We start from the raw sequence: 49,051 nt of genomic DNA on the forward strand, positions 1-49,051 counted from the left end.
ATGCGCGGCAAGGTAACCGAGCAGCACATCCGTGCCAACAGCAAGAGTGTTTACTGAAGCGAAAGGACAAAATCATGTGGTATTTCGCCTGGATGTTGGGGCTGCCCTTGGCCGTGGCCATGGGGGTCATCAATGCGGTGATCGAGGAAAGCCTGCATCACGATGATTGAAACCCGCAGCCAGCGCCGGCGCGCCCTGGCTGGCGGTGCGGTGGGCTGTCGCCCGCCGTGCTGAGTGATCAGTGAACAGGGCAGGCAGCCTGCCCAAACGCCGCCAGGCGCAAACCTGGCTACCGGCGGCATACCGGATCAGCAACGGTATGCCGCTTTTTGCAGCTGGCCCGCAGCCAGCTGCCACAGCAAAGCCGCCGCTGATCGCCCGCCAGCGGCCTCAGTGCGCCGTATCACGCAGCAGCAGGTCTTCATAAAACGCCCCATACGGCAGCGTGGGGTGGCGGATCTGGATTTCCAGAATCCACACCCCGGTATTCGGGCAGGCGGCAAAATCCCCCAGCGAACCGGCCTGGTAAATGGCATGCGGAAAATCGCAAACCCGGTGCCCCTTGATATCCAGATTCAGCTTCCAGCCCATGGCCGCAGCCTGCTCGGCCGCATAGTCGTATAGCGCGCTGCCGGCGCAGCCATCCCGCTGCCACTTGTCACTGACCCGCTGCCACAGCGTACGCGCCGCCGCCGCGCAGGCATGCATGTCGCCATCCTGCCCCACCACAAAGGTCGCGCCGGCATCGCCCTCGTGGCCATCCCACACCACCCCCAGGTCGATAAAGAAAATATCGTGCTCACCCAGCACATTGTCGGGGTCCATTTTCTGCTTGAAGGTTTTTAGCGTCGAATGGCCAAAGCGGATGATGATGCCGTGCCAGATCCGCTCCATTCCCATGCGCGCCAGCGTCGCCCGCGCCAGGTCCTTGGCCTGCTGCTCGTCCATGCCGGGCCGGATCTGCGCCGCAATCAGCTGCACCGCCTCGAAGGTCTTGTCACGTGCATGGCGCATTTTGGCCAGGGAAAAACGGGAACCGACAGCTTCCTGCTGGGCCAGGGCATCCGACATGGCAATCCTTCCAAGGGTGGTGGCTGAAAAATGAATTCATCATATCCATGATGCCGCTAAACGCAAGAGTCATGAAACAAAACCGATGCGGCAACACACGCTGATGATAGCGCCAGGCAGAGCGCACCCGATCGGGCAAGACGGGCAAGTGCCGGGGGGAGGGCAGGACTCCTCCTCCGGTGTGCATGAAAAGCAATCCAGGCAACGATTCAGGATGGGGGACTGCAAGCGCTGTGCATGCTGACGCATGGCGTGAGGTGATGGAGAGACAAAGCTAACAGAAGGGATGGAGATTACAGACTTTTTAACCAGTCTAGTTTTATTTTTCGACCAGAGGCAGTTTTCAGACCAGCAAATGAAACAGTCAGTTCTTGATGTAAATAATTCAAGAGAAAATATTTGGTGAGGTCAGTATTGATTTATTATGATTTGAAATGAATGATTATCTCGGAGTAGTTTTTAAAATTCTCACCATCGGGTAGCTGAGGAAATGTTCGTACAGAAAATATAGCTTTTAGCACGGACTGGTCATAGTCCTGATTGCCGCTAGAGTGAAGAAGAGTCACTGAGCTAACCTCAAGATTCGGGAGAAGTTTGACTCGAGCAATGGCCATATATTTGATGTTTTCTCCTGTTGGAATAATCACTAGGGGGCGAATTTTTGCAATAACTTTAGCAATCCAGATACTGGGCAGAGTATGACTGGAGCTAGATAGTGTCATGAGGGGTGTGGTGGATTTATCTGACGGTGATGGCGAGGTGTTTGATAATTCAGAAATAGAGTGCGATGAGCTGGCACAGCCGACAATACTCATCAGCACCGTTGCAATAAATAATGATTTTGTTTTTCTCATAAATCATGCTGTTCTATTTGTTGTTTCATGATCTGATTTTCATCATGTAATGATAAATTCAGTCATTGTCACCATCGTTGATGTGCAAAGCCATGGAAGTATATGACTCGATAATTGCTTTGTCGATTTCGGGGTCTCTATCGAATGATGGCTGGGAAGTATTGCCTAGTAAGGATTCTATGCTGTGTGGTAATCGTTTTTGTCAACAAATATACTAACACGGTTGTGAGCTTGATCTACATTTGTACAGCCCTGAATTTGCCTAAGGAAAATGGCGGCTTACGATCCATAGCGGATATTCGGAGCATATCTGCCAATAAACCTATACCGATCAAGGCCGCCATTTGAATTGGGTAGATTGATTTTTTAGTGGTTTTCCCAGATTATCGCCAAATGGCTACAACTGCTTGGGTGATTGATTTCCTTAATGCCAAATTAATTGACATCCAGAGGGAGAGCCGAACCTAGTTTCAATGATGCTGAAATTTTTTCTGCCTTCTGTAATTGCTCTGGTGTAAGTCTTGCCCCCACAATTCCTTTGTATCCGGCACTTACAGTATCGTTTGGAGATGCAACGCTAAAAACCACATATGCCATGGTCAAATTTTGTGGGACGCCGGGGGCTCCATTGGCGTAAATAACCCCTAAATTATAAACGGAGCGAGCGTACCCCCCCTCAATTGCTTTCCTATAGAGAAGTACAGCATGAGGATAATCGCGCACAACGCCAAGGCCTCCAGCGTACATGATTGCCAAGTTGTGGGATGCAGTTGGATTACCTTGATCAGCAGCTTTCTGCAGCCATTTGATTGCTTGCCCGTAATCTTTTTCGACCCCGACACCTGAGGCGTAAGCAGTGCCTAGATTAAGTTGTGCTTTGGCAAAGCCCTGTGATGCGGCCTTTTGATAGTAAGAAATTGCTAGCGATGGGTCTTTTTTCACTCCCAGCCCAGATTCATATATTTGTCCCATTGCGTGTTGAGCTGACGCATCGCCATTATCTGCAGCAGGCGATAGTTCCTTAATTGCAACCGCATAGTCTTTTGACTTAAGTGCAGCCAAACCTGCTTCCAGTTCTGCATGAGCTTGCATACTGAGTGCGAAAAATATAGCTATACCACCAAAAAATCGAAACATTCTTTTTCCTTCGGATCGCGTTACTGAATAGAAATAGCATTTGCACAGAAGTTACGACCATCATTTGGCCACTGAGTATTAAGCGCACTGAAGCGATGAATTTGCCTTTCAGTCCACCAAGCTGCCAGCCAAGGCGAGTGTCCTTCTCCTCGCCAGCATCTCTTCCAACCAGGCACACACATCAAAAAAACCGCCCCAAACCGTGGATCACTTTTTCCGGCCTGTCGCGATTTCGTGGATTGCCCTTTCTGCCATTTTCACTGTTTTATTTTTCTATCTCTTTGTTTTTTATAAAGAAAGAAGAAAGAACAGGAAAAGGCCGAAAGAGCGATTTGGGCAAACCGTGGATTGTGAGCCGGAACCGTGTAATTCCGAGGGCAAACCGTGGGCATGGTTTTCTCAAGAATCAAGCACTTGGCGATGGTCACACCCCAAATCCACGGGTCATTTCACCTACTCCCGATTCTGAGTAGTCAAAATATCCCCTCCAAGCCCACAGTTTTTCACAAGCAGCGTGCTTATGTCATATTTAAGATCAAAAGCAGGCAACAATTTGCTGATTTTTGGCATAAATCGGACAGCTCCAGCTGGTGGCTTGATGCAGGGTGCTTGTATAAGGCATCGACTTTTGCGCCGATAGGAGAAAGCGGAGCAGCCCGCTTGGCCTGCATGTGGCAGGTGTGTACAGATTCAGCTTCTGGCCGTGGGCCTATACACCAAATCTATGCACAAAAAAGCTGAATGGTATTGGACGATGCCGGACTGATCTGGACAACAAAAAACCCGCAGAGCTTTGTGCTGTGCGGGTTTCTGGACTTTCTGGAACTGCTCTGTACGTTGCGATGGTGCCCGGGGTCGGACTCGAACCGACACACCTTGCGGCGGGGGATTTTGAATCCCCTGCGTCTACCGATTTCGCCACCCGGGCATCGCAAGAGGAGGCAAGTCTATCTGATCCGCCTGCCCTTGTAAATCACTCTGCGGCGTCCTTTTTCAATTTCAGCGCATGGTCATACAGTTGCTTGCGGTTGGCCCCGCTGATCTGGGCGGCCAGGGTGGAGGCCTGTTTCATCGGTAGCTCGGCGCTGAGGATGTTCATGATGCGGATGGCTTCTTCCGGCAGGGCTTCGTCGCTGTCGGGCTGCGGGGCGGCGTCGATGATCAGCACGATTTCGCCGCGCTGCTGGTTGCTGTCGGCCTTGACCCATTCCAGCAGTTCGCCGGCGGGCAGGCTGTGGAAGGTTTCAAAGGTTTTGGTCAGCTCGCGTGCCAGCATCAGCCGGCGTTCCGGCCCCAGTTCGGCCACGATGTCCTGCAGGGTGTCGACGATGCGGTGCGGGGCTTCGTAGCACACCACCAGGTGGTCGGCACTGAGCCATTGCTGCAGGGTGCGGCGGCGTTCACCGCTTTTGGGGGGCAAAAAGCCGTGAAACAGAAAGGCATTGCTGGTAAAGCCGCTGGCGGACAGGGCGGTGATGACGGCGGACACGCCGGGAATGGGGCGTACCGGGTGGCCGGCGGCGCGCACGGCTTCCACCAGCCGGGCGCCGGGGTCGGATACGGCGGGGGTGCCGGCATCGGATACCTGCACCACGATCTGGCCTTCCGCCAGCCAGCGGATGACTTGTTCGGCCATGCTGCGTTCGTTGTGTTCGCGCAGGCTGACCAGTTTGTTGGCGTGAATGCCGTATGCTGTCAGCAGGCTGCCGGTGACGCGGGTGTCTTCGGCGCACACCACATCGGCCACGCCAAAGGCAGTCAGCGCACGCGCGGTAACATCTCCCAGGTTTCCAATGGGGGTGGCCACCACATATAATGTGCCGCGACAGAAACTTTCCCGTGCAGATTCAAGCAAGTGAGCGAACGAAGTATGCAAAGACTGGCTCCGCTGTTGGTTGGCGTCATGATGACATGGTTGACGGCTGCGCAGGCGCAGGCACCGGACTATATCATCCAACTCAATGCCGCGCCGCTCAATAGCGCGGCTGGTGCGGCGGTTCGGGCGCAGACTGCGCCGGCTTCGGCGCCGGCCATGGCGCCGCAGGCCAAGCCCCTGCCCGCACCGGGCAAGATGGCGTCGCGGGTGAAGATCGGCCTGTTGCTGCCTACCGAGTCGCGCCTGCTGGGCGAGGCGGCGGCGGTGGTGCGCAGCGGGGTGGAGGCGGCGCATGATGTCGATCCGCAGGCCGAGGTGGTGGTGATTGATGCCGATGAGCACAATGCCGCCCAGCGTTACCGCGAGGCGGTGGCGGGCGGGGTGAATGTGGTGATCGGCCCGCTGTCGCGCAGCGGCATTGCCGCGGTGGCGCCCTATGTCAGCGTGCCCACGCTGGCGCTGAACTCGGTGGGGCGCGATGTGCCCACCAGCCCCAAGCTGTTTACCCTGGCCTTGAATGTGGAAGTGGAAGCGCGGCAGATTGCCCGGCTGATGCGGGAAGATGGCCGCGCCAATCCCTTGATCATTACCGATGGCGAGGTGCTGTCCAGCCGGCTGAAGCAGGCTTTTGCCGACGAGTGGCGCAGCCAGGCAGGCAAGGATGCACTGCAGATGGAGGACAACGGCCACAATCTGTCCGAACTCGCCACGGCGGCAGCAGGCGCGGATGCGGTGTTTCTGGCGGTGGAGCCGGCCGAGGCGGCCCGGCTGAAGCCTGCCTTGCTGCCAGAGCTGGCGGTGTATGCCACCTCGCAGATCAGCACCCGCACCCCGGACCGGCAACTGGCCGGTATCCGTTTTATCGACATGCCGTGGTTCCTGATGCCGCAGCATCCGGCGGTGAAGCGTTATGCGCGGCCGGCCAGCGCGCTGACCCTGCAAACCGAGCGGCTGTATGCGCTGGGGATTGATGCCTATCGCCTGGCCTTGCAACTGGCGAACAGCCGTAATCCGGCCAGCATCAAGCTGGATGGCGTGACCGGTGATTTGAAACTGGGGCGCGACCGCGTGTTCGACCGCCAGTTGCCGGTGTCGCTGATTGGCGAGGGCGAGTAAACCCCATGAATGAGCAGGGCAGGCTGGCGGAAGAGCGGGCCTTGTCCTTCCTGTTGCGACAGGGGCTGCAACTGGTGGAGCGCAATTGGCTGTGCCGGGGTGGCGAAATCGATCTGATCATGCGTGATGGCCGCAGCTGGGTGTTCGTCGAGGTGCGCCATCGTGCCAGCGCCCGCTTTGGCGGTGCCGCTTACAGCATTACCGCAAACAAACAAAGGAAACTCATGCACGCGGCGGCAGTCTACCTGTCCGATAGGGGAGTAGACGCACCTTGTCGTTTTGATGCTGTGCTGAGTGAAGGCGAGCAGCCGCTACAGTGGCTGAAAAACATTTTTGCATAGCAGCCCCCGGTTGGCTGCTACGAGGAAAAGCATGGACCTGATTGAACGCGTCAACGGACATTTTCTGGAAAGCATCGCCGCCAAGCAGGAGGCCATGGAGTTGCTGTCGCCGGCGGTGGCCCTGGCGGCCGAGCGCATGGTCAGCTGCCTGATGAACGAGGGCAAGATCCTGGCCTGCGGCAATGGCGGCTCGGCAGCGGATGCCCAGCATTTTGCCGCCGAGATGCTGGGACGCTTTGAAAAAGAGCGCCCCGGTCTGGCGGCCATTTCACTGGCAACCGATACCTCGGCGCTCACCGCCATTGGTAACGACTACGATTTCGACATGATTTTTTCCAAGCAGGTACGGGCGCTGGGGCATACCAACGACCTCTTGCTGGCCATTTCCACCTCGGGCAATTCTGCCAATGTGATCGAAGCCATCTATGCCGCCCACGAACGCGGCATGGGCGTGATTGCCCTGACCGGCAAGGACGGCGGCAAGATCAGTGAAATCCTGTCGCCGGAGGACATTCAGCTGAATGTGCCGGTATTGCGTACCGCGCGCATCCAGGAGGTGCATATCCTGCTGGTGCATGCGCTGTGCGATGCGATTGACTACATGCTGTTGGGAGGCGAGTAAATGAAACACACAGTCCTGACCCTGTTGCTGGCTGCCGGCCTGTCCAGCGCCTTGTCCGGTTGCTTTGCCCTGGCGGCTGGCGGCGTGGCCGGTGGTGCGCTGGTGGCTACCGACCGTCGTTCCAGCGGTGCCTATGTGGATGACCAGAGCATCGAAGTGAAGGTATCGCACCAGATTGGCGACAAGCTGCCGTCGGCCCATGTCAATGCCACCAGCTACAACCGTGCCGTGCTGCTGACCGGTGAAGTGCCGTCGGCAGAAGCTGGCCAGCAGGCCGAGCTGATTGCCCGTGGCATGCCCAATGTCCGCCGGGTGTACAACTACACGGTGGTGGCACCGTCGTCCGGCTTGTCCGAGCGTAGCAACGATACCTGGATCACCAGCAAGGTGCGTACCCGCATGCTGGATGGCAAGGGCTACTCGCCCAATCAGATCAAGGTGGTGACCGAGCGTGGCGTGGTCTACCTGCTGGGGCTGGTGACGCCGGCCGAAGGCCAGGCTGCGGCGCAGGTGGTGAGCGAAACGGCAGGGGTGCAGAAGGTGGTCACCCTGTTTGAAAACATCTCCGAGGTCAGCCCGGCGCAGTAAGCCGGCGCCCGGAAACGAAAAAGGACCGCGTGCGGTCCTTTTTCATTGCTGCTGTTGCCGTTTTCAGCCGTGGCTGCTGTGTACACGCGGGGCCAGTACGTCGGCACACAGCACATGCATGGCTTCGTCGATTTCAATGGCCATCGACAGCGTCACGCAGGAGCGGGTGTCGGTCATCGACAGATAAGGCTCGCTCATGTACAGCACGCCGGGCTGGTCGATGGCGTGCTGGAAATAGGCGCGGCGCGACCACACGGCGCCGGTGGTGTCGGCCAGCGGGGCAAATTTCAGGTTGCTGGCCACGGTGTTGTGGCGGCTGTTGAGGTTGCGGCCGATCTGGCGGCCCTCGCTGTCCAGCAAAAAGCAGCGGATTACATCCGGCATGGCCAGCATCGGGGTGGCCGCCTGATCAAACGGGGTGCCCTGCATCAGTGAAATGGCCGATTGCACAAAGGCCTGCCGTGCCAGTTCGATCTGGCGCCGGGTGATCTTGCGCTTGAGCAGGTCGCGCACCATCAGCTCGTCCCAGCGCGAATCCAGCCGCTTGGTGATGATGTCGTCCGCATCGGGTGTCAGGCTGGGCCGTGCCACATAATAGCCCTGTACCAGATCGCAGCCGGACTCCAGCGCCACCAGTACGTCGTTTTCGGTTTCGATGCCTTCTTCCACCACCAGTGCACCAATTTCATGCATCAGCCGCACCAGTCTGGACAGTAGATTGCGGGTGCGCGGCTGGCTGACCGCGCTGCGCAGCAAGTCCTTGTCGAATTTCACCAGGTCGGGCTCCAGCTGGCAGACCCGGTCCAGGTTGGAATGGCCGACGCCAAAGTCGTCGATGGCGATCAGGAAACCGGCTTTTTTCAGCAGGTTGACGCCTTCGATCAGCGCCTCATCCACTTCCAGCACATGTTCCAGCACTTCCAGTACCACATTGCCCGGCTGCAGGCCGGCTTCGCGGATGGAATTGGCCAGCGCCATGGCGCGCTCCGGGCGCGACAGCGAGGCGGCATCGACATTGAGAAACAACCAGTGCGGATGGGCTTGTTCCAGCTGGGAAAAATGCTGGACATGGGCCTGGCTGACCGCCAGGTCAAGCCCGTGACGCCGTTCTGGCGACACCATGGCGTAAAAGGCCTCGGCCGGGGAGAGTGGCAGCTGGTTCTGCTCGGCGCGCAACAGGGCTTCCACACCCACCGTGCGGCGATGCGCCAGGCTGTAGATGGGCTGAAAATGGCTGCCAAGGGTCAGACCGGCATGCTCGAAACGTTTCATTACAGTACATTCCTTCCTGGAGTGGGGCTCTTGCTGGCCCGTAAGCCAATCTCTCTAGCAATTGGCATTCCAGTGTAGAGCATGGGCCGATAATAAAAAACGGGCCCGACTGGGCCCGTTGAGATAAATCAGCACAAAAAGAAGAAATTACTCCTGCTGAATGCCTGCCACCAGCCATTTGCCGCCGGTGCTGCCATCCTTGATGTAGTGCCAGTATTCGCTGAACGGCACCGCCGGGGCATTGACCGATTCGCTCACCGTGCCGGAGAAGCGCACGGTGGCAATGTAACGGCCAGCCTCTTCCACGGCTTCCGCCAGCTGGCAGTCCAGCTGCGGGAAGTCGGCCACATCGCTATTGCCGGCGATGTCGTTGCGCAGGCCTTCGAACAGGTCCGGCGTCATGTACTTGCGTACTTCTTCCAGGCTGTCCGGCGAGTTAAGGCTTTGCAAATGCAGGAAGGTGGCCTTGGCCTGACGCAGGAAGTTCGGCGTTTCGGTGCCATCCGGCAGGCGGGCGGGTACACCGCCAGCCATGGCCGGTGCAGCGGCTCCGTAAGACGCTGGCTGACCCAGGCCGGAGCCGATCTTGGGAATCGGATCGAAGCGGGCGGCATCCTGGCTGCTGCTATTGAATACCGGGGCGTTGCCGGCCGGCATCGGGGTGTTCATCGGTGCCGGGCTGGCGGCGTTCTTGCGGCGGAACCACATCAGGCCGCCAATGCCCAGCAGGCCGAGCAAGGCCAGGGTGCCCCAGGGAATGCCGGAGCCGCTGGCGGCTTCCGACGCATTGCCAGAGGCATGGTTGCTGTTCATGGCCGAACCCAGCATGTAGCCGGCGGCGGCACCAGCGGCACCAGCGGCAATGGCTGTGCCAATGCCCGGACCTTTCTTGGGCTGTGCTTGCGGAGCAGCTTGCGGTGCCGGTGCCGGCATCGGGGTGGGCTGCTGGTAGCTCTTGGTCGGGGCCGAGCGGCGCATGCCGGCGCTCTTGCCTCCGCCCAGGCGTGCGGCTTCCGCGAACGGTGCCGCCAGGACAGAAACCAGGGTGAAGGCGAGCATGATCGTCTTCGCGCGAGGTGTCATGATTATATTCTCCAGAGTAAAGGGCCCCGGTGTGACTGGGGCATGTGACTTTAGTTCGGGGCAAGCCGCTGTATTTCAAGCACGCGGGCATGGTTATCCGCCACGCTGAAGCGGATGTTGTAGTCATACAGCTGCACGCCATAGATGCGCTGCGGGTCGTCCTGATAGGCCGGTCGCGGGTCTTGTGCCAGCACCTGTTCGATCAGGGCGGCCAGGGCGGGCGGCGGGGAGGGGAGGGCGGCCAGCTGTTGCAGCGCGGCGGGACTCCACTCTACCTGCAGGCAGACCGGCGGGCCGTCGACAAAGCCGCCACGGGCTTCCGGCCGGGCTTCCACAAAAGGAATGTAGGGCTTGATGTCCAGCACCGGCGTGCCATCCAGCAGGTCGGCGCCGGCCAGTTGCAGGCGTACGCCGTCGTGAAAGTCGATGCCGCGCAGTTCCACCAGCGACAGGCCCAGCGGATTGGGGCGATGGGTGGAGCGGCTGGCAAACACGCCCACCTTGGCATTGCCGCCCAGGCGTGGTGGCCGCACCAGTGCTTGCCAGCCGCGGCGGGCGGTCTGGTGGAACACGAAGCTGATCCAGACATGGGAGAAGGCTTCCAGTCCGCGCACGGTGTCCGGGTGATTGAATGGCGGCAGCAATTCCACACTGACCTCGGCGGCCGGGGCCAGCGAAGGTTGGCGCGGGATGCCGAATTTTTCCTTGTAGGGGGAGTGGACGATGCCGACTGCTGCAAACGGGTAGCTCATGTGGCGGATTGTAGCAGCCAGCTGCCGGGCTGGCGGTGGCTTGAATGCAGAACAGCCCGGACGAACGGGGGGTTTCGTCCGGGCTGATGACACAGCTAGGCTGCGGCAGGCTGGGAATCAGCCTACGAAGTGACGGTTGTAGCGGCCGGTGAGGCGGCTCATCGGCAACAGCATGAAGAAGTCGGCGCAGTTGAAATCAGGGTCCCAGGCCGGTTCGCCGCAGATGAAGGCGCCGGCGCGCAGGTAGCCCTTGATCAGCGGCGGCATCGGCGAAGAGGCGGCATCGTCCTGAATGCGGTCCAGCGGCAGCGGCAGGTGCGGGAACACGCGCCATTCTGCCGGGGACAGGTGGCTGGCTTCCAGCTGGCGATACAGGCTGACAGCCTGATGGCCACCATCGGCCAGGCTGACGCTGGCGCAACCAGCCAGATATTCACCGCCCTTTTTCTGCACATAATCAGCCAGACCGGACCACAGCAGGGCAATGACGCCACCACTGCGGAAGTCCTTGTGGACGCAGGAACGGCCCACTTCGATCAGGCCGTCGCGCAGGTTGTCCAGGCGGGTCAGGTCGAATTCGTGTTCGGAATACAGCGAGGGGGCGCGGCGGGCCATATCCGGCGGTAGCATGCGATAAGTGCCGACCACCAGGCCGCTGTTGGCGTCTTCCACGATCAGGTGATCGCACAGTGCATCGTATTCGTCGCAGTCGATGCCCAGCTCATGCGAGGACAGTTCGGCACCCATTTCGCCGGCAAATACATCGAAGCGCAGTTTCTGGGCGCGGCGGATATCTTCAGCGGTTTCGGCGACACGTACTCCCAGTTTCAGCTGGCGGCGGGCGGAAACGCTTTCGTTCAATTGCATGACTTACTCCCCTCGGAACATGCGATGCATGCTAGTTTTGTCAGCAAGGAATGTCGCTCGGACTTTCGTCCAGTCGGCCCGGCATTGCGGGCAACTCCTTCATTTGGCAGCAGCTTTTTGGCCTGCTGTCCGTCCAAAACATGCTAATCATCCTGTTTGACGAAGACATTTCCATCACATGACTTGTGGATGACCTGCGTTTTAACGTCGGGTTACAACAGGGGCGAAGTAAATCAATGACTTACATGGTTATCGGTTTTGCCGTAGAATAGGCCGTTTTTCCTGCACGCATCACCCATGCGTCGTTCGCATGCACGGGGTTCCGAGTACAGCCAGATGATTTATCCCACACAATTTGACGTGATCGTGGTCGGCGGCGGTCACGCCGGCACCGAGGCCGCACTGGCCGCAGCCCGCATGGGGCGCGCCACGCTACTGCTTACCCACAATATCGAGACCCTGGGTCAGATGTCGTGCAATCCGTCGATTGGTGGCATCGGCAAGGGTCACCTGGTGAAAGAGGTGGATGCACTGGGTGGCGCCATGGCGCTGGCCACCGACATCGGCGGCATCCAGTTCCGCACCCTCAATGCCTCGAAAGGTCCGGCGGTACGCGCCACGCGTGCGCAGGCCGACCGCATCCTCTACAAGGCGGCCATTCGCGAGATGCTGGAAAACCAGCCCAATCTCACGCTATTCCAGCAGCCGGTGGACGACCTGCTGATTGAAGGCGATCACGTGGCCGGTGCCATCACGGCCATTGGCATCACTTTCCGCGCCCGCACCGTGGTGCTGACCGCCGGCACCTTCTTGTCCGGCAAGATTCATGTCGGCCTGGAAAACTACACCGGCGGCCGCGCCGGTGATCAGGCGGCCTCCACCCTGGGCGCACGCCTGCGTGAGCTGGCCTTGCCGGTGGGGCGGCTGAAAACCGGCACGCCGCCGCGCATCGATGGCCGCAGTATTGATTTTTCGGTGATGGAAGAGCAGCCAGGCGATACTCCGGAACCGGTGTTCTCCTATCGTGGCCAGCGCAGCATGCATCCCAAGCAGCTGCCGTGCTGGATTACCCACACCAATCAGCAAACCCATGACATCATCCGCTCCGGCTTCGCGCGCAGCCCGATGTTTACCGGAGTGATTGAAGGGGTGGGCCCGCGTTACTGCCCGTCCATCGAGGACAAGATCAACCGCTTTGCCGACAAGGACAGCCATCAGGTCTTCCTGGAGCCGGAAGGTCTGACCACGCACGAGTTCTACCCCAACGGGATTTCCACCAGCCTGCCGTTTGATATCCAGCTGGCAGCGGTGCGCTCGATTCGCGGCATGGAAAATGCCCACATCCTGCGCCCCGGCTATGCCATCGAATACGATTACTTCGACCCGCGCGGGCTCAAGTCCACGCTGGAAACCAAGGCCATCAAGGGCCTGTTCTTTGCCGGCCAGATCAACGGCACCACCGGTTACGAAGAAGCCGCAGCGCAAGGGCTGCTGGCCGGCCTGAATGCCGGTCTGTATTCGCGTGATGAAGAGGGCTGGTGTCCGCGTCGCGACGAGGGCTATCTGGGCGTGCTGGTGGACGATCTCATCACCAAGGGCGTCTCCGAGCCTTACCGCATGTTTACCAGCCGTGCCGAATTCCGCCTGCAGCTGCGCGAGGACAATGCCGACTTGCGCCTGACCGAAATGGGCCGCAAGCTGGGCCTGGTGGGCGATGCACAATGGGAAGCCTTCTGCCGCAAGCGTGACGCGGTGGAAGCCGAAACCGCCCGCCTGAAGACCACCTGGCTGCACCCGGCCAAGCTGCAGGATGCCGCGGCGCTGGAAGCCCTGCTGGGCAAGGGCATCGAGCGCGAATACAACCTGTTCGACCTGCTCAAGCGCCCCAATGTCGCCTACCGTGAGCTGATGACCCTGCCGGAAGCGGCCGGTGGCGTGGCCGACGAGGTGGTTGCCGAGCAAGTGGAAATTCAGGTCAAATATCAAGGCTATATCAATCGTCAGAACGAAGAACTGGCGCGCCGTGACAATCTGGAAGACATCCGCCTGCCGGCTGACATCGACTTCGCACTGGTCAAGGGCCTGTCCAAGGAAGTGCAACAAAAACTGAATCAGCAGCGCCCGGAAACCCTGGGCCAGGCTTCGCGCATCCAGGGCATTACCCCGGCGGCCGTAGCGCTGCTGATGGTGCATCTGAAACGCGGTTTTACCGACGCCAAAATTGAATAATTGCCAAGCCAAGCGCATGACACATACTGCAGAACTGAAAAACGGGCTGGATCAACTGGCCCTGGGGTTGAATGAACAACAGCTGGCCTTGCTGGACGGCTACCTGACGCTGCTGGCCAAATGGAACCACACTTATAACCTGACCGCCGTGCGCGAGGAGCAGCGCATGGTCAGCTACCATTTGCTGGACAGCCTGTCGCTGGTGCCGCACCTGAATGGTGGCAGCCGTCTGCTGGACGTCGGCTCGGGCGGCGGCATGCCCGGCATTCCGGCGGCCATTGCCCGGCCGGATCTGCAGGTTGTCCTGCTGGACTCCAATCACAAGAAAACCACCTTTCTGCGCCAGGCGGTCATCGAGCTGGGCCTGCCCAATGTCGAGGTCGTCACCAGTCGGGTGGAAGCCTATCAGCCGGAACAGAAGTTCGACCGCATCACCAGTCGCGCCTTTGCCGAGCTGGCCGAGTTTGTCCGCCTGACGCCGCATCTGCTGGCCGAAGGCGGGCAGTATCTGGCGATGAAGGGTGTTTATCCCTACGAAGAAATCTCGCTGCTGCCGGAAACGGTGGCCGTCGCCGAAGTACTGCCGGTGTCGGTGCCCGGTCTGGACGCCGAACGCCATCTGGTGAGAATGGTGGCTAAATGAATGCACGGGTGATCGCGGTCGCCAACCAGAAAGGTGGGGTCGGCAAGACCACCACCGTGGTCAATCTGGCTGCAGGTCTGGCCGAGCTGGGGCGGCGGGTGCTGATAGTGGATCTCGACCCGCAGGGCAATGCCACCATGGGCAGTGGCATCGCCAAGCAGGCGCTGGAGCAGTCGGTCTATCACGTGCTGCTGGGCGATGCCTCGGTGGAAGAGGTGCGCCAGCCCGCCAAGCAGGGTGGCTATCACGTGCTGCCGGCCAATCGCGACCTGGGCGGGGCCGAGCTGGAACTGGTCAACGAACTGGCCCGCGAAGCCCGTCTGAAAAACGCACTCAGTCTGGTCGACGACCAGTACGACTATGTGTTGATCGACTGCCCGCCCTCGCTCAATCTGCTGACGCTCAACGGCCTGGTGGCCGCCAACAGCGTGCTGATACCCATGGTGTGTGAATACTATGCGCTGGAAGGGCTGTCCGATCTGGTCACCACCTTGCGCAAGGTACGCACGGCGGTGAATCCGCGCATTGAAATCATGGGCCTGCTGCGCACCATGTTCGATGCACGTAGTAATCTTTCACAGCAGGTGTCCGAGCAGCTGGCCAGCCACTTTGGCAGCAAGGTGTTCGAAACCGTCATTCCGCGCAATGTACGGCTGGCCGAGGCGCCCAGCCATGGTCTGCCCGGCCTGGTGTACGACCGCAACGCCCGCGGTGCCCAGGCCTATCTCGCGCTGGCGCAGGAACTGACTGCCCGCCTCGAACCCGCAACCGCAACTCCATCTGTCTGACAACATGGCCAAACTCAAAGGACTCGGGCGCGGTCTTGACGCGCTCCTCGCCACCAGCGCCGCGGTAGACGACCGTCTTACCACGCTTTCCATCGACCTGATCCGTCCCGGCAAATACCAGCCACGCAGCCACATGAACGAAGTGGCGCTGGACGAGCTGGCGGCGTCGATCCGCGCACAGGGCATCATCCAGCCGGTGGTAGTGCGTGAAGTGGGCCTCGGTGAGTACGAACTGATCGCCGGTGAACGCCGCTGGCGCGCTGCGCGCAAGGCGGGGCTTGCCGAAGTGCCGGCGGTGGTGAAAACCGTGGCCGATGAAGCCGCCCTGGCCATGGCGCTGATCGAGAACATCCAGCGCCAGGAGCTGGATCCCATCGAAGAGGCGCAAGGTCTCAAGCGGCTGATCAGCGAATTCGGCCTGACCCACGAAACCGCCGCCGATGCCGTGGGCCGTTCACGCAGCGCCGTGTCCAATCTGCTGCGCCTGCTGGCGTTGCCGGAGCCGGTGCAGCACATGCTGCATCAGGGACAGCTGGAAATGGGCCATGCCCGTGCCTTGCTGGCCTTGCCGGTGGTGCAGCAGCTGGAGCTGGCGCACGCGGCCGTGGACAAGGGCTGGTCGGTACGCGAAGTAGAGCGCCGGGTACAACAATTGTCTGACCAAAAAACCACAGTCGCCGCAGTGGAAAAACGGCAGGACCCGGACATTGCCCGGCTGGAGCAGGAAGTGTCGGAGCGCATTGGCGCCAAGGTCAGCATTCGTCATGGCGCCCGCGGGCAGGGCCGCTTGCAGGTGGAATATGCCAGTCTGGATGATCTGGAACGGCTGCTGGAAAAACTTCAAGTAAAATCAAGCAAATGATTATATGTTGCACTGCAATGGTGCGGGCGATGTTCAGTTTGACGCAAATCAAGCCCTCAGCCTATAATCGAGCGATTTTTTAAGTGTTGGACATGCAAAATCCGGAAGTCGGGCGCGTGCTGCGCCTGCAGGCAAAACTGCTTGTAGTGGCCGTACTACTTGGTGCCGTATTGAGTGGTGGCACCACGGTGGTTCCGGTGTCGGTTCTGCTGGGGGGATTGTCGGCGCTGATTCCAGCCGCGGTCTATGCCAGAATCGCCTACGCCAAGCGTCATGTCCCACCTGCGGTGCTGATGAAGGCGCACTTCAAGGCAGAGGCAGTCAAATTCATCCTGACTGTCTTAATGTTTGGTGCATCTTTGGTGTTTTTCAAGGATTTATCGGTAGTGGGTTTGCTGGCAGGCTTTTTCGCCACGGTGTCCGGCTACTGGTTAGGGCTTCTAATCAAATAATTGAGAAAAGAGCGATGGCAAGCAACGCAATTGAGTACATTAATCACCACCTTACCTTCTGGAATTCCGATCCGTCCCCGGCTCGCGGCTTCTGGAGCCTGCACGTAGACACTTTCTCCGTCTCCCTGTTCCTGGCGTTTGTGTTTGCCGGTGTATTTGCCATGGTGGCCCGTCGTGCCAGCCTGGAAAATCCGGGCAAGCTGCAGTTGTTCGTGGAATCCATCATCGAACTGGTGGACACCCAGGTTAAGGAAATCTTCCATGCCAAGAGCAAGGTCATCGCCCCGCTGGCACTGACCATCTTCTGCTGGATTTTCCTGATGAACGCAATGGACATGCTGCCGGTTGACCTGCTGCCGAACATTGCGCAGTGGATCGGCCACACCTTCTTCGGTCTGGAAGCGCATCACGTTTACTTCCGTTCGGTGCCGTCCGCCGACGTGAATGCCACCTTCGCCATGTCGCTGTCCGTATTCCTGTGCATCATCGGCTTCTCCATCAAGGCCAAGGGCCTGGGCGGCTGGGGCAAGGAACTGCTGACCGCACCGTTCCACACCCACAATCCGATTGGCGCCATCATCCTGGCCCCGCTGAACTTCATCTTCCAGCTGGTCGAACTGGCCGCCAAGCCGATCTCTCTCTCGCTTCGTTTGTTCGGCAACCTGTATGCCGGCGAACTGATCTTCATCCTGATCGCACTGCTGCCCTGGGGCGCACAGTGGATCCTGGGTGCACCGTGGGCCATCTTCCACATCCTGATCATCACCCTGCAGGCCTTCGTGTTCATGATGCTGACCATCGTGTACCTGAGCCTGGCCGTGGAAGCGCACTAAAGAGTTCGTGGTATTTGTTTTCGTTTGAGCTTTACCTTTGTTTTAGTTTTTTTACCAACCATCCTTGCATAAGTCTTAGGAGATAAATAATGGAAGCACTCGTTTCTCAGATTCAGTCGATGACCGCTATCGCAGCTGCTCTGATCATTGGCCTTGGCGCTCTCGGCACTGCTATCGGCTTCGCCATTCTGGGTGGCAAATTCCTCGAGGCCTCCGCCCGTCAACCGGAAATGATCCCGGTTCTGCAAACCAAGCTGTTCATCATCGCCGGTCTGCTGGATGCGATCTCCATGATCGGTGTGGGTGTTGCCATGCTGTACACCTTCAGCAACCCGTTCCTGTCCGCTGCCAAAGCAGCTCTGGGTGGCTAATTTTTAGTCAGTAAACGGTTGGTGTAGAAGTCATTCTCTGGAGGAAAACAAGCGTGGAATTTAACGTAACACTACTGGGCCAGGCGATCACGTTCGCCATCCTGGTATGGTTCACCATGAAGTTTGTTTGGCCTCCGCTTACCAATATGATGGAAGAGCGTGCCAAGCGTATTGCAGACGGCCTGGCCGCTGCAGAACGTGGCAAGCAAGATCTGGAAGCCGCTGAAAAGCGCGTTGCGGACGAAGTTCGCAAGGCCAAGCAGCAAGCAATGGAAATCATTGCTTCTGCCGAGAAGCGTGCAACCCAGATTGTGGACGAAGCCAAGGAAAATGCCAGCACCGAAGGTGCCCGCATTGTGGCTGACGCCAAAGGTCAGATCGATCAGGAAGTGATGCGTGCCAAGGAAGCCCTGCGTGAGCATGTGGCCCAGCTGGCCGTAGTCGGCGCAGAGAAGATCCTGCGCAAAGAGATCGATGCAGCCAAGCACGCCGACCTGCTTTCCTCCATCAAAGCGGAGTTTTAATTAACTCATGGCAGAACTCATTACCGTCGCAAGGCCCTACGCCGAAGCGGTATACAGCCTCGCCACCGAAACGCGTACGCTGGACCAGTGGTCCGATGCGCTTGCGTGGCTGGCTGCCATGGTGAACAACCCGGATATGGTCGAAGTTGTCACCAATCCGAAACATACCGCAAAAGAGGTTGAGGCGCTGATGCTGGATGTCCTCGGCGAGCGTGCCAATGAAAGCGTGAAAAACTTTCTGGTCGCCCTGATCGAGAACCACCGCCTGATGCTGCTGCCGCATATCGCCAGTCAGTTTGAGCTGTTCAAGGCCGAAGCGGAAAACATCGTTGATGCGCAAGTTGAAACGGCGTTCCCGCTGACCGAAGAACAGAAAGCCGAACTCACCAGCACGCTTTCCAAGCACTACGGCAAAACCGTACGTCTTGATGTGCGTGACAATGCCGATCTGATCGGTGGTGTGCGCGTGCTGGTTGGTGACGATGTCATCGACAGTTCCGTGCGCGGCAAGCTGCAAGCGATGGCGGCAAGCCTCAAGAATTAGGAGAGATCATGCAGTTGAACCCCTCTGAAATCAGCGATCTGATCAAGGCCAAGATTCAGAACCTGGCTGAAGGCGCTGAAGTCCGTACCAAGGGTACGGTCATTTCCGTGACCGACGGTATCGTTCGTGTCCACGGTCTGGCAGACGTGATGCAGGGCGAAATGCTCGAGTTCCCGGGCAACACCTACGGCCTCGCCATGAACCTGGAGCGCGACTTTGTCGGCGCCGTGGTACTGGGTGAGTACGAACACATTTCCGAAGGCGACGAAGTCAAGTGTACCGGTCGCATTCTGGAAGTGCCGGTAGGTCCGGAACTGGTGGGCCGTGTTGTCAATGCCCTGGGCCAGCCGATCGACGGCAAGGGTCCGATCAACGCCAAGCTGTCCAGCCCGATCGAAAAGATCGCGCCGGGCGTGATTGCGCGTCAATCGGTATCCCAGCCGATGCAGACCGGCCTGAAGGCGATTGACTCCATGGTTCCGGTTGGCCGTGGTCAGCGTGAGCTGATCATTGGTGACCGCCAGACCGGCAAGACCGCCGTTGCCCTGGACGCCATCATCAATCAAAAAGGCACTGGTGTTGTTTGTATCTACGTTGCCGTAGGTCAAAAAGCCTCCTCCATTGCCAACGTGGTACGCAAGCTGGAAGAGCACGGTGCACTGGGTCACACCATCATCGTTGCCGCTACCGCTTCCGAAGCCGCTGCGCTGCAATTCATTGCACCGTACTCCGGCTGCTCCATGGGCGAATACTTCCGCGACCGCGGCGAAGATGCACTGATCGTATACGATGACTTGTCCAAGCAAGCCGTTGCCTACCGTCAGATCTCCCTGCTGCTGCGTCGTCCGCCGGGCCGTGAAGCCTACCCTGGCGATGTGTTCTACCTCCACTCCCGTCTGCTGGAACGCGCTTCCCGCATCAACGAGGACGAAGTAGAAAAACTGACCAATGGCGAAGTGAAGGGCAAGACCGGTTCGCTGACCGCACTGCCTATCATCGAAACCCAGGCCGGTGACGTTTCCGCCTTCGTTCCGACCAACGTGATTTCCATCACTGACGGCCAGATCTTCCTGGAATCCGACCTCTTCAACGCAGGTATCCGTCCGGCCATCAACGCCGGTATCTCGGTATCGCGCGTGGGTGGTGCGGCTCAGACCAAGGTCATCAAAAAGCTGGGTGGTGGTATTCGTCTGGCCCTGGCCCAGTATCGTGAACTGGCTGCGTTCTCGCAGTTCGCTTCCGACCTGGACGAAGCAACCCGCAAGCAGCTGCAACACGGTGAAGTGGTTACCGAACTGATGAAGCAGAAGCAGTTCGTGCCGCTGGCCACCGCCGAAATGGCGCTGACCCTGTGGGCTGTGAACAAGGGTAGCTACGAAGACGTTCCGGTGAAGAAGGCCCTGGCATTCGAAGCTGAGTTCCTCGCTTACGTGCGTGCGAACCACAGCGACCTGCTGGCCGCCGTTAACGCTTCGGGCGATCTGTCCGGCGACAACGAGAAGGTACTGGCCAAGGCGATGGAATCGTTCAAGGCTGGCTACAGCTTCAACTGAGCCTTTCGACTCACGTCGTAGCTAAAGAAAGGTTCAGGAATGGCAGTCGGTAAAGAGATTCTCACCAAGATCCGAAGCGTGCAAAACACGCAGAAGATCACTCGCGCGATGCAAATGGTGTCAACCTCCAAGATGCGCAAAACGCAAGAGCGTATGCGCGCTGCCCGTCCTTATGCTGAGAAGGTGCGCACGGTTATGGCGCACCTTGCTCAGGCAAACGCGGATCTTGGTCATCCACTGCTTGCACGCCGTGACGTTGTCAAGCGCGCTGGTATCATCCTGGTTTCCTCTGACAAGGGCCTGTGTGGCGGCCTGAACGTGAACTCGTTCAAGCGCTTCTATGCCAAGGTCAAGGAACTGCAGGATCAGAACGTCGAAGTCGACGTGTGCTGCCTGGGTCAAAAGGCCCTGGCTGCCACCCAGCGTGCCCGTCTCAATGTCGTGGCTAGCGCCGTCCAGCTCGGTGATATTCCGAAGATGGACAAACTAATTGGCCCGCTTACAGTGCTGTTCAAGCAGTACGCTGAAGGCGAACTGGACGCGGTTTACATCGTCTATTCCGGTTTCATCAACACGATGAAACAGGAACCGACAATCGAACAGCTCCTGCCGTTGACTCCGCATCACATGGTGGTGGAGCACTCGCATTCGTGGGATTACCTCTACGAACCGGATGCCCCCAGCCTGATGGAGTTCTTGGTCAAGCGTTACCTGGAGTCGGTGGTGTATCAGGCTCTGGCCGAAAATATGGCTTCCGAACAGGCAGCGCGTATGGTGGCCATGAAAGCCGCAACCGACAACGCGGGTAATACGATCAAGCAGCTGCGCCTTGTGTACAACAAGGCCCGTCAAGCGGCGATTACCACTGAGCTGTCTGAGATTGTGGCCGGTGCCGCAGCGGTGTAAGCCGTACACAGACTGTAAAAGTTAAATGTTTAGGAACCGATAATGAGCCAAGGCAAAATCGTACAAATCATTGGTGCGGTGATCGACGTGGAATTCCCGCGCGACGCCATGCCGAAGGTTTATGATGCCCTGAAGCTGGTTGACGCTGACCTGACGCTCGAAGTCCAGCAGCAGCTGGGCGACGGCGTGGTCCGTACCATTGCGATGGGTAGCTCGGACGGCCTGAAGCGTGGCATGGCAGTTGCCAACACCGGCGCACCGATTTCGGTGCCGGTGGGTAGCGCCACCCTGGGTCGTATCATGGATGTACTGGGTAATCCGGTTGATGAAGCTGGTCCGGTGGCTACCGACGCACGTCGCGCCATTCACCAGTCTGCTCCGAAGTTCGACGAGCTGTCTTCCGCTACCGACCTGTTGGAAACCGGCATCAAGGTGATTGACCTGCTCTGCCCGTTTGCCAAGGGTGGTAAGGTTGGTCTGTTCGGCGGTGCCGGTGTAGGCAAGACCGTGAACATGATGGAACTGATCAACAACATCGCGAAGGCCCACTCCGGTCTGTCCGTGTTCGCTGGTGTAGGTGAGCGTACCCGTGAAGGTAACGACTTCTACCACGAAATGAAGGACTCCAACGTACTGGACAAGGTAGCGATGGTGTATGGCCAGATGAACGAGCCGCCGGGTAACCGTCTGCGCGTTGCTCTGACCGGTCTGACCATGGCCGAGCACTTCCGTGACGAGAAGGACGAATCCGGCAAGGGCCGTGACGTACTGTTGTTCGTTGACAACATCTACCGTTACACCCTGGCCGGTACCGAAGTATCCGCACTGCTGGGCCGTATGCCTTCCGCCGTGGGTTACCAGCCGACTCTGGCCGAAGAAATGGGCCGTCTGCAAGAACGTATTACCTCGACCAAGGATGGTTCCATTACCTCCATCCAGGCCGTATACGTCCCTGCGGATGACTTGACCGACCCGTCCCCGGCAACCACCTTTGCCCACTTGGACGCTACCGTGGTTCTGTCGCGTGACATCGCTGCCCTGGGTATCTACCCGGCCGTTGACCCGCTGGACTCCACCTCGCGCCAGCTGGACCCGCTGGTGGTTGGTGACGAGCACTACTCCGTAGCCCGTGGCGTGCAATCCACGCTGCAGCGCTACAAGGAACTGCGCGACATCATCGCCATTCTGGGTATGGACGAACTGTCCGAGGAAGACAAACTGGTCGTGGCACGCGCGCGTAAGATCCAGCGTTTCCTGTCCCAGCCCTTCCACGTGGCCGAAGTATTTACCGGTTCCCCGGGCAAATACGTCTCCCTGCGCGACACCATCAAGGGCTTCAAGGCGATTCTCGCTGGCGAATACGACCACCTGCCGGAACAAGCGTTCTACATGGTTGGCTCTATTGAAGAAGCCGCTGAGAAAGCCAAGACCCTTTAATTAAGGAGAGGGCTTATGTCCAAGATGCATGTGGAAGTGGTGAGCACCGAACAACTCATCTACTCTGGCGAAGCCGAGTTTCTGGTCGCTCCGGCGCTGGAAGGTGAGATCGGTGTCTATCCGCGACACGTGCCGCTCCTGACCCGTATCAAACCCGGTGTACTGCGCATGACAGTACCCGGCAGCAAGGAAGAAGTGTTGGTGGCTGTCTCCGGCGGCATGCTGGAAGTACAGCCCACCCACATCACCGTGCTGGCTGATACGGCGATCCGCGGCGAGGATCTCGACGAAGCTCGCGCCAATGAGGCCAAGCGCGCAGCAGAGGAATCTCTGCAGCACGCTACCGACGACCTGAGCACGGCAAAGGCGCATGCTGCCCTGGCAGTGGCCATTGCCCAGCTCAAGGCGCTGGATTACCTCAAGAAGCGTGTGCACTAAAAGCGCGAGAACGAATCGTGTATAGTTGCAGGCTGCCACTTTTGTGGCAGCCTTTTTCATTTCTGCATTATTTTTGACCAGTAAAGAGCTCGCATGGACAGCCTCAGTATTGTCATTCTGGCGGCAGGCAAGGGTACCCGCATGTACTCCGCCAAACCCAAGGTTTTGCATCCCATCGGCGGTGCGCCGATGCTTGCCCGCGTGATTTCCACCGCGCGCAGCCTGAACCCGGCGCGGCTGGTCGTGGTGTACGGATTTGGCGGCGAACAGGTACGCCAAGCCATCAAGGATGAAGATATTGTCTGGGCCGAGCAGGCCGAACAACTGGGTACTGGTCATGCACTGAAAATGGCGCTGCCGGCCCTGCCAAGCGAAGGCAAGACCCTGGTGCTGTATGGCGATGTGCCGTTGACCCGTAGCGAAACCCTGCAGCAGCTGATTGCCGCTGCTGGCGACGGCATGGCGGTGCTGACCGACGTACTGGATGATGCCAGCGGCTATGGCCGCATGCTGCGCGGTGCCGATGGCAAGCTCAAGGCCATTGTCGAACACAAGGACTGCACGCCGGAACAGCTGGCCATCCGTGAAATCAATACCGGCATGATGGTGCTGCCCAACCGCCATCTGGGCGACTGGCTGCATGCCTTGCGCAATGGCAATGCCCAGGGCGAATACTATCTGACCGACGTACTGGCACTGGCCGTGGCTGATGGCGTAGCGGTGGAAAGCGCCAGCGTGTCGGCCTCGTGGGAAGCCGCTGGGGTCAACAACAAGCTGCAACTGGCCGAGCTGGAGCGCATCCTGCAACAGAACCAGGCGCGTGCGCTGCTGACTGCCGGTGTCACGCTGGCCGACCCGGCCCGCATCGATATCCGTGGCCAGCTGCTGCATGGCCGTGATGTCAGCATCGACGTCAACTGCGTATTCGAAGGCGTGGTGGAACTGGGCGACAATGTCGAGATCGGTGCCAACTGCGTGCTGAAAAACGTCAAGATCGCGGCAGGCACCCGTATCGCCGCCTTCTCGCATCTGGAAGATGCCGTGGTCGGAGCAGATTGCCGCCTCGGACCGTATGCCCGTCTGCGCCCCGGTGCGGTGCTGGCCGATGAAGTGCATATCGGCAATTTTGTCGAAATCAAAAAGAGCACGGTTGGACTGGGTTCCAAGGTCAATCACCTCACCTATATCGGCGATGCCGAAATCGGCAGCAAGGTGAATGTGGGAGCCGGCTCGGTGACCTGTAATTACGACGGCGTGAACAAGTTCAAGACGGTGATTCAGGATAATGTGTTTGTCGGCTCCGGTACGCTGATGGTGGCCCCGGTCACCCTGGAAAGCGGCGCCACGGTGGGGGCGGGCTCGGTGATCAGCCGCACCGCCCCGGCCGATGCCCTGACCGTGGCACGGGCACGGCAGGTGACCATTGCCGGCTGGAAGCGACCGCAGAAAAAGAGCTGAAGCGGCTGGCCAGTACACTGCCGACACCCGGTGTGTTTCCTGTATGGAAGCCACCGGGTTTTTGCTGTCCATTATCTTTCAATGTTGTCAGTTTTCTTTCGGTTCGAAAGAAAACTGACAGTTTTGTTGTTTTGTTTCATTGCCAATGCCATTTCGCCTTGCTATCATCGGCAAACTTTCGAAACGAAACCACGCATGACCAAACGAAACACCCAGCAGCGCCGCCATGCCATTGCCACCCTGGTGCAGGAGCGTGGTGAAGTCAGTGTCGATGAACTGACCCAGCGCTTTGCCACCTCCGAAGTCACCATCCGCAAAGACCTGGCCCTGCTGGAAACCGGCGGCCTGCTGCTGCGCCGTTACGGCGGTGCCGTGGCCTTGCCCAGCGAAATGGCGGTGGAGCCGGAAGTGGGGGCGGTATCCGACCGCAAGCTGGACATCGCCCGTGCAGCGGCCGAACGCATTCGCGATCACAACCGCATCATCATCGATAGCGGCACCACCACCAGCGGCATGATTCCGCTGCTGGGCAGCAAGCGCGGCCTGGTGGTGATGACCAACTCGCTTAATGTGGCCGCTGCGCTGCGCGAACTGGAAAACGAACCCACGCTGCTGATGACCGGTGGCACCTGGGACCCGCACTCCGAATCCTTCCAGGGCCAGGTAGCCGAGCAGGTATTGCGCTCCTACGATTTCGACCAGCTGTTTGTCGGTGCCGACGGCATCGACCTGGAACGTGGCACCACCACCTTCAACGAACTGGTGGGCCTGTCGCGGGTGATGGCGGAAGTGGCGCGCGAAGTCATCGTCATGGTGGAGTCGGACAAGATCGGCCGCCGCATTCCCAATCTGGAATTGCCGTGGCACACCATTCATACCCTGATTACCGATGAGGCACTGCCAGCGGCATCCAGGGACATCATTCAGGCCAAGGGCATCACGCTGATCTGCGCGCCCGCTGGCAACGATAGTGCAAGGAGAAAATAATGTGTGGCATCGTCGGCGCCATTGCGGCGCGTAATGTGGTTCCGGTTCTGGTGGATGGCCTCAAGCGCCTGGAATACCGCGGCTATGATTCCGCCGGTATTGCCGTGCATACCGGGGATGCCATCAGCCGCGTGCGCCGTGTCGGCCGTGTGGCGGAAATGGAAGCCGCTGCCGCAGCGGAAGGGCTGCAAGGCCAGCTTGGCATCGGCCACACCCGCTGGGCCACCCACGGTGGGGTAACCGAGCACAATGCCCACCCGCACATCTCCTTCGACAAGATTGCCGTGGTGCATAACGGCATCATCGAAAACCATGAAGAACAGCGTCAGCGCCTGAAGGAGCTGGGTTATGCCTTCACCTCGCAGACCGACACCGAAGTCATCGCCCACCTGGTGCATCACTACTATCAGGGCGGCGTCAGCCTGTTTGATGCAGTCAAGCAAGCCACCCGCGAGCTGACCGGCGCTTACGCCATCGGCGTTATCGCGCTGGACCGTCCGGACGAACTGGTGTGCGCCCGCATGGGTTGCCCGCTGCTGGTGGGGCTGGGCGAGGGTGAACACTTCATCGCTTCCGACGTGTCTGCCATTCTGTCCGCCACCCGTCGCGTCATCTTCCTGGAAGAGGGCGATATCGGCCTGCTCACCCGTGACAGCGTAGTACTGCATGACAAGAACGATCAGCTGATCGAGCGCGCCGTGCATGTGTCCGACGTCTCGCTGGCCTCGCTGGAGCTGGGCCCGTACAGCCACTTCATGCAGAAGGAAATCCACGAACAACCCAAGGCCCTGTCCGACACCATCGAAGCAGTGCTGGAAAACGGCTTTGCCGCCGGCCTGTTCGGTGCGCGTGCCGCCGAACTGCTGCCGCAAGTGGAAGGGGTGAAAATCCTGGCCTGCGGTACCAGCTACTATGCCGGCCTGACCGCCAAATACTGGATCGAAAGCATCGCCGGTATCAGTTGCGATGTGGAAATCGCCAGCGAATACCGCTACCGCGATGCCTTTGCCAATCCCAAGCACCTGGTGGTCACCATCTCCCAGTCCGGCGAAACGCTGGACACCATGGAAGCGCTGAAATACGCCAAGGAACTGGGCCATACCATGGCGCTATCCATCTGCAATGTGCGTGAATCCGCCATTCCGCGTGCCAGCGAACTGGTGTTCTACACCCGCGCCGGTGCCGAAATCGGCGTGGCTTCCACCAAGGCTTTCACCACCCAGCTGGTGGGCCTGTTTGCGCTGGCGGTGACGCTGGGCAAGCTGCGTGGCCGCGTGGATGCACAAGCCGAGCACGATTATCAGGAAGCGCTGCGCCAGCTGCCGGGTTCGGTACAGCATGCGCTCAATCTGGAGCCGCAAATCAAGGCCTGGTCCGACAAGTTTGCCGCCAAGCAAAACGCCCTGTTCCTCGGCCGTGGCCTGCACTACCCGATTGCGCTGGAAGGCGCGCTCAAGCTCAAGGAAATCTCCTATATCCACGCCGAAGCCTACCCGGCCGGCGAGCTGAAACACGGCCCGCTGGCACTGGTGGATGAAAGCATGCCGGTGGTGGTGATTGCCCCCAACGACGCGCTGCTGGAAAAAGTGAAGTCCAATATGCAGGAAGTCCGTGCCCGCGGCGGCGAGCTGTTCGTATTTGCCGATCTGGACAGCCATTTCAGCGAATCCGACGGCGTGCATGTGATCCGCACCCCGCGCCATGTTGGCGTACTGTCCGCCATCGTGCACACCATTCCGGTACAGCTGCTGGCCTATCACGTCGCCCTGGCGCGTGGCACCGACGTGGACAAGCCGCGTAACCTGGCCAAGAGCGTGACGGTAGAGTAAGCAAGCCCGAGTGATGTGACTGGTGTTTGCGCACAATAAAGTTGCAGCACAGACAATAAAGTCCAGTCATTAACAATAAAGTGTGCATCACAGCCCGGCCGGGAGACTTGCCGGGCTGTTTGTTTTTGCGACGGGCTGTGCTGCCTGCCTGCTCGCCCAGGCAAGCGGCTGGCGAGAGGACTGCTGGTGGGGTTAGGCCAGTCCTTGCAGCGCCTTGATGGCTTCTGCCGGCTCCAGCCGCTGGCGATAGTCGGGATCAACAAAGGCCAGCCGGATCAGTCCAGCGCGGTCCAGCACATAGCTTGCAGGGATGGGCAAGGACCATTTGCCATCGCCGTTATGCTGCGGCAGGTCATGCCCGAACTGCTGATACAGCCGGATGATCGGTGCTGCCATCTCAAACCGGATACCCAGCGCTGCGGCCAGTTGGCCTCCCGCATCACTGAGCAGGGTAAAGCTCAGGGCATTGCTTTGGGCGGTGTCTGCGCTGTGCTCGGGTGTTTCCGGGGAAATGGCGATCAGTTGGCCTCCTGCCGCCTGTATCTCGGCCAGGGCGTCCTGATAGGCGCGCAGCTCCAGGCTGCAGTAGGGACACCAGCCACCACGATAGAAGGTGATGATGGCCGGGCCTTTGGCCAATAAGTCATAGATACGTAGCCGCTGGCCGCTGGCGTCGGACAAGGCCAGGTCCGGGAAGGGGTCGCCCGCTTTCAGCGTATGCTCGATCATGCCGCTGGCCAGCAGGCGGGCATTGTCCTGGCTGATGGTGTTGGCAATGTCTTGTCCTGCGCTGGCCCGCCAGCGCGCCTGGAAACTGTCTAGTTGTGCTGATAAGCGCATGATGACTCCCCGGGCATGGTGGTGCAGGGTGCTGCCATGCCGTGCGTAATGGTCTGTTTGCTCTCCACCGGATGAGGAGGCCGCCGCCTTGTGCGGGCCGGCTCTCCTCCATGGCCTGGCGGGTGGGCTGCCGGTCAGTCAGGCTCACCGGCTTCAGTCGTCGATGTCGATGGCAGCCGGGAAGTCGACCGGAATGTCGGTCACGCTGTGCAGGTAATTGCTGATGATCTTGTCTCCCACCACCATCAGGGTGTCGATCAGATTGGCCTTGCTGTAACCGGCAGCAAAAAAGGCGGTTCTGGCGGCCTCGCTGTCATGGCCACGAGCCACGGCGACCTGTTTGACAAAAGCGGCCAGGGCGGCGAGTTTGGGGTCGAAATCAATATTGGCACGACGAATCTGGATGATCTGTTCGTCGGTGAAGCCGTGCATCTTGCCCAGGGCGGTATGGGCGGCCAGGCAGTAGCGGCAGTGGTTGACCTGGCTGACCACCAGATTGATGACCTCCCGTTCGCGCCCGCTGAGCGAGGATTTGGCATTTTGCAGGGCCAGATAGGTGGCCAGTGCGGTATCGGAGTGGGCAAAGGTGGCATACAGATTGGGCACAAAGCCCAGGGCCTTTTGCAGGCTGTCGAAAATGGCCTGATTGGCCGGTGCGACTTGTTCGCGCTCGGGAACATTGATGGTGGTCATGCTGTTTTCCTCAGGGTTGAATGTGCCCCACGGCGGGGATGGGGCCATTCTGTCCCGGAGCAGACATGCCGATAAGACGGCGGCTCCGACTATCAGCTATTCCTGCGAGGAATGAAGCGGGTCGTCACCCGCATCAGGCCCGCGCTGCAGCCAGTTCGGCGGCCACGAAATCGACAAAGGCCCGCGCCTTGCTGCTGGCCAGGCGGCCATTCGGGAAAACCGCCCAGAGCTCCACTGGCGGCAGCTGCCAGTCGGGCAGCACCGGCTCGACGGCACCGCTGGCCAGTTCTGGCGCGAACATCCAGGCCGAAGCGATGGCCAGCCCCATATCGGCCAGCACGGCGGCACGCACGCCCTCTGCGGCCGAGACCCGCACCCGGCCATGCACCGCCACCGATGCCTCACTACTGCCCTGGCGGAAGGTCCACGTGGCATTGCGCTGACCTTGCAGATAGACGATCACCTGATGGGACAGCAAGTCTGCCGGGCTGTCTGGCCGGCCTGCGCCTGCCAGATAGCCGGGCGTTGCCACCACCAGGCGCGGTGACTGGCTGATCTTGCGTGCGGTCATGGTGGAGTCGCCCAGGCTGCCCATGCGCAGCGAAACATCGATGCCTTCTTCAATCAGGTCAACATTACGATCATCCAGAATGACATCCACTTCCAGCGCGGGATGGGCAGCCAGAAAGCGGGGCAGGGCGGGAAGAACATGCAGCCGGGCAAAGCTGACCGCGGCAGAGACACGCAGGCGGCCAGACAGGCTGCCGGCCGCGCCCCGTGCCGCCAGTTCGGCAGCATCCGCTTCCTGGATGGCCAGCCTGGCCCGCTCAAAAAAATGCAGTCCGGCTTCCGTGGGGCTCAGGCCGCGCGTCGAGCGGGTCAACAGGCGTACGCCCAGGTGTTCTTCCAGCTGGGCCACTATTTTGGATACGGCGGGTTGCCCCACACTCAGGCGTCGTGCTGCCGCAGAAAACGACCCGGCCTCTACGACGCAGACAAAGGTTTCCATGGCGGCGAATCTGTCCACAGCGTATTTCCCCATTCATTGGCCAGCACCGAGTATGGCGCAAGCACTCTGCAGCACGCCATGGCCAGCGTGTGCCTGAGCGCAACAATCGGGCGTCGGCCGTGGCTGCCACCCGGCCTGTCAGCGCGCCAGCCGGAAGCGTTGCAGTTCTCTGGTCAATTCGGCGGACAGGTTGTCCAGCGATTGCGATGTCCGGGCTACCGCGGCAGTGGCCTGCAGATTGTCCGAAGCCATATTCCCCACCTCGGCAATGCTTTGCGCGATGGTGCTGCTGTCCTGCATCTGGCGCGACAGGGTGGTGGCCAGCTGGTCTAGCCGGCCAAGCGACTGCTCGGCGCCTTCCCGTAACTGGTTCAGCGGCTGCACCATTCCCTCGATCAGCTCGACACCGCGGCGCATTTCTTGCTGGCCCAGATCGATTTGCTGGATGGCAACACTGGTTTGTTTGTCGATGGCATCAATCACATCATCAATTTCGGTGGTGGCCTTGGAGGTGCGGTCCGCCAGCTTTCTCACTTCGTCGGCCACAATGGCGAATCCCCGGCCAGCTTCGCCGGCTCTGGCTGCTTCAATGGCGGCATTCAGGGCCAGCAGATTGGTTTGGTCGGCGATTTCCTTCACGGTGGTCAGCAGTGCGCGTACCGAGATGGCGCGTTCGCGCAGGGTATCGACCGCATTGGCGGATTTGGAAATGGTGGCGGCAATGCCGGTCACTTCATTGGACGCGGTGTTGATCAGCTCGCAGCCCTGCGAGGCCAGATCGCGTGCGGCCTCGGCCTGCTGCCGGCTGCTGCCGGCGGTCAGCGCGATGTCCTTTGCCTCGTGGGCAAAGCTGGCGGTGGTGCGTGTCACCTGGGCCACTGCCTCGTGCTGCGCCTTTGAGCTGGCTTGTACATGTTCTACCGGCAGGCTCATCTGCTCTGCCGCCTGGCGCATGCTGTGTGCCGAGGCATGAATGGAGCCGATCAGCTTGGACAGCGCGCTTTGCATGGTGATCAGGGCGCGTGCCAGCACGGCAGTCTCGTCCTTGCCTTGCACATGCAGCTGATGATCCAGATCGCCGGTGGCCACCCGGCTGGCAAAGGCCACCGCCTCGGACAGGGGCAGGGTGATGCTGCGTGTCACCACCCAGGCCAGCAACACGCTCAGCACCATGGCCGCCACCGTCATGGACATGACCATCAGGCGGGCATTGGCCTCGGATTGCACCAGGGCATGCTGGCCATCTTTCATGGCCTGCTGTTCCTTGGCCAGCAGTGTATCCACCGCCCCCAGCAGCGCTTTCAGCGCCGGCTGGGTATGGCTGAGAAAATGCTGGTGTGCCGATGCCGGGCCATCCAGTTCGATTTGTTCCACCGTGTCCTGAAAGGCGTGCCGGTAGGCTGAGGACAGCGCGCTTATCTGGTCCAGTGCCTCCTTGTTGCCGCCATCCGGACTGGCCTTGCGCAAATTCTCCAGCGCCTTGGCCGCGGCGGCATTGATTTCATCCATGTTTTTGTACAGGGGAATCCGCGCATCCCGTTCACCGGTCACCAGCAGCTGCAACAGGGGGAGCGCCGCGGCTTGTGCATCGCTTTTCAATTCATTGGCCAGGGCCACGCGCGAGGACTGATCCTCCACTATCGTGGCCGTGATGTTTTTTTGCTGGGTCATCTGGTGCAGGGCAAAGGCGGCCACCAGAATCAAGGTCAGTAGCAACATGCCAAAAGCCAGAATCAAACGGCTGCCGATGCTCATGCATCTGATTGCATTCACAGATTTTTCTCCCAAAACATAGTTGCTACCCGATATCGGCTTGTTTTCCATCATTCAGTCACGCTGCATGATGGGAGAATAACCGCTGTGCCGTGCTGCTGGCGAATACTCTATACGGGTGGGCGCTGGCCTGAACGGGCTGCAGCCCCCGGTGGCGGGCCGGGTGTCATGTGGTGCAGCTTGTGCGGGCAGGCTGCAGGCGGTTTGCCTGAACATTTCCGGGCGATGATCTGATTTGAAGAATGGCTGAGGTCGCAAAAAAGCACCGTGTCCCCTGTTTGGGGAGACGGTGCCGTGCTGAGCGCTAACGCCATCAGGGCGCGCTATCCTGCTTGTTGTCCTTTGATTTCGGCATCGATTTGCGAATGGGCCGCGGTATCGCGCATGAACCAGCAAACCAGCAAGGAGCAGGCGATCACCGCCGTGGCATACCAGTAGAAGCCGCTTTCCAGGTGGATGGACTTGAACCACAAGGCGAGGTATTCGGCGGTGCCGCCAAATACCGATACGGCAAAGGCGTAGGGAACGCCCACCCCGGTGGCGCGAATGGTGGCGGGAAACAGCTCGGCCTTCACCAGGGCATTGATCGAGGTATAGCCGGAGACGATGATCCAGGCGCAGGCGATCAGGCCAAAGGCTTCCCAGGGGCCGCTGGCATGGCGGATGGCGGTGAGCAGCGGCACGGTGAACAGGGTGCCGAGCAGGGCAAAGCCGATCAGCAGCGGTTTGCGGCCAATGCGGTCGGACAGCGCGCCATACAGCGGTTGCAGGCACATGGCGAACAGCAGCGAGGCGGCAGATACCGCTGTGGTTTGCATATCAGTCAGGCCCACCGACAGGCGCAGGAATTTCTGCATATAGGTGGTGTAGACATAGAAGGCCAGCGTGCCGCCCATGGTCAGGCCCACCACCAGCAGAACCTCTTTGGGGTGCTGGGCCAGTTGGCGCAGCCCGCCCATTGCCTTGGCTGATTTGCGCGCCGTTTCAAACGACTGGGTTTCCGGCATGTTGTGGCGCATGCGCAGGGCCAGGATGGCCAGCCCGGCACCGATGACAAAGGGAATGCGCCAGCCCCAGGCGCGCAGTTCTTCGGCGCTGAGCAGGAATTTCTGCAAGACCAGCAGCAGGATCAGTGCCAGCAGCTGGCCGCCAATCAGGGTGACGTACTGAAAGCTGCTGTAGAAACCACGGTGTCTGGACGCAGCCATTTCCGACAGATAGGTGGCACTGGCACCGTATTCGCCGCCCAGGCTCAGGCCCTGCAGCAGGCGCGCCAATAGCAGGATGCAGGGCGACAGGATGCCGACCGAGGCATAGGTGGGGGCGCAGGCAATCAGCAGGGAGCCAAAGCACATCAGCAGCACCGAGGCCATCAGCGCGGTCTTGCGCCCCATGCGGTCGCCAATATGGCCAAACAAAATGCCGCCGATGGGGCGGATGAAAAAGCCGAGGGCAAAAATGCCGGCGGTGGACATCAGCTGGGCAGTGGGATCCTGGGCAGGGAAGAAGCTATTGGCAAAATACAGGGCGAAGGCGGAATAGCAGTAAAAATCAAACCATTCGACCAGATTGCCGGCGGAACCGACAAAGATGGCGCGCAAGCGTTTGGCGGAAATGCGTTCGCCGGTCTGGCCGTCGCTGGCCGGCCTGGTGGAAGCGGTGCTCATTGATGGTCTCCTTTTGTTGTGCGGGGGCGGGCAGGTCTCCCCCGTTTTTGCCCTTTTACTATGGCAGCCATGGGGCGGGCGGGCATCCGCAACTTCGTCGCGCCCCTCTCCGTAAAACTACGGAGAAGTGTTCCAAAGCGTGGGGGCAGCTGTTATGTTCGTCTGCTCTGCCTTGTGGGAAATGCCATGCTTGCCTGGTTCAATGCACGCCACTGGCGCAGGCTGCTCACGCTGGCCGGCGCGCTTGTTCTGATCGTGGCATCGGGCAACTGGGCTGCGCAGCACGAGCTGCAATCCAAGACGGTGGCCTTGCGCCAGGCCGCCGCCGCCCATGTGCTGGGCTTGCGGGGCCTGGTGGAAAAGCATGATTTCCTGCCTTATGCCGCGGCCCGCCATCCGGATGTACAAGCCTTGCTCAGCACCCCGCACGATGCCGCCTTGCAGCGGCGGGTCAATGCTTACTTTGCTGATTTGCAGCGCACCACCGGTGCGGCGGCCCTGTTTCTGATCGACCGTGCCGGGCTGACGCTGGCGGCCAGCAACTGGCAGCTGCCGTCGAGCTTTGTCGGCGAGTCTTATCGCCAGCGCCCCTATTTTGAAAACGCCTTGCAAGGCCAGCGTGGCCTGTTTTACGGCCTTGGCCTCACCACCGGCCAGTCCGGCCTGTTCATTGCCGAAGCGGTGCGGGTGCATGGCGTCATCCTGGGGGTGGTGGCGGTCAAGATCAGCCTGGAGCCCTTGCAGGCGGCGTGGATGCGCGGCAGCGACCCGGTGGTGCTGCGCGATGGCCATGGCATTGTCTTTCTGAGTGCCGTGCCCGAATGGCTGTTTCACAGCATCCAGCCGGTGTCAGCGGCGGATTTGCGCTGGATAGGCAGCCATCGCCAGTATGGCAGCCGCGAGCGTTTTGCCGTGCTGCCCTGGCGGCGGGAGCCGGCGGCCGATACCGGGGGCTTTGTCCTGCATACCACGGTACAAGGCCAGCGCCGCGAGCTGTTTGCGCTGGATACCCCGCTGCCGGAGCTGGGCTGGACCCTGACGGTGACCACCGACATGAAGGAGGTGGTGCAGGCACGGCAGGCCGCGCTCATGCTCAGCGCGCTGGCGGTGGCGCTGCTGCTGCTGGGCATTCTGTATTGGCAGCTGCGCGAGAAGCGCTTTGTCGAACAGCGCGCGGCGCGGCTGGAACTGGAGCGCCGGGTGGAAGAACGCACGCGGGATCTGGAAGAGGCGCACAGCTTCCGCAAGGCCATGGAAGACTCCTTGCTGGTGGGCATGCGCGCCCGCGATGCGGCGGGCACCATCATCTATGTCAATCCGGCACTGTGCGCCATGGTGGGCTATACGGCGGAAGAATTGCTGGGGCGGCGTCCGCCTTATCCCTACTGGCATCCGGATGATCTGGAAAAACAGGCCCGCGAGAGCGACGAGGTGCTGCAGGGGCGAGCCACCCCGCAGGGCTTCGAGTCACGCATCCGCCACAAGGACGGCCGGGATGTGATCACCATGGTGTACACCGCGCCACTGGTGGATGCCCAAGGGGTGCACCGCGGCTGGATGAGCTCGGTGGTGGACATCACCGCGCAAAAGCAGGCCGAAGCGCGCCAGCGCGATCAGGAGCTGCGGCTGGCCCGTAGCGCCCGGCTGGCCAGCGTGGGGGAAATGGCTTCCACCCTGGCGCACGAACTCAACCAGCCGCTGATGGCCCTGTCCAATTTCGCCATTGCCGCACGGGCGCTGGCGGCGCAGGGCGCCACCGACATGCTGGCCGGCACGCTGGACGAAATCGTCGAGCAGTCGCGGCGCGCCAGTGAAATCGTCAAGCGGGTGCGGGTGTTCATCAATCCGCAGCGGGCACATTACGAAAGCCTGCGCATGGAGAATGTCATCTCCCACGCGGCGCTGCTGCTGAAGCCGGAATTGCAACGCCACGGTGTGCAGCTGCAGCTGCTGCTGGACGATGCGGCGGCACCGGTGCGCGGCGACACGGTGCTGCTGGAGCAGGTGCTGGTCAATCTGATCCACAATGCCCTCCACGCCATGCAGGGCCAGCCGGCACCCTGCCGCACCATTACCCTGACCTGCCAGCGGGTGGAGCAGCTGGTCAGCATCAGCGTGGCCGACTCGGGGCCGGGCATTCCCCCCGAGCAGCGCGAACAGATCTTTGCCCCGTTCTTTACCACCAAGCCGGACGGGCTGGGGCTGGGGCTGAATATCTGCCGCACCATCATCGAAGCGCATGGCGGTGCCATGACGGTTGACGACCGTGCCGGCGGTGGCGCGGTGTTTACTTTTACCCTACCGGTGGAACCATGAACGATTTGCCACTGACCCTGTTTCTGGTCGACGACGACGAAGCATTGCGCCGCTCGCTGATCCTGCTGCTGTTTTCACAGGGGCTGGCGGTGCAGGCCTTTGCCTCGGGCGAGGATTTTCTTGGCGCGGTCAACCTGCGCCAGCCCGGCTGCGTGATTCTCGACCTGCGCCTGGGCGGGATGAGCGGGCTGAGCGTGTTTGAGCAGCTGCTGGCGGCACACAGCCCGCTGGTCACCCTGTTTCTGTCGGCGCATGGCGATATTCCCACCGCGCTGGAGGCAGTACGGCGCGGTGCCTACGACTGGGTGGAAAAGCCGGATACCCAGCAACTGCTGGACAAGCTGCCGGCGGCCATCGCCCTGGCGCGCGCCCGCGCCCAGGCGCTGCAACGCTGGGCCGAGCTGACACCGCGTGAACGCGAGGTGGCCCGGCTGGTCGGCCTCGGTCAGCCCAACAAGGAGATCGCCCGCATCCTGGTGCCGCCTTGTGGCCATCGCTCGGTGGAAACCCATCGTGCCAATATCTTCAGCAAACTGCAGTGCGCCAATGACAATGAGCTGGGTCGCTGGCTGGCGGCACATCCCTGGCTGGACTGAGCGCCCGGAATGGCATCCCGATGTTGCGCCCGCCTGCCGGGATGCCTGGTCGGCTGTTGGCGCCGGCTGCGGGCTGCGCACAAGATCCTGCCCGCGCTCGCTTGCGTGCTGGCCGCTGTCATCCCCTGTGGCAGCCATTAATGCTAATGGTATTTAATTTTCCGCGCCAGCCAATATCCATCCTGTAACAGAGCAAAGCCGCCGCTCCACCAGCCGGCAGGGGTGAGGATGGCCTGTGGCTGTCGTGTTCACTTATCCCGACTAGCAGCGCCGCTTAGCGCCGCACAGTGGCTGGGCATCGACCCGAGCCGGTGCGGCTCGGTCTGTGGCGGGGCGCCCTGGCCCTGGGGCGCGCCAGGGCATTGCATGCAATTTCAATGCCTTGCCGACGCTGGCTGACGTGCTGCTGCTCGATGGCCTGAGACGGTCTGGCCGCAGCACGATCCGTACCTGTTGCAGAAATGGATTTTCAGCGGCTGCAGACTCGTCCTTTTCCCCGCGATTTCCCAAAAATTTGATGATTGTCAAATTTGATGACATATGTATTTGAAATACTCGCGCAATGAAAATTGGGTTAATTTTAAACAGAAATTTAACCACTTTTAAAATATTTGGATTTTTGAAACTGAATCATGAATTTACCCAATGAACAGCATATGACGGTCCATGTCGGCGGCATGCTTGGCGGACGCCTGGTCTGCAAGAGGTGGAAATTTGATGGTTAAGCTACTGCGCAGAGCCAGCTTATCCGACCTCCCGGTCAACAAACCACTCGAGTGGTCCATTTACGATGCCAATAACAATCTCATCCTGCGCAAGGGCATCGTCATTTCCATGCCGGGGGTGGCCGAGAAAATCGTCCATCGCGGTTATTACATCGGTGAGCCAAACCCGGCAGAAGAAAAAAGCAATGAGGCGGCCAATGAGGACGAGCGTGACGAGTGGGCGGTGCGCGAACCCGTTTTTGTACTGGCCACCGAGTTGATCACCTCGATCTCCCGCATCCACAAGATCGTGCTCAGCCCGCCCAGCAATCTGTCCCGTATCGAGGACCTGGTGTGGCAGCGGGCACGGCAACTGATCCAGCTGCTCAAGCGCAACAGCGATGCCGTGCTGGCGGCGCTCTATCTGAACCAGAGCAGCCGGGAAACCCGCCCGGTCAAGCATGTGCTGGGTGCTGCCGTTGCTTACCTGATCGCCGTGCAGTCCTGCGATGACGACGCGCAGTTATTACCCCTGGTCTGTGCGGCGCTTACCCGCGACATCAGTCTTTACCACTTTGATCATACGTCCAGTCATTTGGAGATCATGTCTGATCATGAATACAGCCGCATCAAGGAGCACACGGTCTCTGCGGTACGCATGTTGCGCAAGCATGGCATCCATGACGAGGCATGGCTGCGCTATGTCTACGAGCATCATGAAAAGCCGGATGGCAGTGGTTATCCGCATGGCAAGAAAAATGACGAGCTGCATGAGTTTTCCATGATCCTCAGCCTGGCCGATACCTATGCCGGCATGGTGGTGGCCAACCAGCGGCGCAGCGGCATCCTGCCCGGCAACTCCCTGAAGGAAATTTTCGTCAGCAAGGGCAGCCTCTGCCTGGAAAAACATATCTCGGTATTGATCAGGAAAATCGGCATCTTTCCGCCCGGTTCGCTGGTACAGCTGAACAATGGCGAGGTGGGCATCGTGAAAAGCTACTGCCAGAACAAGAAAAACCCGGAAGTGTACGTGGTGTCGGATGCCAAGGGATTTCCCAAGGCCGATCCGGTATTGCGTGATATCAGACAGCCCGAATTTGCCATCCAGAGCAGCATTTCCCTGGGTAAATGCAAGGTGGCAATGTTCTCCATCAAGAAGATTTGGCAGGAAGTGTAATGATTAATTTTAATGACGACGCAATGCTGGCGGATGCAGCCAGGGAAACATCGGCCATTGTTTCCAAGACCGACTTGTGCGGCATGATTACTTACGCCAACGATGCCTTTGTGCGCATCAGCGGCTATGCGCGGGACGAGCTGATTGGCCAGCCGCATAACATCGTGCGCCATCCCGACATGCCGGCCTGGGCGTTTGCCGATTTGTGGAGCACGCTGGAAGCGGGCGACCTGTGGCGTGGCATCGTGAAAAACCTGACCAAGGACGGTGGCAGTTACTGGGTGGAAGCCACCGTGGTGCCCATTCGCAAGGCGGGCAAGACCATCGGCTACATGTCGGTACGCACCATGGCGACCGAGCAGCAGATCGCGGCGGCAGAAAAACTGTACCGGGGCGAGGTGCCCAAGAAAAAGTCCGGCCTGAAACTGAAGCGCATCCTGTCCATCCACTCCGGCTATCTGCTGGGTTCGCTGTTTGTCATGCTGCTGCTGGTGGTGGGCGGCTACCTGGGCATTGGTGGCATCCGCCAGGGCGGCGAGCAGCTGGTGTATCAGAACCAGCATGTGCTGCAGAACGTCGTGGTGCTGGGCGATCTGCACAGCGAAGTGGAAAACCTGAAACGCAATACCGGCTCGGTGGCACCGGTGCTCAAGTCGGTGGATGAGAATATCGCCCGGCTCAATGACCTGGCGGCTGACGAGAACTACCGCGCCAGTGTCGATGAGATCAAGAAAGACCTGGTCAAGCTGAGCACGCTGCAGGGGCTGGCGCATGCCGGCGATGGCCCGGCGCAGGAGCGTGCCAGCGCGGTGGCCGGTGAGCTGCAAACGGAAATTGCCAATCTGCGCAGCACGATACTGGAAGCGGCATCGCGCCGGGTCAGCCATCATCTGCAACGCAACGCGCTGATCGAAAACATCTCGCTCGCCGGCATTTTCCTCGGCATTTCACTGGTATTGCTGTTTGGCTGGTATTTCATGCGCAGCATCGTGCATCCGCTGGAAATGGCCATCGACAATTTCGACAAGATGGCCGAGGGCGACCTGACCGGCGAAGTCCAGCTTACCGGGGCCGGCGAAACCGGGCATCTGATCCGCTCCAGTGCCACCATGCAGATGCATCTGAAGGTGGTGATGGATGAGCTGCTGCTGATGTCCGAGCATATCGATCAGCATTGCCTGGCGCTGAATACCGCGCTGTTCGAGATCAGTGACCATCTGGATTGCCAGCATGACAAGCTGATCGAGGCCAAATCGCTGTTTGAAATGAATACCACGGTGGAAATCAAGGACAGGCTGGACCATGTGCGTGCCGCCATCCAGGGCGTGCTGGCGCTGGCCGGCGGAGATGCCGCCTTGCAGGAGGCCATCTGCAACGACATGGATGAAATCCTCTGTCTGGAACAGTTGCGCAGCCATACCTTCAATGACTTCCTGGAGAAGATCCAGCAGTTGAGCGAACTGGTGGTGGATAACCGCATGGAAACCCACGAGGCGTATTCCATGTCGGCCCAGCTGCATACCATTTCCACGCAGTTGAAGCAGATGGTGAGCTATTTCGAAGTGGCACCCGGTACGCGCAATGGCTGAATACATCAAGAGGATCAGTATCGACCAGCTGCGCCTGGGCATGTATATCGCCGATCTGGATTGCGGCTGGATGTCTCACCCTTTCTGGCTGACGCGTTTCCGGGTCGAGCGGGAAGAGCAGATCGCGCAGCTGCGCGATGCCGGGATCATGGAGTTCTACATCGATACCCGCAAGGGCAGCGATGTGAGTGAGGCGCAGCTGAAGTCGGAGGTGGACCAGTCCATCGACGATGCGCTGCTGGATATCCTGGTGGAAAAGCCGAGTCAGGCGGTGACGGCGGAGCTGGGCGCGGAGTTGCCGCGGGCCAAGGCCATTCTGGATCGTGCCCATGCCACCATCCACAGCATCCTGCTGGATGCCAAGCTGGGCAAAAAGCTGAACATGGACCCGGTGCGCGATGTGGCGCAGGAGCTGGCCGATTCGGTACGCCGCAACGCGGATGCCCTGAACATCCTGGGGCGGATCAAGGAAAAGGACAGCTATATCTTTCACCACTCCATCAGTGTCGGGGTGCTGCTGATGATTCTGCAGCATGACAGCGGCCTGAGTAACGAGGAGGTGATGGATGCCGGCATTGGCGGCATGTTGCATGATATCGGCAAGATTTATGTCGATTCGCAGATACTCAACAAGCCGGGCAAGCTCAGCCATATCGAATTCGAGGCCATGCGCAAGCATGTCGGCTATGGCGTGAGTGTGCTCAAGCAATATCCGGAATTGTCCAGCGATGTGATCCTGCCGGCGCTGGAGCATCACGAGCGCTATGACGGCACCGGCTATCCCTTCGGCAAGAAGGGCGAGCAGATCAGCAGCCTGGGGCAGAAGGCCGCCATCATCGATGTCTATGATGCGCTGACTTCCGACCGCTGCTATCACCTGGGCATGACGCCGCCGATGGCGATCCGCAAGATATTCGAATGGAGCAAGCACCATTTCAATCCGCAGCAGGTGAAGGATTTTGTCAAAAGCATAGGCATCTATCCGGTGGGCACCCTGGTTTCACTGGAAAGCGGCAAGCTGGCGGTGGTGGTGGAGCATAACTACGACGATCTCACCAGCCCCAAGGTGCTGGCGTTTTTCAATATGCAGAACAAGCTGCATATCAAGCCGCACCTGATCGATCTGGCCCGGCATTTCGGCTTTGGCGGCGGCGACCGGGTGCTGCGCTACGAAGATGAGCGCAAATGGGGGCTGGACCCGCACCATTACCTGCAGCAGTGGCTGGCCTGGGACTGAGCCGCTCTGCCAACGCCATGACGGCTCGTCGCGGCGCGGATTTTGTCCGGCACCGGCGCCGGATTGATGCTAATACGCATTATCGCAAGCGGCTGGAGGGTGTGGTCTCATGTGGCGGATGGTCATGCGCGGAGTGCTCCTGCTCGGCCTGTTACCGGTGGCGGCGGAGGCTTGCAATGGTACGGTCACGCCGGATGGCCCGGCGGCTTATGATAGGCCGGACATCCACGGCATTGCGGTGTTTCTGCCGCAAGTGCTGGAAAATGCCGTGGACAGCCCCTTTGCCAACCTGATCAGGGTGGTGAACAAGTACTACCCCGCGGGGCGGATCAGTCTCAGCATCGAGCCGGTGCGGCGGGTCTATCTGGACATCAACGACCAGAATGCCGATTTTCGTTTTCCCATCATGAAAATCCGCGATGGCGCGGACAATCAGACGCCTTATCAGTTTGCTCGTGAGATGCTGGGCAAGGTCAGCTTTGTGCTGTACAGCAACAAGGCCAGGCCGCTGGACAAGGCGGCGCTGCTGGACATGGCCAATCTCAACAAATACCGGCTGGCGGCGCCACCCACCAACTGGGGCTTTCACACCGACAGCGTGGTGGATCTGGAGCGCTCGCTGAAAATGCTTAATCAGGGGCGGATAGACGGGGTGATCTGGGCGCAGGAGGAAGCGGATTTCCTGATCCGCAAATTCAGGCTGGATCATGTGCACCGCGCCCATTTCGACGACTACCCGGATGTGATCTTTCTTTCCTGCAACCAGCGTGGCAATTATGTCAACCAGGTGTTGAGCAAGGCGATTGCCGCCGCCCGCGCCAGTGGTGAGCTGGCGCGCGCCTATGCCGCGGTGCACCAGCCCTACCATGACTGGCAGCCCTGAGCGCCAACCGGCAAGGGCCCTTCAGGATGGTACGCGGCAGCGTCAAGCTGAAAACAGCCAGGCATTTCTGGTCGCCGACCGTGCAAACCACGCTCCCAGCGCTGGCCGCTTGCCATGGGGCAGTCATCCGGAAAAATCCGCGCTGTATCGCTGGATCCGGACATTAATGTCAATGTATTTTTCCGTGTGTCGCCAGCTTGATTTTTGTCAGCCGGATGATGGTGAAGTGGCTAGGACAGCCAGATAGGGTTTGCTAACATGGCCTGCAGCATCAACCATCCTTATCTGGCCCATGATCCAGCGCCCGCAACGCATCTACCTGGTGTTCTTCCTGCTGCTGTTCATGGGCACGGCCGCGCTGATCGCTTTTCTGCTGGGTACGGCCTATGTCGAAAAACAGCACCAGGCCGAAGTGAATGCCCGCAATGTGGTGGCCGTGCTGGAGGCCCGGCTGGAAGCAGCGCTGCGGCGTACCCAGGCCAATCTGGAAGAGCTGGCGCAACGCACGCCACTGTCCGCCCTGTCACTGGCGGCCCGGCCACAGTATGCCGCAGCCATGCAGCAGCAGCTGGCCCTGCCGGCACGCCATTTTCCCGAAATCATCGGCCTGCGGCTGATCGATGCCGAGGGGAATGTGCTGTATGCCTCCGATCACTTGCTGCCCCAGGCCAATGTGCGTGACCGCAGCTACTTCATTGCCCTGAGCCAGCACCCGCAGCAACGCCTGTTTTTTTCCGAAGTGACCACCGGCCGCATCAACCACAGCCTGCAGCTGTATATGGCGGTGCCGATCCGTACCCCACAGGGGGCTTTTGCCGGCATTGCCATGGCGCCGCTGGATATCGGCTATTTCCAGCAGTTGTTCGACGCGGTGGACCTGGGGCCGCATGGGGTGATTACCTTTCGCCGCAGTGACGATGGCCGGCTGGTGTTGCGCCATCCGGCACGGCCGGGCACGGTCAACCAGACCTTGCATAACAATCCCATGCACCAGCGGGTGGAGGCCGGCGAGCAGCAGGGGGTGATCCGTTTTTATGCCGCCATCGACCACATCGAGCGGGTTTACGCTTTCAAGCGGGTGGGCGATTTCCCTTTCTATGTGGCCGCCGGCATTGCCAGCAATGACTTTCTGGCACAGTGGTATGCCACCTTGCTGGGTACGGTGGTGGTGTCCTTGTTGTCGCTGTTGCTGCTGGCCTGGTTGCTGCAGCGCCTGCGCCACTCGGAAGAACGCCAGCGCCATGCCAGTGGCGAGCTGCAGGCCAGCGAAGACCGCTTCCGCCAGTTGTTCAATTCGGTGGGTGAGGGCATCTGCGGCATGGATGAGCAGGGCCGCTACCTGTTTTCCAATCCGGCCGCCCGCCAGTTGCTGGGCCATGCCGACGAAGCCGCCCTGCGCGTGGCGGACCTGCCGGGGCTGATTCATGCGCAGCAGGCCGATGGCCGGCCGCTGCCGGCGGCGAACTGCCTGATTCGCCAGGCGCTGCAGCAGGGACGTAGCGTGCATGAGGCCGACGACGTATTCACCCGTGCCGATGGCAGCCTGCTGGCCGTGCGTTACGATGCCTACCCGCTGCTCAAGGATGGCCAGAATGTCGGCACGGTGCTGCTGTTCCAGGATATTGGCGAACGCAAGCGCCAGCAGCAGCAGATTGCCTTCCTCGCCCATCATGATGCACTGACCGGCCTGCCCAACCGCATTCTGGCCGAAGACCGCTTCTGCCAGCAGGCCAGCCTGGCCCAGCGCCACGCGGAGCAGCTGGCCATGCTGTTTCTGGACCTGGACGGCTTCAAGACCATCAATGATTCACTGGGACACGATGTGGGCGACGAGATGCTGCAGGCGGTGGCGCAGCGCCTGCAGTCCTTGCTGCGCGAGCAGGATACCGCCTGCCGGCTGGGGGGCGACGAGTTCCTGCTCTTGCTGCCCGGCCTGTGCGGCATGGGTGGGCTGGAGGGACTGACCTCGCTGATCGGGCGCATCCTGCATGGCCTGGAGCAGCCTTTCATGCTGCACAACCATCAGCTGTCCACCTCGGCCTCCATCGGGGTGGCGCTGTATCCGGCCGATGGCGAGGACTTCACCACCCTGATGAAAAAGGCGGATACCGCCATGTATCACGCCAAGGATGCCGGACGTAATACCTACCGGCTGTTCGACGAAAGGATGAATGTCGAGGCGCAGCAGGTATTGCGGCTGCGCAGCCATTTCATGGCGGCACTGGAGGCAGGCCAGTTCGTGCTGCACTATCAGCCGCAGGTCAGTCTGGAGGACGGCCGCGTGCTGGGGGTGGAAGCACTGGTGCGCTGGCAGGATGGCGAGCGGCTGATTGCACCGGCCGAGTTCATCCCCATGGCCGAAAGCAGCGGCCTGATCGTGCCGCTGGGCCAATGGGTGCTGCGCGAAGCCTGCCGCCAGGCGGCGCTATGGCAGCCGCTGCTGGACCACCCCTTGTCTGTGGCGGTGAATATCTCGGCGGTGCAGTTCAAGCGCGGCAATCTGGAACAGACCGTGGCCGAGGCGCTGGCCCACAGCGGCCTGCCGCCGCAGCTGCTGGAACTGGAGCTGACCGAAACCACCTTGCTGCACCAGACCGAAGGCGTGCAGCACACGCTGTCACGGCTGAGCGAACTGGGCGTCAGGCTGGCCATCGACGATTTCGGCACCGGCTATTCCAGCCTGGCCTATCTCAAGCGCTTGTCGGTCAACAAGCTGAAGATTGATCAATCCTTCATCCGCCATCTGGCAGAAGATGCCGACGACGGCAATATCGTCTGCGCCATCATCGAAATGGCGCGCAAGCTGCAATTGCAGACGCTGGCCGAAGGGGTGGAAAGCCAGCAGATTGCCGAACTGCTGCGGCAAATGGGATGCGAGCAGGCCCAGGGCTATCATTTTGCCCGGCCGCAGACCGCTGCCCAGTTGCACGCCACCCTGCTGGCCCAGCGCCAGGCACCGGCGGCCTAGCCGGCCGGAGGATAGGAGGGGTGGCCGGGCGGAATCAGGTCGGTCACCAGAAAATCGATAAAGGCCCTGATCGCCGGCGACAAGCCGCGCCGGCTGGTAAAGGCCGCATGCAGAATACCCCAGGGGCTGTCGAACTCCGGCAGCAGTCGCAGCAAGCGCCTTTGCTGCAAGGCCTCGTCACAGACCATCACCGGCAGGGCCGCCACGCCCAGGCCGGCAATGGCCGCCTCCAGCAGTACCAGCAGGTCGTCGGTCATCAGGCGCGGGCTGTCGATCTGCAGGTTATAGGTGTGGCCGGCCTGGTCCAGCAGTTGCCACTGGCCGCGGCCATCCGGGCGGCTCATGGTCAGTGCCGGCAGGGCGAGCAGGTCGGCCGGCGATTGCGGCATGGGGTGCTGGCGCATGAAGTCCGGGCTGGCCACCAGAATGACCTGGCTGACCGACAGCTGGCGCACCACCAGATTGGCGCTGTTTTCCAGGCTGTTGCGCACGCGCAGGGCGACATCGATATTGTCCTCGATCAGATCCACCCGCCGGTTGGTGGCCTCCAGGCTGACCCGCACCTGCGGATGGCGCAGCATGAAGCGGGGCAGGGCCGGTGCCAGCAAGGTCTTGGCCAGCAGTTCCGGGCAGCTGACCCGTACCAGGCCGCGGGGTTCGGCGGTGATGCGGGCAATGGCGTCATCCGCCGCCTCGGCCTCGGCCAGCATGGCCTGGCAATGCTGGTAATAGCTGCTGCCGACTTCGGTCAGTGCCAGCCGCCGCGTGGTACGTTGCAGCAGACGCACCCCCAGTCGCTCCTCCAGCTCGGCCACCCGGCGCGACAGCCGTGATTTGGGTATGCCCAGCATGCGGCTGGCCGCCATGAAGCCGCCGAATTCCACCACCTTGGCAAAATACAGCAGGTCGTTGAGGTCTTGCATTAAATTGTCCTATCGGTGGAACAATGTTTCCTTTTTTTGCAGTCTAGTCATGATTGGTATCAAAAACTACCATTCACCCATACCCAACTGCACAAAAGGAAGTCCATCATGAAACTGCTACACCTTGATTCCAGCATTCTTGGTCAGAACTCCGTTTCCCGTCAGCTGACTGCTGCCGTGGTGGATGCCGTGCGCCAGCGTCACGCCGCCATCGAAGTCAGCTACCGCGATCTGGCCAGCCAGCCGATTGCCCATCTGTCCGGCGAAATCATCGGTGCCAATTTCACTGCCGAAGCCGACTGGACTGCAAACCAGCGCAGTGAAAGCGCCCTGAGCAATGCGCTGATCGAAGAATTCCTGGCTGCCGACGTGCTGGTGATCGGTGCGCCGATGTACAACTTCTCCATCCCGTCGCAGCTGAAGAGCTGGATTGACCGTGTGGCCGCTGCCGGCCGCACCTTCAAGTACACCGAGAATGGTCCGCAGGGCCTGGCCGGTGGCAAGAAAGTGGTGATCGTCTCCAGCCGTGGCGGTGTCTACTCCACCGAACAGGGCCAGCTGATGGACTTCCAGGAAGACTACCTGCGTACCGTGCTGGGTTTCCTGGGCATCAGCGATATCGCCTTCGTGCGGGCCGAGGCGGTCAATATGGGCGAAGACAAGCGCGCCACCGCCATTCATGCCGCCAAGGAAGCGATTGCCACACTCGCGCTCTGAGCAGGCGGGTTGTTGTGGGAAAAACGGGTCAATCTGACCCGTTTTTTCAATGCCGGCTGGTCAATCGACCGCGCAAGGTACAGCTCAGCTAATACCCGTGTTAGCGTGTGAGCATATATAAAGTACATTGCTATGGTGTCGAGAGAGTCGCAAGCGGGTTGGCAAGATGCGTAGGATGCTGTTGGGCGAGATGGTGCTGGACCACCAGCGGCTATTTCGCAGCATATTGACGCTGGTATTCATGCTATTGGTTGTTTCCAACGGCTGGTATGTCTATTCCCGTTCGCTCAGTCTGTCCGACCAGTATGCCCACCGTGCGGTGGCCGGCCTGCGCCAGCATTTTGAAAAAATATCCGGTTTTATCGATACCATTCAGGCCGAAGCCGTCCGTGAACTGCAATGGAGCGAGCCACCACGCGATGTGGATGGCCAGCTGTCCGCACTGCGCGCGGTGCCGGGGAGCAATTATTTCTCGCTGGACCAGCTGCCGCCGCCGCTCAGCCATCAGCAGATCGGCAATCTGACCGGGCTGGTGTTGCCCGGCAAGCCCGAGCCCTCACGCCAGCGCGAAATGGCGGTGGCGCTGGGGCTGGCACCGATGCTGACCGCAGCCTACCGCAATCTGGATGACCATGGCGTGGCCTGGGTCTACTACGTGTCACGCCAGCAGTTCATCTACCTTTATCCCTTCGCCCCCGCCGCCGATTACCACTACACCCTGGCCACGCCCAACGGCGTGTTCTGGCGCATGGCGCTGCCGGAGGCAAACCCGGCGGGCCGGCGTTTCATCACGCCCGTCTATATCGATCAGGCGGGCAAGGGCGCCATGCTGACCATCGGTCAGCCCATTGTGGCCGGCGGGCATTTTTACGGCGCGCTGTACATGGATGTCGGCGTTCCCACCCTGCATCAGCTGTTGGGCAGCGCGGGCGAGGTGCTGGGCAAGCTGTATCTGCTGAATGCCCAGAACCAGATTGTTGCCGCCAATACCGAGGAGGCCCTGCCGCAGGAAAACCTGTTGCGCCTGCCGGTGATGGCCGACTACCGCGCCGGCCCCACCGCCCATGTCAAGGTGTTTGCCGTGGGCGATAGCGGCATGCGGGTGCTGCATTACCTGCCCAATGAGGTGCTGGCGCTGGAGATCGCCAAGGGCACGGCACCGGGCATCGTGGCAGCCTTGCTGCTGTGGCTGGCCCTGGCCTTGCTCAACCGCACCTGGGTGCTCAACCGCGAACTGCGTCGCCTGTCCGAACACGATGCGCTGACCGGCGCCTTGAACCACCGCGCCTTCCAGGCGGTGCTGTCACAGCTGTATCAGGGCTATCACGAGACCGGCGAGGTGTTTGCGCTGGTGATGGTGGACCTGGATCATTTCAAGAGAGTCAACGACACCTTCGGCCATGCCGTGGGCGACGAGGTGCTGAAAGTGCTGGTACGGCTGGCACGGCGCATGCTGCGCAGCCAGGATCTGGTGGCGCGGCTGGGGGGCGAGGAGTTCGTGCTGGTATTGCCGGCCACCGAGCTGCGCGATGCGATGAAGGCGGCCGTCCGTCTGCGCCTGCAGCTGGAGCGGCTGAACTGGGCCAAGCTGGGCCTGCCGGATAAGGTCACTGCCAGCATGGGCTGTGCCGTGGTGCTGGCCAGCGACAGCAAGGCGGGGGCAGTGCTTAAACGGGCCGATGACGCCATGTACCGGGCCAAGCAGGAGGGCCGCAACCGGGTCTGTGTCGACCTGCAGGGGCAGCCGCCCGGCGTGGAGTAGGCTGGCTACACCCAGTCGCGTACCGGCAGGAAACGCTGGTACAGCTCGGCTTCGGCGCTGCCCTCGGCGGGTTGGTAGCCATATTCCCAGCGCACCAGCGGCGGCATCGACATCAGGATGGATTCGGTACGGCCACCGGTCTGCAGGCCGAACAGCGTGCCGCGATCCCACACCAGATTGAATTCCACATAGCGGCCACGGCGGTAGAGCTGGAACTGGCGCTGCGCCTCGGTCCACGGCGTGGCTTTGCGCTTGTTCACGATGGGGACATAAGCCTCGACAAAGCCCTGACCGACTGCCTGCATGAAGTCGAAGCAGCGGGCAAAACCCCACTGGTTCAGATCGTCAAAAAACAGTCCGCCCACGCCGCGCGCTTCATTGCGGTGCTTGAGGAAGAAATACTCGTCGCACCATTTCTTGTAGTCGGCATAAACCGTGTCGCCAAACGGCTGGCACAGGTCGCGCGCCACGCTGTGCCAGTGGACCACGTCTTCTTCCACGCCATAGTAGGGCGTCAGGTCGAAACCGCCGCCAAACCACCAGATCGGCTCGGCGCCCTCCTGCTCGGCAATGAAAAAGCGCACATTGGCATGGCTGGTGGGAATGTGCGGGTTTTCCGGATGAATCACCAGCGATACCCCCATGGCCTCGAAACGGCGACCGGCCAGTTCCGGGCGATGGGCGGTGGCCGAAGCCGGCAGCGCATCACCGCTGACATGCGAGAAATTCACCCCGGCCTGTTCAAATACCGCGCCCTGACTCAG

At 60.2% G+C, this 49,051-nt stretch carries 45 protein-coding genes and 1 tRNA gene; 30 read left to right on the plus strand and 16 right to left on the minus strand.

The window, feature by feature from the left end:
- The first annotated feature begins 74 nt into the window (after window positions 1-74).
- Window positions 75-170, plus strand: a complete 96-nt coding sequence (gene cydX / locus JHD64_RS22225) for a cytochrome bd-I oxidase subunit CydX (RefSeq protein WP_113023936.1) — start codon at window positions 75-77, stop codon at window positions 168-170.
- Window positions 171-390: 220 nt separating this feature from the next.
- Here cydX and JHD64_RS13570 read toward each other — a convergent pair whose 3' ends face one another.
- The 5 genes from JHD64_RS13570 to rsmI all read right to left on the minus strand — a co-directional run bounded on the left by JHD64_RS13570 (window position 391) and on the right by rsmI (window position 4,938).
- A complete protein-coding gene (locus JHD64_RS13570; RefSeq protein ID WP_199053544.1) occupies window positions 391-1,071 on the minus strand; it encodes a M24 family metallopeptidase in 681 nt (226 codons plus the stop codon).
- Between the two features lie 422 nt (window positions 1,072-1,493).
- A complete protein-coding gene (locus tag JHD64_RS13575; protein WP_199053545.1) occupies window positions 1,494-1,925 on the minus strand; it encodes an energy transducer TonB in 432 nt (143 codons plus the stop codon).
- A gap of 435 nt (window positions 1,926-2,360) precedes the next feature.
- Window positions 2,361-3,062, minus strand: a complete 702-nt coding sequence (locus JHD64_RS13580; protein WP_199053546.1) for a tetratricopeptide repeat protein — start codon at window positions 3,060-3,062, stop codon at window positions 2,361-2,363.
- Between the two features lie 843 nt (window positions 3,063-3,905).
- Window positions 3,906-3,990: transfer RNA gene (locus tag JHD64_RS13585), tRNA-Leu, on the minus strand.
- Window positions 3,991-4,035: 45 nt separating this feature from the next.
- Complete coding sequence (rsmI, locus tag JHD64_RS13590) at window positions 4,036-4,938, minus strand: 16S rRNA (cytidine(1402)-2'-O)-methyltransferase (RefSeq protein ID WP_110313473.1); 903 nt, start codon at window positions 4,936-4,938, stop codon at window positions 4,036-4,038.
- A gap of 27 nt (window positions 4,939-4,965) precedes the next feature.
- Between rsmI and JHD64_RS13595 the strand changes: the two genes are divergently transcribed.
- Genes JHD64_RS13595 through JHD64_RS13610 form a run of 4 tightly spaced genes read left to right on the plus strand, consistent with a single transcriptional unit; the run spans window position 4,966 to window position 7,605 of the window.
- Window positions 4,966-6,054 carry a penicillin-binding protein activator gene (locus JHD64_RS13595; protein WP_233170496.1) on the plus strand — a complete coding sequence of 363 codons (1,089 nt, stop codon included), beginning with the start codon at window positions 4,966-4,968 and terminating at the stop codon, window positions 6,052-6,054.
- A 5-nt stretch (window positions 6,055-6,059) separates the two neighbouring features.
- Entirely contained in the window at window positions 6,060-6,395 is a 336-nt protein-coding gene (locus JHD64_RS13600; protein ID WP_103523593.1) for a YraN family protein, read from the plus strand.
- Window positions 6,396-6,426: 31 nt separating this feature from the next.
- Entirely contained in the window at window positions 6,427-7,017 is a 591-nt protein-coding gene (locus JHD64_RS13605) for a phosphoheptose isomerase (protein ID WP_059285308.1), read from the plus strand.
- On the plus strand, window positions 7,018-7,605 hold the full coding sequence (locus JHD64_RS13610; protein WP_059285307.1) for a BON domain-containing protein: 588 nt from the start codon (window positions 7,018-7,020) through the stop codon (window positions 7,603-7,605). It abuts the gene before it with no gap.
- 63 nt (window positions 7,606-7,668) lie between these two features.
- Here the strand turns inward: JHD64_RS13610 and JHD64_RS13615 are convergent, their stop codons facing one another.
- The 4 genes from JHD64_RS13615 to JHD64_RS13630 all read right to left on the minus strand — a co-directional run bounded on the left by JHD64_RS13615 (window position 7,669) and on the right by JHD64_RS13630 (window position 11,579).
- Window positions 7,669-8,877 carry an EAL domain-containing protein gene (locus JHD64_RS13615; RefSeq protein ID WP_059285306.1) on the minus strand — a complete coding sequence of 403 codons (1,209 nt, stop codon included), beginning with the start codon at window positions 8,875-8,877 and terminating at the stop codon, window positions 7,669-7,671.
- 147 nt (window positions 8,878-9,024) lie between these two features.
- Entirely contained in the window at window positions 9,025-9,960 is a 936-nt protein-coding gene (locus JHD64_RS13620) for a Tim44 domain-containing protein (RefSeq protein ID WP_199053548.1), read from the minus strand.
- Between the two features lie 50 nt (window positions 9,961-10,010).
- Entirely contained in the window at window positions 10,011-10,712 is a 702-nt protein-coding gene (gene tsaA, locus JHD64_RS13625; protein WP_199053549.1) for a tRNA (N6-threonylcarbamoyladenosine(37)-N6)-methyltransferase TrmO, read from the minus strand.
- Window positions 10,713-10,829: 117 nt separating this feature from the next.
- Window positions 10,830-11,579, minus strand: a complete 750-nt coding sequence (locus JHD64_RS13630; protein WP_059285304.1) for a GNAT family N-acetyltransferase — start codon at window positions 11,577-11,579, stop codon at window positions 10,830-10,832.
- A gap of 336 nt (window positions 11,580-11,915) precedes the next feature.
- Here JHD64_RS13630 and mnmG point away from each other — a divergent pair, with 336 nt between their 5' ends.
- From mnmG to glmS, 16 genes are all read left to right on the plus strand, one after another.
- Window positions 11,916-13,808: a tRNA uridine-5-carboxymethylaminomethyl(34) synthesis enzyme MnmG gene (mnmG, locus tag JHD64_RS13635; protein ID WP_199053565.1), complete on the plus strand. Its 1,893-nt coding sequence runs from the start codon at window positions 11,916-11,918 to the stop codon at window positions 13,806-13,808.
- Window positions 13,809-13,824: 16 nt separating this feature from the next.
- Window positions 13,825-14,451: a 16S rRNA (guanine(527)-N(7))-methyltransferase RsmG gene (rsmG, locus tag JHD64_RS13640; RefSeq protein ID WP_059285303.1), complete on the plus strand. Its 627-nt coding sequence runs from the start codon at window positions 13,825-13,827 to the stop codon at window positions 14,449-14,451.
- Window positions 14,448-15,239, plus strand: a complete 792-nt coding sequence (locus tag JHD64_RS13645) for a ParA family protein (RefSeq protein ID WP_059285302.1) — start codon at window positions 14,448-14,450, stop codon at window positions 15,237-15,239. The genes rsmG and JHD64_RS13645 overlap by 4 nt, the downstream gene beginning before the upstream one ends.
- 4 nt (window positions 15,240-15,243) lie before the next feature.
- Complete coding sequence (locus JHD64_RS13650; RefSeq protein WP_199053550.1) at window positions 15,244-16,101, plus strand: ParB/RepB/Spo0J family partition protein; 858 nt, start codon at window positions 15,244-15,246, stop codon at window positions 16,099-16,101.
- 92 nt (window positions 16,102-16,193) lie between these two features.
- Complete coding sequence (locus tag JHD64_RS13655; protein ID WP_059285300.1) at window positions 16,194-16,553, plus strand: ATP synthase subunit I; 360 nt, start codon at window positions 16,194-16,196, stop codon at window positions 16,551-16,553.
- A 14-nt stretch (window positions 16,554-16,567) separates the two neighbouring features.
- Window positions 16,568-17,386 carry a F0F1 ATP synthase subunit A gene (atpB, locus tag JHD64_RS13660; protein ID WP_059285299.1) on the plus strand — a complete coding sequence of 273 codons (819 nt, stop codon included), beginning with the start codon at window positions 16,568-16,570 and terminating at the stop codon, window positions 17,384-17,386.
- 89 nt (window positions 17,387-17,475) lie between these two features.
- Window positions 17,476-17,757, plus strand: coding sequence for a F0F1 ATP synthase subunit C (gene atpE, locus JHD64_RS13665; protein ID WP_045847701.1), 282 nt, complete (start codon window positions 17,476-17,478; stop codon window positions 17,755-17,757).
- 53 nt (window positions 17,758-17,810) lie between these two features.
- Window positions 17,811-18,281: a F0F1 ATP synthase subunit B gene (locus JHD64_RS13670; RefSeq protein ID WP_059285298.1), complete on the plus strand. Its 471-nt coding sequence runs from the start codon at window positions 17,811-17,813 to the stop codon at window positions 18,279-18,281.
- Window positions 18,282-18,288: 7 nt separating this feature from the next.
- Window positions 18,289-18,825 carry a F0F1 ATP synthase subunit delta gene (locus JHD64_RS13675; RefSeq protein ID WP_059285297.1) on the plus strand — a complete coding sequence of 179 codons (537 nt, stop codon included), beginning with the start codon at window positions 18,289-18,291 and terminating at the stop codon, window positions 18,823-18,825.
- Between the two features lie 8 nt (window positions 18,826-18,833).
- Window positions 18,834-20,378: a F0F1 ATP synthase subunit alpha gene (gene atpA, locus JHD64_RS13680; protein ID WP_059285296.1), complete on the plus strand. Its 1,545-nt coding sequence runs from the start codon at window positions 18,834-18,836 to the stop codon at window positions 20,376-20,378.
- A gap of 39 nt (window positions 20,379-20,417) precedes the next feature.
- Window positions 20,418-21,284, plus strand: a complete 867-nt coding sequence (gene atpG / locus JHD64_RS13685) for a F0F1 ATP synthase subunit gamma (RefSeq protein ID WP_059285295.1) — start codon at window positions 20,418-20,420, stop codon at window positions 21,282-21,284.
- Window positions 21,285-21,326: 42 nt separating this feature from the next.
- Window positions 21,327-22,721: a F0F1 ATP synthase subunit beta gene (atpD, locus tag JHD64_RS13690; protein WP_103523577.1), complete on the plus strand. Its 1,395-nt coding sequence runs from the start codon at window positions 21,327-21,329 to the stop codon at window positions 22,719-22,721.
- Window positions 22,722-22,736: 15 nt separating this feature from the next.
- Complete coding sequence (locus JHD64_RS13695; protein ID WP_059285294.1) at window positions 22,737-23,159, plus strand: F0F1 ATP synthase subunit epsilon; 423 nt, start codon at window positions 22,737-22,739, stop codon at window positions 23,157-23,159.
- Between the two features lie 93 nt (window positions 23,160-23,252).
- Entirely contained in the window at window positions 23,253-24,617 is a 1,365-nt protein-coding gene (glmU, locus tag JHD64_RS13700) for a bifunctional UDP-N-acetylglucosamine diphosphorylase/glucosamine-1-phosphate N-acetyltransferase GlmU (RefSeq protein WP_199053551.1), read from the plus strand.
- A gap of 195 nt (window positions 24,618-24,812) precedes the next feature.
- Window positions 24,813-25,604, plus strand: a complete 792-nt coding sequence (locus JHD64_RS13705; RefSeq protein WP_059285292.1) for a DeoR/GlpR family DNA-binding transcription regulator — start codon at window positions 24,813-24,815, stop codon at window positions 25,602-25,604.
- Window positions 25,604-27,433 (plus strand): glutamine--fructose-6-phosphate transaminase (isomerizing), encoded by a 1,830-nt coding sequence (gene glmS, locus JHD64_RS13710; protein WP_199053552.1) that lies wholly within the window; start codon window positions 25,604-25,606, stop codon window positions 27,431-27,433. Before JHD64_RS13705 ends, glmS begins: the two co-directional genes overlap by 1 nt.
- Window positions 27,434-27,625: 192 nt before the next feature.
- On the opposite strand, the gene JHD64_RS13715 is transcribed toward glmS, so the two are convergent.
- The 5 genes from JHD64_RS13715 to JHD64_RS13735 form a co-directional block, all read right to left on the minus strand.
- Entirely contained in the window at window positions 27,626-28,273 is a 648-nt protein-coding gene (locus JHD64_RS13715; RefSeq protein WP_199053553.1) for a peroxiredoxin-like family protein, read from the minus strand.
- Between the two features lie 153 nt (window positions 28,274-28,426).
- Window positions 28,427-28,966 (minus strand): carboxymuconolactone decarboxylase family protein, encoded by a 540-nt coding sequence (locus JHD64_RS13720; protein ID WP_199053554.1) that lies wholly within the window; start codon window positions 28,964-28,966, stop codon window positions 28,427-28,429.
- Between the two features lie 133 nt (window positions 28,967-29,099).
- Window positions 29,100-29,993: a LysR family transcriptional regulator gene (locus JHD64_RS13725; RefSeq protein WP_199053555.1), complete on the minus strand. Its 894-nt coding sequence runs from the start codon at window positions 29,991-29,993 to the stop codon at window positions 29,100-29,102.
- 120 nt (window positions 29,994-30,113) lie between these two features.
- Window positions 30,114-31,730 carry a methyl-accepting chemotaxis protein gene (locus JHD64_RS13730; protein ID WP_199053556.1) on the minus strand — a complete coding sequence of 539 codons (1,617 nt, stop codon included), beginning with the start codon at window positions 31,728-31,730 and terminating at the stop codon, window positions 30,114-30,116.
- Between the two features lie 341 nt (window positions 31,731-32,071).
- Window positions 32,072-33,415 carry an MFS transporter gene (locus tag JHD64_RS13735; RefSeq protein WP_059285287.1) on the minus strand — a complete coding sequence of 448 codons (1,344 nt, stop codon included), beginning with the start codon at window positions 33,413-33,415 and terminating at the stop codon, window positions 32,072-32,074.
- 186 nt (window positions 33,416-33,601) lie between these two features.
- Between JHD64_RS13735 and JHD64_RS13740 the strand changes: the two genes are divergently transcribed.
- The 7 genes from JHD64_RS13740 (at window position 33,602) to JHD64_RS13770 (ending at window position 44,885) form a co-directional block, all read left to right on the plus strand.
- Window positions 33,602-35,731, plus strand: coding sequence for an ATP-binding protein (locus JHD64_RS13740; RefSeq protein ID WP_199053557.1), 2,130 nt, complete (start codon window positions 33,602-33,604; stop codon window positions 35,729-35,731).
- Window positions 35,728-36,327, plus strand: a complete 600-nt coding sequence (locus tag JHD64_RS13745) for a response regulator transcription factor (RefSeq protein WP_110313469.1) — start codon at window positions 35,728-35,730, stop codon at window positions 36,325-36,327. Before JHD64_RS13740 ends, JHD64_RS13745 begins: the two co-directional genes overlap by 4 nt.
- A gap of 717 nt (window positions 36,328-37,044) precedes the next feature.
- Complete coding sequence (locus JHD64_RS13750) at window positions 37,045-38,208, plus strand: HD-GYP domain-containing protein (RefSeq protein WP_199053558.1); 1,164 nt, start codon at window positions 37,045-37,047, stop codon at window positions 38,206-38,208.
- Window positions 38,208-39,797, plus strand: coding sequence for a PAS domain-containing methyl-accepting chemotaxis protein (locus JHD64_RS13755; protein WP_233170497.1), 1,590 nt, complete (start codon window positions 38,208-38,210; stop codon window positions 39,795-39,797). Before JHD64_RS13750 ends, JHD64_RS13755 begins: the two co-directional genes overlap by 1 nt.
- The gene (locus JHD64_RS13760) at window positions 39,790-41,034 is read left to right on the plus strand and encodes an HD-GYP domain-containing protein (RefSeq protein WP_059284978.1); all 1,245 of its coding nucleotides are present in this window, start codon (window positions 39,790-39,792) and stop codon (window positions 41,032-41,034) included. Before JHD64_RS13755 ends, JHD64_RS13760 begins: the two co-directional genes overlap by 8 nt.
- 124 nt (window positions 41,035-41,158) lie before the next feature.
- On the plus strand, window positions 41,159-41,917 hold the full coding sequence (locus JHD64_RS13765) for a hypothetical protein (RefSeq protein ID WP_199053559.1): 759 nt from the start codon (window positions 41,159-41,161) through the stop codon (window positions 41,915-41,917).
- 292 nt (window positions 41,918-42,209) lie between these two features.
- Window positions 42,210-44,885 carry an EAL domain-containing protein gene (locus JHD64_RS13770; RefSeq protein WP_199053560.1) on the plus strand — a complete coding sequence of 892 codons (2,676 nt, stop codon included), beginning with the start codon at window positions 42,210-42,212 and terminating at the stop codon, window positions 44,883-44,885.
- On the opposite strand, the gene JHD64_RS13775 is transcribed toward JHD64_RS13770, so the two are convergent.
- Window positions 44,882-45,808: a LysR substrate-binding domain-containing protein gene (locus JHD64_RS13775; RefSeq protein WP_199053561.1), complete on the minus strand. Its 927-nt coding sequence runs from the start codon at window positions 45,806-45,808 to the stop codon at window positions 44,882-44,884. The genes JHD64_RS13770 and JHD64_RS13775 overlap by 4 nt on opposite strands.
- A 108-nt stretch (window positions 45,809-45,916) precedes the next feature.
- Here JHD64_RS13775 and JHD64_RS13780 point away from each other — a divergent pair, with 108 nt between their 5' ends.
- Both JHD64_RS13780 and JHD64_RS13785 read left to right on the plus strand, forming a co-directional pair.
- Window positions 45,917-46,525: an FMN-dependent NADH-azoreductase gene (locus tag JHD64_RS13780; RefSeq protein WP_199053562.1), complete on the plus strand. Its 609-nt coding sequence runs from the start codon at window positions 45,917-45,919 to the stop codon at window positions 46,523-46,525.
- 166 nt (window positions 46,526-46,691) lie between these two features.
- Entirely contained in the window at window positions 46,692-48,287 is a 1,596-nt protein-coding gene (locus JHD64_RS13785) for a sensor domain-containing diguanylate cyclase (RefSeq protein ID WP_199053563.1), read from the plus strand.
- A 5-nt stretch (window positions 48,288-48,292) separates the two neighbouring features.
- Here the strand turns inward: JHD64_RS13785 and hemF are convergent.
- The coding region (gene hemF, locus JHD64_RS13790; protein WP_199053564.1) for an oxygen-dependent coproporphyrinogen oxidase at window positions 48,293-49,051 on the minus strand (759 nt) is incomplete at its 5' end.

Source organism: Aquitalea sp. ASV15 (assembly GCF_016429115.1).
GTDB lineage: Bacteria > Pseudomonadota > Gammaproteobacteria > Burkholderiales > Chromobacteriaceae > Aquitalea > Aquitalea magnusonii.

Bases quoted from the DNA above. Each gene is read 5' to 3' on its own strand.
- JHD64_RS13715 (WP_199053553.1), bottom strand. From the start codon at position 28,273: ATGCGCTTATCAGCACAACTAGACAGTTTCCAGGCGCGCTGGCGGGCC.
- atpD (WP_103523577.1), top strand. From the start codon at position 21,327: ATGAGCCAAGGCAAAATCGTACAAATCATTGGTGCGGTGATCGACGTG.
- JHD64_RS13740 (WP_199053557.1), top strand. From the start codon at position 33,602: ATGCTTGCCTGGTTCAATGCACGCCACTGGCGCAGGCTGCTCACGCTG.
- JHD64_RS13620 (WP_199053548.1), bottom strand. From the start codon at position 9,960: ATGACACCTCGCGCGAAGACGATCATGCTCGCCTTCACCCTGGTTTCT.
- JHD64_RS13780 (WP_199053562.1), top strand. From the start codon at position 45,917: ATGAAACTGCTACACCTTGATTCCAGCATTCTTGGTCAGAACTCCGTT.
- JHD64_RS13570 (WP_199053544.1), bottom strand. From the start codon at position 1,071: ATGTCGGATGCCCTGGCCCAGCAGGAAGCTGTCGGTTCCCGTTTTTCC.
- JHD64_RS13605 (WP_059285308.1), top strand. From the start codon at position 6,427: ATGGACCTGATTGAACGCGTCAACGGACATTTTCTGGAAAGCATCGCC.
- atpB (WP_059285299.1), top strand. From the start codon at position 16,568: ATGGCAAGCAACGCAATTGAGTACATTAATCACCACCTTACCTTCTGG.
- JHD64_RS13575 (WP_199053545.1), bottom strand. From the start codon at position 1,925: ATGAGAAAAACAAAATCATTATTTATTGCAACGGTGCTGATGAGTATT.
- JHD64_RS13630 (WP_059285304.1), bottom strand. From the start codon at position 11,579: ATGCAATTGAACGAAAGCGTTTCCGCCCGCCGCCAGCTGAAACTGGGA.
- JHD64_RS13600 (WP_103523593.1), top strand. From the start codon at position 6,060: ATGAATGAGCAGGGCAGGCTGGCGGAAGAGCGGGCCTTGTCCTTCCTG.
- JHD64_RS13610 (WP_059285307.1), top strand. From the start codon at position 7,018: ATGAAACACACAGTCCTGACCCTGTTGCTGGCTGCCGGCCTGTCCAGC.
- atpE (WP_045847701.1), top strand. From the start codon at position 17,476: ATGGAAGCACTCGTTTCTCAGATTCAGTCGATGACCGCTATCGCAGCT.
- JHD64_RS13760 (WP_059284978.1), top strand. From the start codon at position 39,790: ATGGCTGAATACATCAAGAGGATCAGTATCGACCAGCTGCGCCTGGGC.
- cydX (WP_113023936.1), top strand. From the start codon at position 75: ATGTGGTATTTCGCCTGGATGTTGGGGCTGCCCTTGGCCGTGGCCATG.
- JHD64_RS13615 (WP_059285306.1), bottom strand. From the start codon at position 8,877: ATGAAACGTTTCGAGCATGCCGGTCTGACCCTTGGCAGCCATTTTCAG.
- JHD64_RS13650 (WP_199053550.1), top strand. From the start codon at position 15,244: ATGGCCAAACTCAAAGGACTCGGGCGCGGTCTTGACGCGCTCCTCGCC.
- JHD64_RS13785 (WP_199053563.1), top strand. From the start codon at position 46,692: ATGCGTAGGATGCTGTTGGGCGAGATGGTGCTGGACCACCAGCGGCTA.
- rsmG (WP_059285303.1), top strand. From the start codon at position 13,825: ATGACACATACTGCAGAACTGAAAAACGGGCTGGATCAACTGGCCCTG.
- JHD64_RS13730 (WP_199053556.1), bottom strand. From the start codon at position 31,730: ATGAGCATCGGCAGCCGTTTGATTCTGGCTTTTGGCATGTTGCTACTG.
- JHD64_RS13770 (WP_199053560.1), top strand. From the start codon at position 42,210: ATGATCCAGCGCCCGCAACGCATCTACCTGGTGTTCTTCCTGCTGCTG.
- JHD64_RS13720 (WP_199053554.1), bottom strand. From the start codon at position 28,966: ATGACCACCATCAATGTTCCCGAGCGCGAACAAGTCGCACCGGCCAAT.
- JHD64_RS13655 (WP_059285300.1), top strand. From the start codon at position 16,194: ATGCAAAATCCGGAAGTCGGGCGCGTGCTGCGCCTGCAGGCAAAACTG.
- JHD64_RS13595 (WP_233170496.1), top strand. From the start codon at position 4,966: ATGATGACATGGTTGACGGCTGCGCAGGCGCAGGCACCGGACTATATC.
- tsaA (WP_199053549.1), bottom strand. From the start codon at position 10,712: ATGAGCTACCCGTTTGCAGCAGTCGGCATCGTCCACTCCCCCTACAAG.
- glmS (WP_199053552.1), top strand. From the start codon at position 25,604: ATGTGTGGCATCGTCGGCGCCATTGCGGCGCGTAATGTGGTTCCGGTT.
- JHD64_RS13750 (WP_199053558.1), top strand. From the start codon at position 37,045: ATGGTTAAGCTACTGCGCAGAGCCAGCTTATCCGACCTCCCGGTCAAC.
- JHD64_RS13695 (WP_059285294.1), top strand. From the start codon at position 22,737: ATGTCCAAGATGCATGTGGAAGTGGTGAGCACCGAACAACTCATCTAC.
- JHD64_RS13645 (WP_059285302.1), top strand. From the start codon at position 14,448: ATGAATGCACGGGTGATCGCGGTCGCCAACCAGAAAGGTGGGGTCGGC.
- atpA (WP_059285296.1), top strand. From the start codon at position 18,834: ATGCAGTTGAACCCCTCTGAAATCAGCGATCTGATCAAGGCCAAGATT.
- JHD64_RS13580 (WP_199053546.1), bottom strand. From the start codon at position 3,062: ATGTTTCGATTTTTTGGTGGTATAGCTATATTTTTCGCACTCAGTATG.
- JHD64_RS13775 (WP_199053561.1), bottom strand. From the start codon at position 45,808: ATGCAAGACCTCAACGACCTGCTGTATTTTGCCAAGGTGGTGGAATTC.
- JHD64_RS13745 (WP_110313469.1), top strand. From the start codon at position 35,728: ATGAACGATTTGCCACTGACCCTGTTTCTGGTCGACGACGACGAAGCA.
- JHD64_RS13675 (WP_059285297.1), top strand. From the start codon at position 18,289: ATGGCAGAACTCATTACCGTCGCAAGGCCCTACGCCGAAGCGGTATAC.
- atpG (WP_059285295.1), top strand. From the start codon at position 20,418: ATGGCAGTCGGTAAAGAGATTCTCACCAAGATCCGAAGCGTGCAAAAC.
- mnmG (WP_199053565.1), top strand. From the start codon at position 11,916: ATGATTTATCCCACACAATTTGACGTGATCGTGGTCGGCGGCGGTCAC.
- JHD64_RS13755 (WP_233170497.1), top strand. From the start codon at position 38,208: ATGATTAATTTTAATGACGACGCAATGCTGGCGGATGCAGCCAGGGAA.
- JHD64_RS13735 (WP_059285287.1), bottom strand. From the start codon at position 33,415: ATGAGCACCGCTTCCACCAGGCCGGCCAGCGACGGCCAGACCGGCGAA.
- JHD64_RS13765 (WP_199053559.1), top strand. From the start codon at position 41,159: ATGCGCGGAGTGCTCCTGCTCGGCCTGTTACCGGTGGCGGCGGAGGCT.
- glmU (WP_199053551.1), top strand. From the start codon at position 23,253: ATGGACAGCCTCAGTATTGTCATTCTGGCGGCAGGCAAGGGTACCCGC.
- JHD64_RS13705 (WP_059285292.1), top strand. From the start codon at position 24,813: ATGACCAAACGAAACACCCAGCAGCGCCGCCATGCCATTGCCACCCTG.